Below are 55458 nucleotides of genomic sequence, written 5' to 3'. Positions count from 1 at the left end.
CGGTCGGGATTCAGTACATCAACCCGGCCAACTGGCACCCCTTCATCCCCGAGCCGACCGGCCAGCCCGGCGAGTTCGGCGTCACCGGCATCTTCCGCGGCGCGGCGATCATCTTCTTCGCCTATGTCGGTTTCGAAGCGGTCTCGACCGCTGCGGCCGAAGCCAAGAACCCCTCCAGGGACGTGCCGATCGGCATCCTGGGCGCCCTGGTCATCTGCACCCTGATCTACATGGCCGTCGCCGCCGTCATGACCGGCGTCGTTCCCTACAAGGAACTGGCCAGCCCGGCCCCCATCGCCGTCGCCATCGATCGCATGGGTCTGGAATGGGCCGACGTTCCCTATGCCGCCGCTGAAGGCGGCAAGCTGAACCTGATCAGCTTCGCCATCAAGATCGGCGCGATCACCGGCCTGTCCTCGGTCATGCTGGTGCTGTGCTACGGCCAGACGCGGATCTTCTACACCATGGCCCGCGACGGCCTGCTGCCGAAGGTCTTCGCCGAAATCCACCCGAAGTTCCGCACGCCCTGGCTGGGCACGATCCTGCTGGGCGTCGTCATCGCCGTGGCCGCCTCGTTCCTCCCGATCAGCCTGCTGGGCGACCTGGTGTCGCTGGGCACGGCCGTGGCCTTCTCGATCGTCTGCCTGTCGGTGATCTATCTGCGGATCAAGCACCCCGACATGCCGCGTCCGTTCAAGGTGCCCGGCGGCATCTTCACGGCCGTGCTGGGTATCCTGGCCTGTCTGTTCCTGGCCTGGCAGAACTTCCAGCCGATGATCGTTCACGCGATGAACAACAACCCGCTGCCCCTGATGATCCTGGGCGGTTATGCGGCGGTCGGCGCGGTGATCTACATCGCCTACGGCTTCTGGCACTCGAAGCTCGCCAAGGGCATCGACATCACCGAGGACACCGACATGAACTCGCCGGCCGAGGCCATGGGCCGCGGCGTGGACGACGTGAAGTAAACCATCTTCCTTGTCGAAATCGATCGAAGGCCCGGGAGCAATCCCGGGCCTTCTTTCTTGGGCGCTCCCCAGGGCCTATGTTGTCGGCGAGCGAGCGTGATCGCCGAAAGTGGACACCGGTTTCGGCGGCTATCACGCTCTGATATTCAGATTGACCCGCCCGCTATGCGGGCAGGTCGGGAGTTCCCGTGAACCAGAGCCAGCCTCCCATCCGCGCCGTCATCGCGCCCGTCACGCCCCTGCAGCAGAACTGCACCATCGTCTGGTGCGCCAAAACGCTGAAGGCCGCCGTCATCGATCCGGGCGGCGAGGTGCCGCGCCTGATGAAGGCCATCGCCGATCAGGGCCTGACGCTGGAGAAGATCTGGATCACCCACGGCCACATGGACCACGCCGGCGGCGCGGCCGAGCTGAAGCGTCTGACCGGGGTCCCCATCGAGGGCCCACACAAGGACGATCAGTTCTGGATCGACCAGATTCAGATGTCCGGCGAGATGTACGGCATTCCCGAAGCCCGCAGCTTCGTGACCGACCGCTGGCTGGACGATGGCGACGTGGTCACCCTGGGCGAAACCCAGTTCGAAGTGCTGCATTGCCCCGGCCACACGCCGGGCCACGTGATCTTCTTCCACCGCGAGGCGCGCTTCGCCCAGGTGGGCGATGTGTTGTTCCAGGGCTCCATCGGCCGCACCGACTTCCCGCGCGGCAATCACCAGGACCTGCTGGACTCCATCACCCAGAAGCTGTGGCCTTTGGGTGGCGACGTGCGGTTCGTGCCCGGCCACGGGCCGATGTCCAGCTTCGCGGCCGAGCGGCGTAGCAATCCCTATGTCAGCGACCTGGCCATCGAGGCCCAGAACATCCAGGGCGCCGACTTCGCGATTCCGAAGAACAACTCGCCAGGCTAGAGGCAGGCTTAAACCTCTTTTTCGCCAGGGCCCGCTGCCGATTGAGGCCCAAATCGCGCCATCGGGTTGCGCGGCTGTTTCAAGCGTGAAATCTGGACGCCACGGGGACATGACAGGAGCGTCTCATGGAGACCATCCCACAAACCGGCCCCGCAGCCGACCCGGAGGCCCCGCGCAGCGCGGCGTCGCGGATTCTCATCGTCGATGACGACCCTGGCATTCGTGACGTCGTGTCCGACTTCCTGGGACGACACGGCTACGCGGTAGACACCGCCTCCGACGCCCGCACCATGGAACAGGTCCTGGCTCGAGGGCCGGTCGATCTGGTGGTGCTCGACATCATGCTGCCCGGCGAGGACGGCCTGGCCATCTGCCGCCGGCTTTCGGCGCAGGACGGCCCGGCGATCATCATGCTGTCGGCCATGGGCGAGGAAACCGACCGTATCGTCGGTCTGGAGCTCGGCGCCGACGACTACCTGCCCAAGCCCTGCAATCCGCGCGAACTGCTGGCCCGCATCCGCGCCGTGCTGCGCCGGCGACAGGAGCCTCGCAACAGCGACGACGGCATGGGCGCGGCCTGCGAGTTCGCCGGCTGGCGGCTCGACCTGGTGCGCCGCGAGCTGCGCTCGCCGCAATCGGTGGTCGTGAACCTGTCCAGCGGTGAGTTCTCGCTGCTCCGCGCCTTCGTGGAGCGCCCCCAGCGGGTGCTGACCCGCGACCAACTTCTTGATCTTGCTCGCGGTCGCGATTCCGACGCCTATGATCGCGCTATTGACGTCCAGATCAGCCGGCTGCGACGCAAGCTGGATGATGGCGGCGGTAGCGAACTGATCCGCACCATCCGCAGCGAGGGCTACATGTTCACCGCCAAGGTCCTTCGCACGCCATGAGCCAGCGCCGCAGCGGCGCGCCCCTGTTCGTGCAGGCGCTGGGGCTGGTGACGCTGACCCTGGTGGCGGCGCAGCTGATCGCCATCGCCGTCATCTTCACCCTGCCGCCGCCACCGCCAGAGCTTTATCGGCTGTCGGAGATCACGCGCGCCCTGAAGACCGGCCAGACGGTGCAACCGCGCGACGGCCGCCCCCTGGTGGTGCAGGCCCGCACCAAGATGGCCTCCGGCGGCCCGGATTCCGCTCGCCGAGCAGAGTTCAAGGCCGGCATCGGCCGCGCCATTGATGTGGCGCCGGCGCGGATCGAGATCGTCACAGACAACGGCCCGCGGTTCTTCGTTCGCCGCTTCAAGGCCAACCCCAATGACCGGCCTGGCGGGCCGGGCGGTCATACAGGTCCCGGGGGACCGCGCGATCAGTTCATCGCCCGCGAACTGCCGCCGCCCGGCGAGCGCGGCGCACGGCCCGGGCCGGCGCGCGACGAGCCCTTCATTTTCGGCGACTTCAAATTGGGCGTCCGCCAGAGCGACGGCAGCTGGGTGGTGGTAGAGCCCAAGCCCACCTTCCGCTTCGACAGCTGGCAGCAGCGGGTGCTGCTGATCCTGGTGCTGTCGGTGCTGGCCGTCGCGCCCCTGGCCTGGCTGTTCGCCCGTCGGTTAGCCGAGCCGATCACCGCCTTCGCCGACGCCGCCGAGCGCCTGGGCCGCGATCCGCGCGCCACGCCGCTGGAGCTTTCCGGCTCGACCGAGGTGGTGGCCGCCGCCAACGCCTTCAACATGATGCAGGAGCGCCTGCGCCGCTATGTCGAGGACCGGACAGCGATGATCGGCGCCATCGCCCACGACCTTCGCACGCCCCTGACCCGCCTGCGGTTCCGCATCGAGGCGACGCCCGACGACGTGCGCGCCAAGCTGGCCGCCGATATCGACCAGATGGAGGCCATGATCTCGGCCGCCCTGGCGTTCGTCCGCGACACCACCCGCCCCGCCGAACGCACCAAGCTTGAGCTGGCCTCCCTGCTGGAGAGCGTGGTCGACGAAGCCGCCGAGACCGGCGGCCAGGCTACGGTCGAACGGGCCGAAAAGATCGTCATCGAGGGCGATCCGATCGCGCTGAAGCGGCTGGTCGTCAACCTGGTCGAAAACGCCCTGAAATATGGTCACGTCGCGCGCGGCCGCGTGTTCGCCGACGGCGACATGGCGATCATCGAGATCGACGACGATGGCCCCGGCATTCCCGCGGCCGAGCTGGAGCGGGTGTTCGAGCCGTTCTTCCGCGGCGAGCCCTCGCGCAATCGCGAAACCGGCGGCATCGGCCTCGGGCTGGCGGTCGTGCGCTCGCTGGCTCGGGCCCATGGCGGCGACGTCACCCTGGTCAACCGTCCCGAGGGCGGCCTTCGCGCCTGTGTTCGCCTGCCGATCTAACCCCAGGCGCCGCTTTGTTGCGGATGTGCAAGGCTCGGTCTGGCGATTGACATTCCCCGGCAATCTCGCCGCGCTTGATGCCGGGGGAAGGAGTTCCTCATGACATCTCGCATTGCGACCACCGCCATTCTGGCCGCCCTGCTCCTGTCGTCGGTCGCGCACGCGGCGTCCGGTGGCAAAGATGAGCCCAAGCCCGGTCGTGGTTTCGGACCGCCGCCCCGCGAAGGCGGCGAAGACGGCCCACGGCGTCCTCGCCCTCAACTCTTCATCAGCCCGGCGGGCGAGCCGTTCCGCGCTGCGGCCGAAGCGCCCTACCCCGTGGCGGCATGGTTCTCCGCCGCGGACGCCAACCATGACGGCGCCTTGTCGCGCGATGAGTTCGTCGCTGACGCCGGTCGTTTCTTCATCGTGCTCGACACGGACAAGGACGGCGTGATCGACGGATTCGAGGTCTCGGCCTATGAGCGAAACATCGCGCCGGAAATCCTGCAGGGGGTCAACATGCCTCTTGGCGGAGGACGAGGCGGACGTGGCGGTCCTCCTGGCGGCGGCGATGGCCCGCCCCGCAAGCGCGGCGGACTGGTCGGCGGCGCCCTGCAAGGGGCCGCGCCCTATGCCCTTCTGGCCGAGCCCCAGCCGGTCATGGGGGCCGACGCGGACTTCAACCGTCGCATCTCCAGGGACGAAGCCGTCAGGGCGGCCAAGTCGCGCTTTGCGCTGCTGGATACGGACAAGGACGCACTCCTGCGCGTGGAGGAACTGCCCGCCACCCCCGTCCAGGAACGGCGCCGCTAGCCGCCCACCACGCTGGCTATGATGTTGATGCCCAGAGCCAGGATGGCGGTGTTGTAGGCGAAGGCAGTCGCCGCATGGGCCGTCACCAGCCGGCGCAGGCGCGAGGTCAGGATGGTGTTGTCCGACACCTGGAAGGTCGCGCCGACGCTGAAGGCCAGATAGACGAAATCCATGTAGCTGGTCGGCGGCTCGCCGGGAAAACCGATGCCGCCCTTGCTCTTGCCGTCGCCGAAATGACGATGGGCATAGTGCGGCACGAAGACCGACTGCAGCACCAGCCACGACAGGACCAGGGTCGCGCCCGCGCTGGCGGCAATCAGCGACTTGGCCAGACCCTGCGCGGTCCGCGCCGCGACCATCGCATCGACCACCGCGCCCAGACTGGCGACGATGGCGGCCAGCACGATCAGCAGCAGCACTGACCGCCCCTCGTCGTCCTGAGCCGCCCGATCGCGGATCTCGGCCTCGTCGGCGCGCAGGAACATCCGCCAGGTCAGGAACAGATAGGCGATGGCCGCCCCGTCCCAGCCCAGCAACAGGTGCGACCCTCTCGGAGCCTGCAGCCAGAAGGCCGCCGCCCAGGTGATCAGACCCACCACGCAGCCCGCTCCGAGGCGCCAGTGGGGAGCCGCGATATAGGTCGCCGTTCTGGATCTCGCGGGTTTCGACAAGCTCTCAATCCCTTTGCCTGACGGGCTTTACGCCCGTTGCGTGCATTTACTCACGCTTTGAGGTGAACCGAACGTGGCTTCGCTGGTTACGTCATGGAACGCGCAGGACACGACGCCATGACCGACCCCAACGCACCACCGCCTGTCGAGCCACGGCCTCCGGAATACGACCCGGGGTCAACGCCCGATGAACTGCCCCCACCCGTGTCACCGGTCGATCCTGGGGACGACCGTCCCTATGACGCCGCGCCCCGTTCGTCGACCGTGACCAGTATCGATTAGGAGCACCGTATGGACCTCGACAGCGAACGGCCCCGTGGCCGCCGCGGCTTCGCCGCCATGGACCCTGAACGTCGCCGCGAGATCGCGCGCAAAGGCGGGGCCAGCGTTCCCAGCGAGAAGCGAAGCTTCGCCAAGGACCGCGATCTCGCCGCCAACGCAGGTCGCAAGGGTGGATCCTCTTCCCGCAATCTGCGCCCCGGCGACTGACCTGAAGACCTGAACAATAGCGACGCGCGCTGGATCCCCCGATCCAGCGCGCTTTCGTATGTCCAGCCTATCGGTTCAGGACATAAACGCCGAACGCGGGTTGAGCGCTTTCCCATTTGCGCGAAACAGACCAACCCGCCCGTTGGGCGATCGCCTCGAAAGCCGCGGGACGATACTTGTACGAGTTCTCGGTGTGGATGGTTTCTCCCGCCGCGAAGTCGAAGATCCGTCCTCCAACCTTCACTCGCTGGGCCTTCACACTCACCAGATGCATCTCGATCCGGCTTTCCTGGTCGTTCCAGACGGCTTGGTGCGCGAAGGCTGCAAGGTCGAAATCGCCGCCAAGCTCGCGGTTGATCCGCGTCAGGACGTTCAGATTGAAGGCCGCCGTAACGCCCTGAGCGTCGTCATAGGCCGGGATGAGCACCTCAGCGGATTTGGCCACATCGGCGCCGACCACCATCATCGCGCCATCGCCGAGCAATTCGCCCGCCCGACGCAGGAAGTCCTCGGCTTCGGCCGGCGGGAAGTTGCCGATGGTGGAGCCCGGAAAGAATCCGACCGCGACGCGCCCCGCCACAGCCGACGGCAGCCGCAAGGCCCGCGTGAAGTCGTCGACCAGCGGCGCCACCGTCAGCGACGGATAGCTGGCCTTGATCGCGGCCGCCGCCTCATCCAGCGCGCTCTGACTGATATCGATGGGGGCATAGGCCGAAAGTTGCGGCGCCGCGTCCAGAAGGATCCGGGTCTTGACGCTGGCCCCGCTGCCGAACTCCACCAGCGCCGCGTCATCGGGAATCCGCGCGGCGATTTCCGGCGCGATCTGGCGCAGCAGCGCGGTCTCGGTGCGGGTCAGGTAGTATTCCGGCAGATCGCAGATCGCCTCGAACAGCCGGGAGCCCTCAGCGTCATAAAAATACTTGCTGGGCAGCGTCTTTGGGTGGGCGGACAGACCCTTCACCACATCGTCCAGGAAGTGGTTGTCGCCCGGAGCGTCCAGGACTTCTGCGTCGTCGGCCAGCCGAACCCCCGCGAAAGCCCAGCGCTTCTCAGGGTGGAAGAAATTGCGATAGGTCGCCCGCGTATGGCCGGGCGGGGTCGCCGCGCAACCGCCGCGCAGCACCATCTGGTTGACCATGAACTTGCCGTTGTACTCGCCCAAAGCTCCGGCGCCTGGGCGAAACCCGGGATAGGCGGCGTAACCGCTGGAGGTCCACTGCCACACATGCCCATGCAGCTGGCGCAGACCGCCCGCTCCCGGCGCGCGCGCGGCGGCTTCCCACTCGCCCTCGGTGGGCAGCCGCCGGCCCGACCAAGCCGCATAGGCCGCCGCTTCATAATAGCTGACGTGCGAGACCGGCTCGCCAGGTTCAACGGGGCGACGCCCGGTCAGGGTCATGGCCGACCAGCCGTCCTCTTCCCGGCGCCAATAGAGCGGCGCCGCCCAGCCTTCCTCGACCACGCGCGCCCAGCCGTCGGATAGCCACAGCTCGGCCCTGGCGTAGCCGCCCGCCTCGATGAAGGCGATCCACTCGCCGTTGGTCACCAGACGGTCGCTCAATCGATAGGGCGCCAGATAGGTCTTGTGCCGCGGGCGCTCGTTGTCGAACGCAAAGCCTGTCTCGCCGGCGCCGATCTCGACCACGCCGCCCTCGAACGGCACAAAACGCTGCGGATCCAGCGCCTCCTGGCCGCGCCGCGCCGTCTCGACCTGATAGACCGGGTCCAGCGGCGACTGGGCGAACAGGTGCAGGATGTCCATCAGGATCAGCTCCTGATGCTGCTCCTCATGGGCAAGCCCCAGGTCCAGACGCTCACGGGCTTCCCGGGTCAATGGCGGGCCCGACAGCAGCCGGTCCATCGCCGCATCGACGTGGGCGCGATAGGCGCCGACTTCGGCGGTCGAGGGACGTGTTAGCATGCCCCGAGCCGGCCTTGGCTGACGGGGTCCGAGAGCCTCGTAGTAGGAATTGAACAGGTAGCCGAAGCGGGGATCGAACACCGCATAGTCGGCCAGGTAAGGGATCAGCAGGAAGGTCTCGAAAAACCAGGTCGTGTGCGCCCTGTGCCATTTGGTCGGACTGGCGTCGGCCATCGATTGGGCCGCCTGATCTTCGGCTGTCAGAGGGGCCGCGAGCGCCTCCGTGCGACGTCGGACCGCCTCATAGCGTTCCAGGTCTCTCGCGGCGGACGCTTGGACGGCCTCCGAAGCGTGCAGGTCGTCCGGGCTCATGCGCTCTCCTGGCGGCCAAGACCGGGCTTTGACGAGACCCGGCCGAGGACAACGTGCCCAGAGCTTGGGTGTTCCAAGGCAGAGTTTCAATAGCCGCGCTGAATCCCGTCGCGCGGCGCTACCGACGACGATGGCGCGGCGACGCAGTTCCCGCGACCCCGCCCCCTGCCGGGCCCTGACCAAAAGGCTGCGCCTTCGCCCGTTCCGGTAAATATCATCCGCGTTCTCCTCGCGGATACTTAACGGGCAACATTTCGCCAATCCAGAAAGCGACAACGTTGTCATGGACGAGACAGTCTATCCGCGCCGTCCCAGGGCGCTATACTCGCAATCAAGGCGAACAATAGTTTCGCCAAAATGCGCAGGCAGGATGAGCAATGCAAAATGAAGGGCCAGGCGCCGTGGCGCCCCCGACCAAACACGCGCGTCTCGTGACATGGGTCAACGAAGTCGCCGCCCTGACCAAACCCAAGGCCATTCATTGGTGCGACGGCTCCGACGCTGAATGGGAACAGCTGACGGGCGAACTGATCGCCTCAGGTACGCTCAAACGCCTGAACCCTGAGCTCCGCCCCAATTCGTTTTACGCCGCCTCGGACCCGCGAGACGTCGCCCGGGTCGAGAGCCGCACCTTCATCTGTTCACAGGATCAGGAAGACGCCGGCCCGACCAACAACTGGCGCGACCCCGTCGAAATGCGCGCCACCCTGAACGACCTGTTCGACGGCTGTATGCGCGGCCGCACCATGTATGTCGTGCCGTTCTCGATGGGCCCGGTCGGCTCGCCCATCAGCGCCCTGGGCGTGGAGATTACCGACAGCGCCTATGTCGCCGTGTCGATGCGGGTGATGACGCGCATGGGTAAGGCCGCGCTGGACGCTCTGGGTGACGACGGCTTCTTCGTGCCAGCCCTTCACACCCTGGGTGCGCCGCTTGAAGACGGTCAGGCTGACGTCGCCTGGCCCTGCAACGACGACAAGTACATTGTCCATTTCCCGGAAAGCCGGGAAATCTGGTCCTACGGCTCGGGCTATGGCGGTAACGCCCTTCTGGGCAAGAAGTGCTACGCGCTGCGCATCGCTTCGGTCATGGCCCGCGACGAAGGCTGGCTGGCCGAGCACATGCTGATCCTCAAGCTGACCTCGCCGGCCGGCAAGGTTCGCTACGTCGCCGCCGCCTTCCCCAGCGCCTGCGGCAAGACCAACATGGCCATGCTGCAGCCCACCCTGCCCGGCTGGAAGGCCGAAACGATCGGCGATGACATCTGCTGGATGCGGTTCGGAGCCGACGGGCGACTCCATGCGATCAATCCCGAAGCGGGCTTCTTCGGCGTGGCTCCCGGCACCGGGGTGCTGACCAACCGCAACGCCATCGACACCCTGCACGCCAACTGCATCTACACCAATGTCGCCCTCACGGCGGATGGCGACGTCTGGTGGGAAGGCCTCACGCCCACCCCGCCCGAAGGTCTGACCGACTGGAAGGGCCGGGCCTGGAGCCCCGCCATGGGCGAGCCTGCCGCCCATCCAAACGCCCGCTTCGCGGTACCGGCCAGCCAGTGCCCAGTCATCGCCGACGAGTGGGAAGATCCGGCCGGCGTGCCAATCTCGGCCATCCTGTTCGGCGGCCGCCGCGCTTCGGCCGTACCGCTGGTCACCGAGGCCTTTGACTGGGAGCATGGCGTATTCCTGGCCTCGAACGTGGCCTCGGAGGGCACGGCCGCGGCCGAAGGCAAGATCGGCGAACTGCGCCGCGATCCTTTCGCCATGCTGCCCTTCTGCGGCTACAACATGGGCGACTATTTCAGTCACTGGCTGAAGGTCGGAGCTGGCGCTGATCCCGCCAAACTGCCGCGCATCTATTTCGTCAACTGGTTCCGCAAGGACGAGACCGGCAAGTTCGTCTGGCCCGGCTACGGCGAGAACGCCCGCGTTCTGAAGTGGATTGTCGAGCGACTTGAGGGCGAAGCCGAAGCCGCCGACAGCCCGATCGGCCGGCTGCCTGCCCCTGGCGCGCTGGACGTCTCCGGCTTGGGACTCGACGAAGCCGCCCTCAATCTGCTGCTGACCGTAGATCGAGAGATCTGGCTGGAAGAAGCCGCTCTGACCCTGGACGCCTACAAGCGTCTCGGCGCCCGCGTGCCGCAAGCGCTCTACGCACAGCTTGAAGCGCTGACCCGGCGGCTGACGCCCGTCGTCGTGGAAAGCCGGACTCTGGAAAGCGCCTAGCCTACACTGCGGGTCGCCCGGTCGGGCGACCCGCGGCCAGCCAGCGGCAAACCGGTAACGGGTTTTTGGCTTGAGTTTCGCCGTGTCGCGCCTAGCCTCCCGATCAAGGATGCGGACACGCGCATGCTTCAAGACTTGATGGGGGAACAGCCGGGATAGGCCTAGCTTCAGAGCCGGAGTCTCCTGTGCCCATCCTAGCCGCCGTCGTCATCATCGGGTTTGTGCTGCTCTTGGCCTGGCCAAGCGTAGAGGCTCAGGTCAACCGCCTGCTGAAGCGCGGTCGCAATCATCGCTATTTTCGGGACTAGCCAGATCGCGCCTTTAGGCTCCGGTTAGCGGCTATCTGTAGCGCCACGCCAAAACAGGCGTCTGCGGTCTGATCTGTGGGCAATAGACAATAGTCGCCATCAGGCTGTTGCGGCTCACGCGCCAGTCCTGTATCGAACCGTCCTCTTCGCCAACGCTCTCTGCGTTGACCCCGGATGGCCCGGTGGCGGAGTGGTTACGCGCCGGATTGCAAATCCGTTTACCCCGGTTCGATTCCGGGCCGGGCCTCCAAACAACTTTCTTCGCCGAGTACGCACCTTTCGGCCACGCGCGCACGTTGCCAGCCTGTGGGCGCAGCGCGCAGCAACCTCCTCATATTCCCGATCGCCCCAGCGGTCGGCGCGGCCGAACTTCAGCCGCGCCTTGCTGGCAATTTCGAGTATCGTCTTCAGCGGCCGCGAAGATAGACCGTGCGAGTGCTGGACCCGCGCAGGATCAGACCCAGACCCAGACCGATCGCCAAGGCTATGGCCAGAGCCGGGCCCGGCTTGTCCCTGACATAGGTCTCCGCCTGGGCCAGACGATCCTTGGCCTGATCACGCGCCTGCAGCGCCGCGTCATGCGCGCGATGCTGGGCATCGCCCAGAGCGTCATTGGCGACGGCCTTCAGTTGACCCATCGCTCGCTTGGCCGAACCGGCCGCTTCCTTGAGCTTGCCCTTGACCTGGGCGCCGGTGTCGCCCGCCAGAGCGCCTGCGGCGCCCTGAGCGCGCCCCGCGCCAATCTCCAGCGCGCCGTTCAATTGATCGTCCATGTCCTGATCCCGATTGGGGCGCGCCAGGCGCGCCGTGTTGAACTTCGCCGCGACTGCGACCCGCGACGACCTGATCTCAACCCGTGCTGGCCCAAACCGTTCCTGCCTTCTGCGAAATGCAAATCACGCGGCTACCGCGCGCCCTGGAAGGCGCCAAAGCCCTCGGTCCGATGATCGGCGGCGTGGCGACGCATCAGGATCGACAACCGCAGGCTGGTCGACGGCTGCGCCGAAGGCTATGTCGGCGCCATGGATCTGGCCGCGAAAGCTCATCATCTGGCGACCGTCGCCTGGGCGCGCACGCGCGCGTCCTTCGAGCGCTGCCAAACCCTGGCGCAACCCGTGGCGAGCAAGTCACTGCAAGTGGTGCGCTTGACGGCGGCCTGGCTGGGCGGTGTCCGCCCCGGAGAGCCCAAACCCGCGCTCTGGAAGCGGCCATGGCTGGGGATTGCTGTCGCGCTTGCGATCCTGGCGGTCGCGGGTCTGGCCTCGCTGCTGTGGTCCCTGCCGCTTGGCCGCGCCCTGGAACCGGTCGAAAGCCCCACCCTGGTGCTCCTCGCCGCCGACGGCGCGCCGATCGCCCGGCGCGGGTCCTACAAGGAAGGCCCGATCGTGGCTTCCGCCCTGCCGCCGCATGTCCCCGCCGCCTTCGTCGCCATCGAGGACCGCCGCTTCTATCGTCACATGGGCCTTGACCCCAAGGCCATCGCCCGAGCCCTGGGCGCCAACGCCCAGGCCGGCGGCGTCTCCGAAGGCGGCTCGACGATCACCCAGCAGCTGGCCAAGAACGCCTTCCTGACCAACGACCGAACCTTGCGACGCAAGGTCCAGGAAGCGACGATCGCCCTCTATCTTGAGGCGCGCCTCTCCAAGGACGAAATCCTGTCGCGCTACCTCTCGTCGGTCTATTTCGGGCAGGGCGCCTTTGGGCTGCGCGCCGCATCGCGGCAATACTTCAACAAGCCTCCCGAAGCTCTGTCGATCGGCGAAGCGGCCATGCTCGCGGGCCTAGTGAAGGCCCCTTCCCGTCTGGCCCCCAGCGAGAATCTGGCCGGGGCGCGGCTGCGGATGCGCGCGGTGCTGGCGGCCATGGCTGAAACCGGCGCCATCACGGAGCGCCAGGCCCGCCAGGAAGCCCGACGCCGGATCGTCATCGCCCCGCGCACCCGGATACCGACCGGCTCATACTTCGCCGACTGGGTCATGCCGCAGGCCCGCGCCGCCGCCCCGCGCCGCTATGGCGTGACCTCGATCACCACCACCCTGGATCCCCGCCTCCAGGCCGGCGCCGAGAAGATCCTGGCTCGAGCCCTCGCCCAGGAGGGCCGGGCGCTGAACATTAACCAGGGCGCGCTTGTCGCCATGCGCACCAACGGCGAGGTCGTCGCCATGGTGGGGGGCCGCGACTACGGCCTGAGCCAGTTCAATCGCGCCGACGCCGGGCGTCAGCCCGGTTCGGCCTTCAAGCTATTCGTCTATTTCGCCGCGCTACGCGAGGGCGCGACCATCACCAGCCCGATCCTGGACGCGCCGGTTGAGGTGCAGGGCTGGAGCCCCCGGAACCACGAAGGCAAGTATGCCGGACGTACGGTGCCGTTGATCACCGCCTTCGCCGGCTCCTCAAATGTCGCCGCCGTGCGTCTGGCCCAGCAGGTGGGGCGCGACGACATCGTCAGGGTCGTGCGCGCTCTTGGCGTCGACGAGCCGGTCCCGGAAGACCTCACCCTGGCCCTGGGCACCGGCCCGATGAGTCTGGTTCAACTGACGGGCGCCTATGCGGCCATCGCCGCCGGCAAGGCGCCAATCACGCCCCACGGGCTAGCCAACTGGCGCGCGCCCCGCGCCGCCAAGCCGCTGGGCAAGGCCGAGCTGGCCGGCATGCGCGACATGCTTCGCTCGGCCGTCCACCGGGGCACCGGTTTCGAGGCGGCCCTGCCTGGCGCCTTTGGCAAGACCGGCACGACCCAGGGCTACAGAGACGCTCTCTTCGTCGGCTATATCGGCGACCTTGTCGTCGGAGTCTGGCTGGGCAATGACGACAACTCCCCGATGCGCGGCGTGGTCGGCGGCGGCGCGCCGGCCCGCATCTGGCGGGATTTCATGAGCTTTGCGATTGGAGCTCCGGCGCCCGTGAAAGAGGTCGACGCCGAGGCTATCCCCCTGATCGAGGCCGTTCCCGCTGACCCGCTCACCGCGCCCGCAGCCGAGCCGCCGACGGGGCCTATTCCTGAGACCAGCGATCCAGCCATTCCCACGCAGCCTGCGCCTGCGTCGCAAGTCGACCTGACGCGCCAAGACTAGTGAGTTTCCGGCCGTGCCGCCGGGAGGCGCTCGCGAGCCTGGTCGCCCCGAAAGGGCCAGCATCCAAGAAAAATGGAAGTTGGCGGAGACGGAGGGATTCGAACCCTCGATACCCTTTTGGGGTATGCCGCTTTAGCAAAGCGGTGCCTTCAGCCTCTCGGCCACGTCTCCTCCTGAGAGGAGCGGCTGGATAGCCTGTTCGTGACGACATGACAATCAGGCGTGGAAGGAAATCGGTGCGTTAACGTGAAGCTCAGACGGCGTCGCTAGCCTGAACGCTGTTTTACCGGTTCAGAGTCTCATGTCGCCCGCCATCACACGTGATCCCCCGGCCCTGAACGCCACGAACCCGGGCTCTGCGTCGGAGGGGGAATCGCCCTCCGCTCCGGGGCGCGACAGGTCGGCGCGGCGCTCTCCTTCCAGCGCAAGGCGCGGTCCTTTTCGTCCTGAACAATTGGTGCCGGCACGCGCCCGCATCGAGGCCCGCTCGCTGGCGCGCGCCTTTCGGGGCGTCGATGCGCTGACCGCCGCCGGGTTCTGCATCGCCATTTTCGTGGTTCAGTCCCATCGCTCCGGAGCCGCCCTGCTGAGCGTGAACGCCGGCGCGGCGCTGGCTGCTGGGTTCGTAGCGCTGCTCCTGTCGCTGCGCGCGCTGGACGCCTATGTCTTCGCCCGGCGCGAGCCCCTGCCCCGCCATCTGCTGCGCGTCCTGGCCGCTTTCGGGGCCGCGGCCACCGTTGTTCTGGCCGTGAACACCGCCTGGCCAGCCCTGCCCACCAACAGATCCTTCCCGGTCCTGGCCTTCATGGGCTTGGCGCCCGTCGTCATGGCGCTTCATGCCGGGTGGTGGAGCCTGATCGCCCACGGGCGCAGGCAGGGTCGTCTGACGCCGAACATCGTCGTGGTCGGCGCGACCGCCAACGCCCAGCACCTGATTGAGGCCGCCCTGCGCACCGGCGAGGTCAATGTCCTGGGAATCTTTGACGATCGCCTTGATCGCGCACCGGAGAACCTGCTTGGCGTGCCGGTGCTGGGCGACACCTCGGCCCTGATCGACCATCGCGTCATGCCCTATGTCGATCGCGTCGTGATCACCGTGACCTCGACGGCGCAGGGCCGCGTGCGGCAGCTGGTCGAAAAGCTTGGCGTTCTGCCCAATCCCATCAGCCTGTTCGTCGATGTCGGTCGGGACGCCGACAGCGACGCGGCGATCTCCCGCATCGCGGACGCGGCGTTGGCCGATCTGTCCAGCGCACCGACCAATGCCCGCAAGGCGCTGATCAAGCGCATCCAGGACCTCGTCGTCGGCGTTGGCGGCCTGATCGTGGCGGCCCCGGTCATGGCCATTGTCGCGGTCGCCGTGCGCCTCGACAGCCCCGGCCCGATCTTCTTCCGTCAGCGTCGCCATGGCTTCAACAACGAGGAAATCCTCGTCTGGAAGTTCCGCTCGATGCGCCACGAAATGGCCGACGCCCGCGCGGCGCGCCAGATCAGCGCCAATGACGACCGGGTGACCAAGGTCGGCAAGTTCATCCGAAAGACCAGCCTCGACGAGTTGCCCCAGCTGTTCAACGTGCTGCGCGGCGAGATGTCGATCGTCGGCCCCCGGCCGCATGCCGTGGGCATGAAGACCGGCGACGTCGAGTCGGCCAAGCTGGTCGAGCAGTACGCCCATCGTCACCGCATGAAGCCCGGCGTCACCGGCTGGGCGGCGATCAACGGCTCGCGCGGGCCGGTCGATACGCCCGAACTGGTGCGCGAGCGGGTCGCGCTCGACGTCGACTACATCGAACGACAGTCGTTCTGGCTGGACGTCTATATCATCGCCATGACCATCCCCTGCCTGCTCGGGGATCGGTCGGCGGTGCGCTGAGGCGGCGATGTTCTGGCGCGGCGTTCTCGGCTACCTGCCGGTCAATATCGCCCAGGGCGTGGTAGGTCTGCTGACCATCGTCCTGTTCACGCGGGTGCTGTCGCCCGAGGAATATGGCGCTTACGCCCTCGCCTTCTCGGCGCTCAGCCTGACCCAGACCGTCCTGCTGACCTGGACCGAGGCGGCCATGGCTCGTTTCTTCGCGGCGCGCGCGGAGGATGGCCGACTGCCTGATCATTTCGCCACGCTCTATCGGTTGTGGGGAGCCTGCGCCCTGGCGACACCGGTGATCGCCGGCATCGTCCTCTACATCCTGCCTCTAGCCGCGCCGATGAAGGTCGCGCTGGCGGCCGCTTTCGCCGCCGTGGTCGTCAAGAGCCTGACCAAGCTGTCGCAGGAACGCCGGCGGGCGGCCGGAGAAGTCTCGGGCGCGGCGCTGCTTGATATCGTCCAGACGGTCGGCGGCTTCGTGCTGGGCCTGATCCTTGCCCTTGTGGGTCTGGGCGGCGCGGCGCCGTTGCTGGGCATGGGCGCGATCTCGCTCCTGTGTCTGGTTTTCGTGTTGCCCGCCGACCTCGGACGGATGCGGGGCGGTCGCTTCGACCGCGCCATGGCCCGCGACTACGCGACCTACGGGGCGCCCGTGGCGCTATCCCTGATCCTGGCGCTCGTGTTGTCGACCACCGACCGCTTCCTGCTGGCCGCCTATCTGGGCGAGGCCACGGTCGGCGTCTATCACGCCGGCTATTCGCTGGGCAGCCGCACCCTGGATGTCGTCTTCATCTGGCTGGGCATGGCGGGCGGACCGGCCTTGGTCGCGGCGCTGGAGCGCGAGGGCCCAGCGGCCCTCAAGAGCGCCGCGCGAGAACAGGCCTCGTTCATGATCCTGCTGACCCTGCCGGCCGCTGTCGGACTGGCCCTGGTCGCCCCGTCTCTGGTGGAACTGATGGTCGGCGAGTCCCTGCGCGGCGGCGCCATTCAGGTCGTGCCATGGATCGCCGCCAGCGGCTGGCTGTCGGGTGTCACGACCTACTATCTGCTGCAGGCTTTCACCCTGGGCCGCCGCACGCCCATGCTGATCGCCGCCATGGCCATTCCCGCGCTGGCCAACCTGATCCTGAACCTGCTGCTGATCCCCCGGTTCGGACTGAACGGCGCCCTGTGGGCGACAACCGTCAGCTACGGCGTCGGAGCGGTGGCCGCCTGGGCCCTGGGCCGCAGCGCCCAGCCCCTGCCCATCCCGTGGGACACTCTGGCCAAGGCGGGCGGCGCCTGCCTGCTGATGGCCGCGGCGGTGCTGATCCTGCCTTCGCCGGGCGGAATTCTTGAACTGATCCTGAAAGCTTCCGTAGGGGCCGCTGTCTACGGCGGCGTGGCGCTGGGACTCAATATAGACGGTCTGCGTGGCAAGCTTTCCGGTCTTGCCCGGCGAAAGGCGCGTCCAGCATGACCTCCACGGCCAACGCGGTCATCGTCGACAACGCCCTGTGGGCGAACGCCGCTCCGCGACTGTCGGTGCTGATTCCGACCTTCCGTGACGATCCATCGGCCCTGCTCAAGAGGCTGGACGATCCCATGGCGCGGGCGGAGATCATCGTGCTGGATGACGGCAGCGGCGACGAGGCCCTGGCCAAGCGGATCGCGGGCCGGATCGAGCGTCTGCGCCTGCCCGCGCGGTTCATTCGACTAACGTCCAACGAAGGGCGCGCCAAGGGCCGCAACCGTCTGGCCAGTCACGCACGCGCCGGTCACTTCCTGTTCCTCGACAGCGACATGCTGCCCGATCCCGAGAACTTCCTGGCCCGCTGGGCGGCCCTGGCGGAGGGCGAGAACACGCCCATCGCCTTTGGCGGCTTCACCCTGGACCAGACGCCGCGGCGACCCGAGCATGAATTGCACCGGGCCATGGCGCTGAAGAGCGATTGCACCCCGGCGCCCGAGCGCGCCCGATCGCCCGAGAAGCATGTCTTCACGTCCAACCTGCTGGTCCGTCGCGACGTCTTCGAGACGGTGGCGTTCGACGAGGGCTTTACCGGCTGGGGCTGGGAAGACGTTGAGTGGGCCATGCGGGTGGGCCGCGATCACCCGATCCTGCATATCGACAATTCGGCGACCCATCTGGGCCTCGACACCGCTCCGGCCATGGCCGCCAAGTACGAGCAGTCGGCGTCCAACTTCGCGCGGGTCGTCAGCGCCCACCGCGATATCGTCAGCGCCTATCCCAGCTACAAGGTCGCCAGGGCTCTGAAGTCCTTGCCCGCGCGCGGCATCTGGCGACCGATGCTGAAGGCCTTCGCCCTCAATGAGGCCGCGCCTATCCGCCTGCGCGCCTTCGCCATGCGGCTCTATCGCGCCGCTCTCTATTGCGAGGCCGTCTGATGCAAATCTCTCACGACAAGGTCGACGCCTACGAGCCGGATCGCACCCTGAGGGGCAAGCTTCGTCGTCGCCTGATCCGCCTGGCCCATCGCCGCCCGGCGCGCGTAAAGCTGGCGCGGCCGATGGTGTCGTTCAGCTTCGACGACGCGCCCGCCACGGCCTGCGAGGCCGGGGCCAGGGTGCTGGAAGCGCGCGGCCTGCGCGGCACCTACTATTTCGCCGGCGGCCTGACGGGTCGCGACGGTCCCATGGGTCGCTTCGCCACGGGAGAAGACGCCGCGCGGCTGCATGCCGCTGGCCACGAGATCGGCTGCCACACCTTCTCGCACCTGGACTGCGGTCAAGCCTCGCGGGAAGCCACTCTCGCCGATATCGACCAGAACGCTGAAGCGCTGAAGTCATGGGGGGCTGGGAAGCCGGTCAGCTTCGCCTACCCCTATGGGGATGTCGGATCGGCCGCCAAAACGCTGCTGGCCGGCCGCTTCAAGACCGTGCGCGCTCTGCATCACGGCCTGATCGCCAATGGCGCGGACCTAAACCAGGCGCCCGCCGTCGGGATCGAGGGCGAGGCCGGTGAGGCCGTGGCCCTGAAGTGGCTGGACCGCGCCCATGCCCGCAAGGCGTGGCTGATCCTCTACACCCACGACGTGTCGGAGACCCCATCGCAGTGGGGTTGCTCGACAAAGGCCCTAGAGCGGCTGGTCGACGGCGCGATCAACGCCGGCTTCGACGTGGTCACCGTCGCCGAAGGCGCGCGCCGTATCGGGCTCTAACCTCTAGGCGGCCTTCCGCCCGGCAAACAGCTTGGCGTCCGAGTCCGGCCCGTCGTTGCGACCGCCGAAAAAGCCGATCCAGAAGTGCCAGTAGTCGCGCAGCATGTCGCGCGGCACAAACAGACCATGGCTGTAGGGCGTGTCGACCCCGATCGCGATCGAGGCGTCGGCGTCGCCATACCATGTTCCAAACAGGCGATCCCAGATCGGCGCGACGGCGAAGTGGCCGGTGGGATGGCTCATGTCCAGCTTGTGGTGCAGGCGGTGGTGGTTGGGTGACTGGATCACATAGCGCCCGACCCAGCCCCAGTTTGCGTCGATCTTGGAGTGGATCAGGAAGCCGATCCCGACGACCAGCACGTTGACGTAGATCATCACGTCAGCCGGCGCACCCAGGATGGCCATCGGCAGGTTGACCACGAAAAGGCCTGTGAAGGCCGCCGGATGCTGGCGCCCAGCGGTGATCACGCCGAAGTCGGAGGCTGAGTGGTGATAGCGATGCAGCGGCCAGAACAGTCGGCTGTGGTCCAGCCTGTGGGTCCAGTAGTCGAAGAAGGTGTAGACGAGGAAGTAGAACACCACCTGCAGCAGGAACGGCAGCGGCGCGGGACCAATCGCCAGGCCCGTGGTGGTCTTCAGCCAGTCATGAATCCAGGCGCCCGAGATCATGGACGCGCCGAGCATCATGATCCGACCAAGGATGTCGAGCAGGTGGGCTTGCCCCAGCAAAAAGCAGGCAATATCGGTCTTGAGCGAGGCCGTCGGCGAGAACAGCAACTGGCGGGCGGAGCTGTTGGACCAGCCAACGGCCACGGCCTCGATCCACAGGGCCGACGGCAACAGAAGAAAGATCAGGGCCGCGTTGTTGATGTGCTCGTGCGCCGACTCCGTGTCGAGCGTGCGGCCCAGCACCGTGAAGGACACGTGGGCCGGAACCACCTGCAGCACCGCCCACCAGGCTGCGCCCATGGCGGCGACGTAGGCCAGAAAGCTCAGAACCACCACGATCCGCGCCAAGCCAGGGCGCGACGATCGCGTAAGGGGCGTCGACGCAAGGCGCCGGACGAGTTCATCCGGATCAGCCTGAAGTGCCGCGGGTTTCACTGAAGAGGGCTCCGCCTTCTGAGACGCTTGGTGGTCAGCAGAGCTAGGTCTAGGCCAAGGCGGTTAAAAACTTCGTTCGGCGAAGCGGTTAACCGCGTTCCTGTTCCCGATCCGAGAAGGCCAGTTTGGCGGCGAAGGCCACGAACAGCGCCCAGCGGAAGTCATTATAGACGACCGCAATACTCTCGGTGAGCGAGACCAGCGTGTAGACGACCAGGAACGGAAAGACGAGCAGCGCGCCCCGTTCGCGGAACACGGCGATGATCGCCAGGGTCAGGGTCTGAAGATAGAACAGCCCCCATGCCGCCAGGCCGATAATGCCCATGCCCAGCCACTGTTCGATCCAGGAATTGTGCGCGTGGTGCGCCTGAAATCCAGCGTCCTTGGTGATCCAGGCGAACGGTCCCCAGCCAGACTTGTTGTCCCAGACGGCGGCGTAGCCGTAGCCGGTCCACGGTCGCTGCTCGATCTGGCGCATGGCCGCGCTCCAGATCTCGGTACGGCCTGTCAGGGTGGCGTCCTTGCCCAGCAGGGCGAAGAAGACATCCGAAGCGACCAGGACGAAGCCGCCCAGCAGGACCACGCCCGTCACACCTGTCCAGGTGATCGCGGCTCCGGCCGCCGGACTGCGCCGGGCGATCAGCACGAAGGCCAGGGCCGCGCCCCCGACCATCAGCGAGGCCAGGGACGTCTTGGAGGTCGACATCAGCACCAGCACCAGCGCCAGTCCCGCGAAGGGCCACCAGAGCTTCGCGCGCTGGGGGTTCAGCAGGGCGGCCGCCGATAGCAGGCAGAAACCCAGGGCCATCAGACCGCCGAGGGCGTTCTTCTCCATCCACAGGCCGCGCCAGGCGCCGGGGAACAGCTCGGTCATCACGCCGATCGACGGCACGGCCAGACAGACGACAAAGCTGGCGACAATCAGCACGATGAAGGCCGCCCCCACCACTTCAGCCAGCTGCGCCCACTTGTAGCGCGCGGCCAGGGCAAGCCCCCCTAGGGTGGTGCAACTGACGGCAAACGCGCGACGGGTCGTGACGTCAGGCGCTATCGACCAGAAGGTCGAGCCGACCACGATCAGCATCAGCAGGATCAGCAAGGGTTGCCGGATCAGCACACGGATCAGGTTGCGGGGATTGAGCGCAACAAGCAGGAATCCGGCGGCATAGGCCGGCAGATAGGCGACACGCATGATGCCGCCGGCGGACTCTCCAGCGTTTTCGCCAAACAGCGGCAACTCCCAGCCGCCGCTGTAGATCAGCAGCATGGCGACCGAGGCGCAGAAGATCGCGATCTGGGGCAGGAGGAGCGGCGCCCTCCCCGAAGGCGTCACGGCAGGATCGCCCGCAGAAAAGCCGGCGGCTGCACCGAAGCCTGGTTGAAGAACACGCCAGCGCAGCGGCCGCCGGCCGTGGTCAGGGCGTCGCGAAGCTGGGCCGGCGCCTTGACGTCGGGTTGCTGGGCAGAAACCACCATCACCGTCTGGTCCATGTGTTGGGCCACGGTCAGGGCCGCCTGGGAGCGATCCGTCGACGGACTATCCACAACGATGACCTCGGCGTGGCGGCGCAGGGCCTGCCAGTATTCGGCGCCGGGAATGATGTGGACCTTCTGGCGTCCGCGCAGAGCGTCGCGATTGAAGCGGGTAACCCAGAGGCGCGAGCCGCCCACGCTATGGGCGGCCAGATACTTGGCGTCAGGCCAGACTCCGCCATCGGCGCGCGGCGCGGGTGGCTGCACCGTGAAGAAGGCCGAACCGTCCGGCGATGCCGCCACCGACGGGCCCAACACACCAAAGCGTTCCGGATTCAGCGAGATGGCCTGGAACTGCGCTGACGTCGCCAGATCCATGTCGACCAGCCAGGTCTTGCGTCCGGCGCGCATGGCGGTGAAACGGGCCAACTCGCGAGCGACGGTTGAGGTCCCCTCGCCTCTCCGGGCGGCGACCACCTGGATGACGTGCGGGCGCCCAGGCGCTGGCGCGCCCAGTGAGCTCCACAACTCCGCCATCTCGGCGTTCAAATCCACCATCCGTCGAATCGCCGCGCGTTCAGGAGTTACAAACTAGCGTCATTCCCCTGGCGCGCGAAAGGCGACCAAAGCACTCACCAAAAGGTCTCGCCGGCTAGGCCGCGCGCTTGTAACCGGCTGTCGCGAGAACAGGCAGGTTGAGGGTCCGCGCGGCCGAGGCTGGAGTCTGGAGCCCAGGACGCAGGAACATCCGAACCAGTCCGGCGCAAAGCGCGGTAAAGGCCGCGAACATGATCGTCAGAGCCAGGATCGGCTTCTTCAGGCTCTTGCCCTGGGACGGCGCGACAGCGCGCTGGACGATACGGATGTTGTCGCTGCTTTCCGACGACATCCGGCGTTGGGCCTCATCCTGCTGTTCCTTGACGGTGAAGTCGCGAACGTTGGACGTCAGGACATCACGATCGCGGGTCAGTTGATTGAACTGAGGCTCAAGCTCGGCCAGGCGCAACAGGCGCTGGTTGACGTCGGCGACCTGCTGGACAGCTGTCGCCTGGGACTCGCGCAGCGCCGCCACTTCAGCGCTCAGATCGTTGCGCGAGGTCTGCAGGGTCTGCCAGATCGGGTTGGGGCCGCTGCGACGCGCGCCTTCGCCGGCCGTCCGGCCGGCGGCGATGCCTCGCTCCAGTTGGGCGATCTGCGCGTCGATGTCACGGACCGGGCTGGCGTCGGGTCGATAGCGCGAGAGCAGACCCTCGCGATCCAGCTTCAGCTGGTTCAGCTTGGCGGCCGCGGAGGTGTCGGAGTCGCGATACAACACCGTCTCGGCCGGGGTGCGGGCCAGTTCAGCCTCGACCGACGCGAGTCGGGCGATACGATCCTGCAACTGGGCCTCGATGGAATATTTCTGCTGCTCGACCTGAGTCTGCAACTGGGTCAGCGTCGTCTTCTGCGAGGTGAAGTCGCCGATGTCGTTGGTGGTCAGAAAGGACTGGTAGCTGGTGTCGGTCTCTTCGAGCCTTTGTTCAAAGATGTCCTTTTGCCTTTGCAGCACGCGGTCATCACCGCCGATCAGCAGGCCACGGCGGTAGGTCAGATATTCCTCGAGAAGAGTGTTGAGGACCTTCTCGGCCAGCTCGGGATGTTCGTTCTGGTAGGACAGACGAATGATGGAATTATCCGGCGCCGTCTCGATCTTGAGATTGCGCCCCACGGAGTCGCGGCCCAGGGCGATTAGCTTGCGCTTACCCTCAGGCGTTGCGGCGGCATACTTGGCGGCCTGGGACGGAAACACAGTGGCGAAGCCGATCTTCCGGATCACGCGTTCGCGCAGTTCGCCGCTGCCCAGAATCTCGGCTTCGGACTGGATGACCTGATCCACATTCGGCACCGCGCCGCGCCCCGCGTCGCCTGCCCGCGGCTCATAGACATATTCCTGGCCGAGGCGAACGAAGAGACTGGATTCGGCGGTGTAGTTCTTCTTCAGAGTGGTGGAGAACGCGAAGCCCAGCACCACAATGATCAGAAATACGCCCAGCATCAGGAAGCGTTCACGCCACAGCAGGGTAATGAAGTCGGTCGGCGCATAGCGCGCACGCGTCGCCCAGTCGCGTTGCGACGGAGGGTCATGCGGCACGCTGGTCCAGGCGCTCGTCGTCGACATACGAATCCGAAGGGTTCAATCTCGATTTCAAACTGGTCCGCCCGCCCTTAAGGCTTCGTTACCCATTCCTGTTAAGACTTGTCGCATGCAACGGCGCACGCATCTCTCGACGGCCTTGGCCATCATGCTCCTGGGCGGCGGCGTGACCGCCTGTGGTCATGTGGACGGCGAGCCCATCACGCCAGCTCCCCGCGCCAGCGCGAACTTTCCCAACATCGGCTATGCCGACTGGAGCGAGGAAGAGCCCTCCTATCGCTTCTATCCGGGGGATGAGGTCGAGGTGACGGTGGCTTCGGCGACCGAGCTCAACAAGTCCGCCATCGTGCAGCCAGACGGGCGGATCGTTCTTCCCCTGCTCGGGCCGGTGATGGCGGCGGATCGCACGATCTTCGAACTGGAGGACGCGATCACCGAAGCCTATGGCAGCCAGCTTTTGCGGCCCCAGGTGCAGGTGTCGGTCAAGACCACGACACCGCTCAAGGTGTTCGTCGGCGGCGAAGTCGGCAATCCGGGCGTCTACGACATGCCCGGAGATGTCGATGCGCTGCGCGCCGTCATCCAGGCGGGCGGCTTCAAGACTTCGTCGAAGCGCAGCCAGGTCGTCATAATCCGTCGCGGCCCCGACGGTCGCGCCATGCTACGTACGGCGGATCTTCTACGCGGAATGACCAATCCCGGCGGCGGCGTGGACCTGATCCCGCTTCGCCGCTTCGACATCGTCTATGTGCCGCGCAGCGGCGCGGCAGAGACGGGGCTGTTCATGCAGCAGTACTTCCGCGACCTGTTGCCGGTCAGCTTCAGCTACGCGGTCAACGGCGTCGGCCAATAGGCTAGATCCGCGCACAGACGGATCGCTGAATCCGGAAACCCGGATTCAGCCGTGGGCCAGCCATTCGCGCGCGGCGCGCTGGGCTTCGGCGACGTCTTCGCTGGCCATCTCCTGCGAGAGCTCCTTGCGATAGACCTTGGCCTCGACCGAACCACGCATGGCGGCCAGGTTGAACAGCATGTGCGCCGAGACGTAGTCGACAGGGGCGCCGCCCTGACCGGTCGAATACAGCAGGCCCATGCGGAACAGTTCGTCGCCGGAGGACTCGGGGGTCGGCAGCGGCAGCACGTGGGCGGGCGGGGGTTCGATGCTCATCATCATGGCTCATCTCCTCTTCCAGGCCCCTCCAACGTTCTGTCGGATCGCAGGCCTGGAAGCAGAAAAGTCCACCCGCGCTGAATATATAGTTAAGCGCCGGAACATCATGAATTCAGGCGCGAATACATGCTTTCTTCAAGGGTATTACTCAGCGTAAACGCCTGTATACAGCGAGTTAACGCGCGCACTCCCGAAAGAGCATACTTCGGGCCTCCTCCGCCGCATTCAACGAGGCCTGAAGACCCAAAGAACGCAATTTCGCCCCCGATTTGAGGCCATTTTCGGCCTTTCACGAGCTCCGACCCTCTGGAACGGTGCTTTCGGGTTTTGGAAGTCTTCCAGAACGACACCCTGGCTTTTGCGGGGAAGACCCCACCGCCCGCCGGCGAAATCGGCAATGGACAATTGGCCGCAGATAAAATCCTGCCGTGAACGTGGCTTGTCGAGCACACCCTAGAGACGGTTGCACTCGCTGTTGTAGCGCACCGCGCCATCAGCAAATCGGCGCTGTCACCTGCTGATGGCCAGAGCGTGCCGGCCTAAGAAGACCCTCAAAGGGAGCCCCGCTGGGAGCCGCGCGTTCGTCTGACAACGCCATTCAGGCGCGGTTCAGGCGGCTTGAAGGAGGATCGTTTCCAGGGTCGAGGGACTTGGCGGTGTGAAACCCGCCCGACCACAAGGAGTAGACGAGATGAAACGTCTGTTGCTCACCATCGCCGCTGCCGCTTCGGTGGCCGGCCCCATGGCCGCTTTGGCCAGCGATGCGTCAGCCCAGGATCGTGGCCGCTGGGACCGTCACGAAGATCGCTGGGACCGCAGGGAAGACCGGCGCGACGCGCGTCATGACGGCGGGCGCTGGGACCGGCGCGAGGATCGTTGGGATCGGCGGGAAGACCGCTGGGATCGCGGTCGCCACAACGGCTACTACTACGGCAACCGTTTCCACTACGGTGCGCCGCCTTCGCACTACTATGGTCACCCGAGCTATCGCCCCGGCTATGTCACCTGGCGTCGCGGCGCCTATCTGCCCCCCTATTATCGCGGTGGCGGCTATGTCGTGCATGACTACGGTCGCTATCGCCTGCGTCCGCCGCCCCGTGGCTACTACTGGTACCGCACCGGCAATGACTATGTGCTGGCGGCCATCGCCACGGGCCTGATCTTCGACGTGATCGGCAACAACTAGACCTCGGTCTGCCTGAGATCGGCGCGCGGCGTCCCGGCCATAGCTGGGACGCCGCTTTAGACCTCGGTTAGAGGCCGAGCTTGGATTTCAGCAGGTCGTTGACGGTGGCCGGATTGGCCTTGCCGCCCGTCTCCTTCATCACCTGGCCGACGAACCAGCCGATGGCCTGGGGCTTTTCCTTCACGGCCGAGGCCTTGTCGGGATTGGCCGCGATCAGCGCGTCGATGGCCGCCTCGATGGCGCCGGTGTCGTTGATCTGCACGAGACCGCGCTTCTCGACGATCTCGGACGGACGCCCCTCGCCGGCCCACATGTGCTCGAAGACCTCCTTGGCGATCTTCGACGAGATGGTGCCGTTCTCGATCAGCTCGACCAGTTGGGCGATATCCGATGCGGGCAACGGCGAGGCCGCGATCTCGTGACCACCGGCCGACAGCTTGGACAGCAGCTCGTTGGTCACCCAGTTGGACACCAGCTTGGCGTCGCGGCCTTTGGCGGCGGCTTCGAAGTAGTCGGCGCGGTCGCTCTCAATGATCAGCACGCCGGCGTCATAGGCCGACAGGCCGTACTGGCTTTGCAGGCGCGCCTTCTTGGCGTCCGGCAGCTCCGGCAGGGTCTCTTCGATCTTCTTGACCCAGGCGGCGTCGAGGATCAGCGGCAGCAGGTCGGGATCGGGGAAGTAGCGATAGTCGTGCGCCTCTTCCTTGGACCGCATCGAGCGGGTCTCGAGCTTGGTCGGATCGAACAGGCGGGTCTCCTGATCGATCTTGCCGCCGTCTTCGAGGATCTCGATCTGGCGACGGGCCTCATACTCGATGGCCTGCTGGATATAGCGATACGAGTTGACGTTCTTGATCTCGCAGCGCGTGCCCAGGTGGCTGAAGCTGCCGGTCTCGCGGAACTTCTCGTAGTCGCCGGGGCGGCAGACCGAGACGTTGACGTCGGCGCGAAGGTTGCCCTTCTCCATGTCGCCGTCGCAGGTGCCCAGATAGACGAGGATCGTGCGGATCTTCTTCACATAGGCCGCCGCCTCCGCCGAGGTGCGCATGTCGGGCTTGGAGACGATCTCCATCAGCGCCGTGCCCGCGCGGTTCAGATCGACATAGGTGGCGGTCGGATCCTGGTCGTGCAGCGACTTGCCGGCGTCCTGCTCCAGGTGCAGCCGCTCGATGCGCACCTCGAAGGTCGAGCCGTCGTCGTGCTCGACGGTGATGACGCCCTCGCCGACGATCGGCTGGTCGAACTGGCTGATCTGATAGCCCTGCGGCAGGTCGGGATAGAAGTAGTTCTTGCGATCGAAGCGGCTCTTCAGATTGATCTTGGCGTTCAGCCCCAGACCCGTCTTGACCGCCTGCTCGACGCAGAAGCCGTTCAGCACCGGCAGCATGCCGGGCATGGCCGCGTCCACCAGGCTCACCTGCTCGTTCGGCCCAGCCCCAAAGCCCACGGCAGCGCCGGAGAACAGCTTGGACTTGCTGGCGACCTGGGCGTGGATCTCGAGGCCGAGAACGATTTCCCAGGGACCGGTGCGGCCTTGAATGGTTTTGGAAGAAGCTGCTTCAGTCATCTCGTACTTCCTCCCTCGCCACGAAGCGAGGTTGTCGTCCCTCCCCTTCATGGGGAGGGTGGCCGCGCAGCGGCCGGGTGGGGCTTACGGCGTCAAGAGCGTGACAAATCACATCCATGACGACGTCGATCTCCTCATGCACCTTACGGGTCGAAAATCGCAAGGTCTGAAAGCCCTCATAACGCAGAACCTCGTCGCGGAAATCGTCTCGAAGAGGCTGTTCGCCTTCTTGATGATGCGGCCCATCAACCTCGACCACGAGGCGCCGATTGAAGCAGACGAAATCGAGGATGTAGCGCCGGAATGGGGCTTGTCTCCTGAAATGAAACCCTTCGGCTCGGAGTCGCCTAAGTCGAACCCACAAGCGCACTTCCTGTCCGCTCATGGTTTTTCGAAAGGCTCTCGCTTCTTTCACACCCATGCGCCGCAGACCCCACCCGACCGCTTCGCGGCCACCCTCCCCATAAAGGGGAGGGAACGCACAAATACAACCTTGATGCGATCCCGAAACGACTAAGGCGCCTTCTTGTCAGAAACGGCGCCATTCCTGGTCCGCCGGAACCTCCACGACGCCGAGCGGTTACCTTCAGCGAGAAATAAAGCTGAGGAGGACATCATGCCCGCTTTTAGTCAGACCTTGAATCTGGACTCGATTGACACTGTCGAAACGCGTCGTCAGCGCGTGCCGATCCAGTCCGCGCCGGTTTCCGCCGCGACGGATGCTTCATCCATGTTCCCCGCCGCGCCGATCTATGCCCGCAAGCCCGCCAAGAAGGCTTCCAACAACATGGCGCTGCTGGTTGGCGCGCCGGTCGTACTGGTCGCCGCAGGCGCGATCGCCTGGGCGATGATGGCCAATCCGGCCCAGACCCCGACCGACACGCAACAGCCCGCCCAGATGGCCGTTACCGATACGGCCCCGCTGAGCCCCCCGCTGGCGCCCGCCGCCATGCCGATCCCGGAGCCGGTCGAAACGGCCGCCCTTGAGCCTGCCGCTCGCGCCGCCCCTGCCCCGGTTCGCGCGGCGCCCCGCGCTGCAGTTGCTCGCCGCGCAGCGCCGGCCGCAGCGGTGACGACCCCCGACGCCAGTTCGGCCTCGTCGAACGTCAGCGCCACGGTCGCCGCGCCCGCACCGGTAGTCGCGGCCGAGCCGGCGCCCGTCGTGATCGCCGCTCCGGTGGCCGCGGCCCCCGCCCCGGCGCCGACGCCACTCACGCCGGTCGTCCCCCAGTAAGTCTCGCGTAACGAAGAAGGGCGGCTCCTCGCGGAGCCGCCCTTTTCTATGAGATCACCACCAGCGGGCGGCCTTGGCGTTGAAGCCGGCCGCCTTTTCCAGCGCCCCGGCCACCGAGAACACCGTGCCCTCGTCGAGCGGCTTGCCGATGATCTGCAGGCCCAGCGGCAGCCCGTTGGTGTCGAGCCCCGCCGGCAGCGACAGCCCCGGCAGACCCGCCAGGTTGGTCGTCACCGTGAACACGTCGTTCAGGTACATGGCGATGGGGTCGTTGCTGTTCTCGCCCAGACCAAACGCCGCCGAGGGCGCCGTCGGGGTCAGGATGGCGTCGCAGCGTTCCCAGGCCTTGTCGAAGTCCTCGGCGATGCGGCGACGCACCTTCAGGGCCTTCAGGTAGTAGGCGTCATAATAGCCGGCGCTCAGCACATAGGTGCCGATCAGGATGCGGCGCTTGACCTCGTCGCCGAAACCTTCGGCGCGGGTGTTCTCGTAGGTCTCGGTCAGGTTGCCGCCCTCGGCCCGCAGGCCGTAGCGCATGCCGTCATAGCGGGCCAGGTTCGAGGACGCCTCGGCCGGGGCCACGATGTAGTAGGCCGGCAGGGCGTACTTGGTGTGCGGCAGGGTGATGTCGACGATCTCGCAGCCGGCTTCCTTCAGCCAGGCGATGCCGTCTTCCCACAGCTTTTCGATCTCGGCAGGCATGTTGTCGACGCGGTATTCCTTGGGAATGCCGATCTTCAGGCCCTTGACCGACTTGCCCACAAATTGCGTGAAGTCGGGCGTGGGCACGTCGAGGCTGGTCGAGTCCTTGGGGTCATGGCCGCACATCGAGGTCAGCAGCAGGGCCGCGTCCTCGACGGTCTTGGCGATGGGGCCGGCCTGATCCAGCGAGCTGGCGAAAGCCACGACGCCCCAGCGCGAGCAGCGGCCATAGGTGGGCTTGATGCCGACGGTGCCGGTGAAGGCGGCCGGCTGGCGGATCGAGCCGCCGGTGTCGGTGGCGGTGGCGCCCAGGCACAGGCCGGCGGCCACGGCCGCAGCCGAACCACCCGACGAGCCGCCGGGGGTCAGGGGCTTGTTGCTGGCGGTCGAGCGCCAGGGATTGGTCACCGGGCCAAAGGCGCTGGTCTCGTTGGACGAGCCCATGGCGAACTGGTCCAGGTTCAGCTTGCCCAGCATCACGGCGCCGTCACGCCACAGCTGGCTGGTGACGGTGGATTCGTATTCCGGAACGAAGCCCTTGAGGATGTTCGAACAGGCCGTCGTCTGGACGCCCTTGGTGCAGAACAGGTCCTTGACGCCCAGCGGCGCGCCGTCCAGCGGACCGGCCACACCAAGGGCCCGGCGGGCGTCGGAAGCCGCCGCCATCGCCAGCGCCTGCTCCGGCGTTTCCACGATGAAGGCGTTGAGGGCGCGCGCGGCCTCGATGGCCTCGATATGGGCCGTGGTCAGCTCGACCGAGGTGAAGTCACCCGCTTCCAGGCCGTCGATGGCGCCCTTCAGGGTGAGAGACGTAAGCGTGCTCATTATTCGACAACCTTGGGCACGACGAAGAAGCCGTCGACGGACTTGGGAGCGTTGGAGGTGATGACCGAGGCGTCGCCGCCCATGGTCACCACGTCGTCGCGCAGCGGCGCGCCGGCGCCGACCACGCTGGTCAGCGGCTCGACACCATCGGTGTCGACCTCGGCCAGCTGCTCGATCCACGCCATGATGCCGTTGAGCTCCTGGGCCAAGGGCTCCAGGCGATCTTCGGGTGTGGCGATCCGCGCGAGCCGCGCGACCTTGCGCACTGTGGCGACGTCAATGGCCATTGGGGGCCTCCTGAATTCCAAGCGCGTGGGTTAGCCGCCAGAGGGGCGCTTTGACAAGTCGTTCCCTTGCTGGGCGGGCCGTTCCCCGTGTTATGAGGGGCGATGCCCGTTCTCGATATCGAAGATTTCGCCGCCGCCATCCCCGATTACCTGCCGATCGTCGGCCTCGACCCCGGCGAGAAGACCATCGGCGTGGCCGTTTCCGACGTCACCCTGACCGTCGCCAGCCCCCTGGCCCTGATCAAGAAGACCAAGTTCAGCGAGGACGCCGAGACGCTGTTCAAGCTGATGGGCAGCCGCAAGGCGGCCGGCATCGTCATCGGCCTGCCGATGAACATGGACGGCACCGAGGGCGTCCGCTGCCAGTCCAACCGGGCGCTGGGCCGCAACTTGCTGCGCCTGCAGCCCCATGTGCCGATCACCTTCTGGGACGAGCGCCTCTCCACCGCCGCCGTGACCCGGGTGCTGATCGAGGAGCACGACGTCAACCGCAAGCGCCGCGCCGAGGTGGTCGACAAGATGGCCGCCGGCTGGATCCTGCAGGGCGCGCTGGAGCGGATGCGGGGGATACGGGAAGCCGCGGGCAAGGTTTAGCTCTCGACAAACTCCCTTCCCCCTTTGATCGGGGAAGGGTTGGGGATGGGGGTGACTGAGGTCCAGGACGGGGCGCGGCCTGCGTGCAATCGTCCGGCGGTTTCACCCCCAACCCCGCCCTTCCCCCATCCAAGGGGGAAGGGAGAAGACACAGCTTCACACCCCCGCGCTTTCGCTGCGATGGCGATGGAAAGGGTCGCGGAGCGTCCGGACAACGTCCGGATGAGAGATAGACAATACCGTTTCGACGAAGCCGTTCGCTCCGCGTGGTCGTTATCCGTCAGCGTCCCGTCAGGTGGCCCTGTTCAGGCCTTACCGGGAGCCGGTCTCTCGCGTTTCCGCAAGGAACCGGCGGTCGAGGCGGGCGAGCCAATCTAATGACTAATGTACACACCCGTCTGTCCTCATCCACGCCGACGGCGGGCGGGCCTGGCCAGCAACCAGGTCCCCGGACCGGTCGAGTATCCCCCTCGACCCCAGTCCCGCTCGATCACCCCCCGCCGCCGCAATGGTCGCTGGCCTTGCGCCCTTTCCTCGCGACGAGGTGGGGACAGAATACGGGAGGTTTCAGCGCGTCTGATGGGCGCGCTCGCTTTATTTGCAGGGTGTTGATCAGGCTAAGCTTTTTCCCGAAAGCGCAGAGGATAGCGCGCGGTTTATCCCCGCACTTGCCCCCTACGGGCTGCTTCGCAGCCGTCTTCCCCCGGAGGGGGAAGATGAAGGGCGCCGATGTCATCTTCCCCCTGAAAAGGGGGAGGACGACCTGCGCAGCAGGTCAGGAGGGGGCCAACGGCGGCGGCCGGTTATCCCCCATCGCGCGCACCCGCCGCCTTCCCTCTCCCGCCAAAGCCGCCTAAGACACCGTTTCATGACGGCCAAGCCCCATGATCCCGCCCGCGTCGCCCTCGACGCGATCCGCGCCCGCGCCTTTGCGTTCCCAAAGCGCCATTTCCTGTCCGCCGGCGACCTGAACGCGCCCCAGGCGGCGGACCTGCTGGACCTGGCCGAAGCGTTCGTCGCCTTCAACCGCCAGACCTCCAAGTCGCTGGACCTGCTCAAGGGCCGGACGCTGATGAACCTGTTCTTCGAGAACAGCACCCGCACCCAGTCCAGCTTCGAGATCGCCGGCAAGCGCCTGGGCGCCGACGTCGTCAATATGAGCCCGCGCACCTCGTCGATCACCAAGGGCGAGACCCTGATCGACACCGCCGTAACCCTGAACGCCATGCGGCCCGACCTGCTGGTGGTGCGCCACGCCTCGTCGGGCGCGGCCAGCCTGCTGAGCCAGAAGGTCAGCGGCCACGTGATCAACGCCGGCGACGGCCAGCACGAGCATCCCACCCAGGCGGTGCTGGACGCCCTGTCGATCCGCCGCGCCTTTGGCCGGGTGTCGGGCCTGACGGTGGCGATCTGCGGCGACGTGCTGCACAGCCGCGTGGCCCGCTCGAATGTCTCCCTGCTGCACACCTTGGGCGCCAGCGTGCGGCTGGTGGGTCCCGCCACCCTGATGCCGGCCCAGGCCGAGCGCTGGGGCGTGACGGTGCACCACGACATGAAGTCGGGCCTGGCCGGGGCCGATGTGGTGATGATGCTGCGCCTGCAGCTGGAGCGCATGCAGGGCGGCTTCGTGCCCTCGACCCGCGAATATTTCCGCTTCTATGGCCTGGACCGCGAAAAGCTGTCCCGCGCCGCGCCGGGGGCCAAGGTCATGCACCCTGGGCCCATGAACCGGGGCGTCGAGATCGACAGCGACGTGGCCGACGACCCGGCCGTCAGCCTGATCCAGGACCAGGTCGAGATGGGCGTCGCCGCCCGGATGGCGGTGCTGACCAGCCTCGCCGCACGGCTGGAGGAGGCGGGGCGATGATTTTGGGCCACCTCTTTTCTTCCGCTCTCCCCGGCGAAGGCCGGGGCCCAGATTCATCCAGAGCGTTTGGGGATGACGCGCCTTCGGGTTTTGCCAAATCGCTCGATGCAGGTGGGTTCGATCTGGACCCCGGCCTTCGCCGGGGAGAGCGGGGTTTTGTAGTGGCGTCTTTGGAATTTCAATCATGAACGCCCCCCAGCCCCTGGCCTTCACCAATGCCCGCCTGGTCGATCCCGAGAGCGGCTATGACGGCCCTGGCGGGGTCATCGTCTCCGAGGGCGTGATCTCCGACGTCGCCAAGGGCCGCGAGTTCGGCAAGCTGGGCAAGGGCGTCCGGGTCGTCGATTGCGGCGGGGCCCTGCTGGCGCCCGGCCTGATCGACCTGCGGGTCAAGACCGGCGAGCCGGGCTCGGAGACCAAGGAAACCCTGGCCTCGGCCGCGCGCGCCGCCGCCGCCGGCGGCGTGACCTCGATCGTCGTCCAGCCCGACACCGATCCGGCTATCGACGATCCCAGCGTGGTCGACTTCATCCTGCGCCGGGCCCGCGACATCGACAGCGCCCGCATCCTGTGCGCCGGGGCCGCGACCAAGGGCCTGAAGGGCGAGCAGATGGCCGAGATCGGCCTGATGCGCGAGGCCGGCTGCGTCTACATCACCGACGCCGACCGCCCGATCGTCGACAGCAAGGTATTCCAACGCATCCTGACCTACGCCAAGGGCTTCGACACCCTGCTGGCCCACCGGCCGATGGACATGTGGCTGGCCAGGGGCGGCGCGGCGATCGGCGGCGAGTTCGCCGGCCGTCTGGGCCTGCCCGCGATCTCGCCGATGGCCGAACGGATCATGCTCGAGCGCGACATCGCCCTGCTGGAAGCCACCGGCGGCCGCCTGCTGGTCGACCAGATCACCAGCGCCGGCGCGCTGGAGACCCTGGCGCGCGGCAAGGCGCGCGGTTTGCGCCTGCACGCGAGCGTGTCGATCAACCACCTGTCGTTCAACGAACTGGACATCGGCGACTATCGCAGCTTCGCCAAGGTCACCCCGCCCCTGCGCGGCGAGGACGACCGTCAGGCCCTGATCGAGGCCCTGGCCACCGGCCTGATCGACATCGTGGTCAGCGCCCACGCCCCGGCCCCGGCCGAGGACAAGCGCCTGCCCTTCGACGAAGCCGCCCCCGGCGCCATCGGCGTCGAGACCCTGCTGCCGGCCCTGCTGTCGCTGTACCACGACGAGCGCCTGCCGCTGGTCGACCTGATCCGCGCCGTGACCCTGGCCCCGGCCGAACTTCTGGGCCTGCGCGGCGGTCGGATCGCGCCGGGCGCGCCGGCTGATCTGGTTCTGTGCGACATCGATGCGCCGATCATCGTGGATGCGGCGAAACTGCTGTCGAAGTCCAAGAACTCGCCGTTCGACGGGCGACGGCTGCAGGGGCAGGTGCTCATGACGCTGGTGGACGGGCGGGTGGTGCACAGGGCTGAGGGGTAGCGCCTTGAATGGCAAAGATTGACAATCTTTGCCAAATATCACCCACTGTCATCAGAGGTGCATGATGGCGACCATGAACGTTTCCCTGCCCGACGCCATGAAGGACTGGGTGGAAGGCCGCGCCGAGACCGGGCGCTACAGCAATGCCAGCGACTATGTGCGCGACCTGATCCGCCGCGATCAGGAACGCGCGGAAAAGATCGCCGCCATGCAGCGCCTGATCGACGAGGCCGAGGAGAGCGGCGTCAGCTCCAGTTCGATGGACGACATCCTGGCGGCGGCGCGCCGCCGGCTGCGGGCCACCTCGGATGGCCTATAGGCTCAGTCACAAGGCCGAGGAGGATATCCTCGACATCTACCTCATCGGAGCGGAGGCATTTGGTGAAGACCAGGCTGAGCGCTATCACGCTGGCTTGGAGCAGGCTTTCGCGTTTCTCTCCGACTTTCCACGCGCCGCTCCCGAACGCGCCGAACTGGGCCGCTCATCGCGCGTCCATCCTTACAAGAGCCACATCATCATCTACCGCCTCGACGGGGCGGACATCTTCATCCAGCGTGTTCGACATGCATCCGAAGATTGGCTTCCCTGAAGGGTCCGGGACGTGCGTTTTGCTCACCCGCTGAGTCTCCTGCTACACCTTCGCCACAAGCAATCCTTGCGCAGCGGTTGAAATCGCGCGCAACTCTCCTTAGGGTCGAAACGTGCAAGATCTCGCTCAAGCCGTCTATCTCACGCTCGCGATCGCCGTCGTTGGAGGCTACCTCCTCGGCTCGATCCCGTTCGGGCTGATCGCCACGCGGCTGGGCGGGGCCGGCGACATCCGCAAGATCGGCTCGGGCAATATCGGCGCGACCAATGTGCTGCGCTCGGGCCGCAAGGACCTGGCGGCCATCACCCTGCTGGGCGACGCCGGCAAGGGCGTGGTCGCGGTGCTGCTGGCCCGCTGGCTGACGAACGACAGCGCCGCCATCGTCGCTCTGGCAGGCGGCGCGGCGTTCCTGGGCCACCTGTTCCCGGTGTGGCTGAAGTTCAAGGGCGGCAAGGGCGTGGCCACCTTCTATGGCGTGCTGCTGGCCGCGTGCTGGCCCGTGGGCGTGCTGGCCGCCATCACCTGGCTGGCCGTGGCGGCCCTGCTGCGCATCAGCTCGCTGGCCGCCCTAGTCGCCGCCGCCCTCGCCGCGCCGTTCGCCCTGGCCACCGACCAGCCCTATCCGATGCTGGTGCTGGCCCTGTTCATGGCCGTGCTGATCTTCATCCGTCACCGCGAGAACATCGCCCGCCTGCTGAAGGGCGAGGAGCCGAAAATCGGCAAGAAGAAGACGGCGGAGACGCCGCCTCCGGCCGCGTGATTTCGGGCCGCCTCTCGGACATCCAGCGCCTGGCCTGGCTTCGGCTGGCGCGCACCGAGACGGTCGGCCCCGTCGCCTTCGACCATTTGCTGACCCGCTACGGTACGCCCGAGCGGGCGCTCTCCGCCCTGCCCGACCTGTCGCGACGCGGCGGGCGAGCCACCCCGCTGAACATCCCCCTGCGCGAGACCATCGAGCGCGAACTGGAAACCGGCGCGGCCATGGGCGCCCGCCTGCTGTGCGGCTGTGAGCCCGACTTCCCCGCCCGCCTGGCCGCGCTCGATCCCCCGCCGCCGGTGCTGTGGGCCCTGGGTCGCGCGGAGCTTCTGCCCCAGCCCAGCGTCGCCATCGTCGGCGCCCGCATCGCCTCGGCCGCCGGCCAGCGCTTCGCCCGCCAGCTGGCGGCCGAACTGGGCGAGGCCGGCCATGTGATCGTCAGCGGCATGGCGCGCGGCGTAGACGGCGCGGCCCATGAGGGCGCGATGCGCACCGGCACGGTCGCCGTGCTGGGCGGCGGGATTGGCGACATCTATCCGCCCGAACATGCTTCGCTCCATGCCCGCATCGCCGTGGAGGGCTGCGTGGTGTCCGAAAGCGCCCCCGACCGCCGCGCCCAGGCCAAGGACTTCCCGCGCCGAAACCGCATCATCTCCGGTCTGTCGCTGGGCGTCGTGGTGGTCGAGGCCGAGCTGAAGTCGGGTTCGCTGATCACCGCCCGCCTGGCCGCCGAGCAGGGCCGCGACGTCTTCGCCGTGCCCGGCTCGCCGCTGGACCCGCGCGCCCGTGGGACCAACGACCTGATCCGCCAGGGCGCCATCCTGTGCGAAGGCGCCGAGGACGTGCTGCGCGCGTTGTCGGGCCAGATCCACCTGCGCGAACGCGACCGGGGCTATGAAGGCGAACCCGAGACCGACGTCGATTTCGACGCCCTGCGCGAGCGCCTGGCCGCCCTGCTCTCGCCCACGGCCGTCTCGCGTGACGAACTGGTCCGGGCGACCGGCGCCCCGACCTCGGCGGTGATGGCGGCGTTGGTGGAGCTGGCCCTGGCCGAGCGGGCGGAACTGCTGGCGGGCGGGATGGTGACCAGCGCCTGAGTGGTCCCGACTTGCCCCAAGTACCGGATACCAGTACTGTGGAGATTGACTTCGAATGGGACCTCGAAAAGGCTCGGAGCAACCTCGCCAAACATGGGGTTGATTTCAAAGACGCCTGTCACGCGATCCTGGACCCCTGGCGTTTGGAGGATGTCGATGACCGGTTCGACTACGGCGAAGAACGCACCCAAATCATCGGCGCCTGCTTCGGGGCCGTCCTCTTCGTCGTCACCGTCTCACATGTCCAAAATCACTACCGGATCATCTCAGCCAGACCCGCCAACCCCACCGAAAGCAAAAGGTACTTTCGTGGTGCGTAGCGGCGATCTGCCGATAGGCAAGACCGACTGGGATCGGCTCAAGGCGATGACAGAAGAAGACATCAACGCCGCCGCCCTGTCCGATCCCGACTGCCCGCCGCTGACCGAGGAACAGCTGTCGCGGTTCAAGCGCGTCAACGCGATCAAGGATATTCGCGGTCGGCTGGGCATGACCCAGGCGGCGTTCGCGGCGGCCTTCCGCTTGCCGCTGTCAACGGTGCGTGACTGGGAACAGGGTCGAACGACGCCAGACGCACCCGCCAGGACGCTGCTCACGGCCATAGCGCGGGATCCCGAGACGATGCGAAGGTTGGTGGGTGGCGAAGCGGCCTGATCGGCGACTTCCGGCCTGAAACCCTAAACGCTGAGGTCGATCATCAGCCCGGTGCCCTGGGCCGGGGCGGCGCGAATAGCGTCGCGCAGGCGGTCGGCGATCTGCGCGCGTTCCGCGTTGGAGGTCACCGGCTTGACGGGCTGGATCGGCGAGACATAGGCCTCGGTGGCGATCCGGTTGATGGTCGAGACGTTCATGAGCGCCAAAAGGGTTTGGGTTCAGCCTTCACTATCGCCCGGCCAGCCTTAACAATCGGCTACCAAATCACGGGAAACGGCGCCGTTTGAACAGGCCGCGTTGACAGACACCCCGTCGCGCCCCCACTTTCCGGCGCTCGCCTACAGGGCGATCCTTCCCCCAGGTACAAGAGTCGTAATGAACGTCGTCGTCGTCGAGAGCCCGGCCAAGGCCAAGACCATCAACAAGTATCTCGGGTCCGACTACACGGTTCTCGCCTCGTATGGTCACATCCGCGACCTGCCGTCGAAGGACGGCTCGGTGGAGCCTGACAACGATTTCGCGATGAGCTGGGAGATCGACGCCAAGTCGTCCAAGCGCGTGTCCGACATCATCGACGCGATGAAGGGGGCCGACCGCCTGATCCTGGCCACCGACCCCGACCGCGAAGGGGAAGCGATCAGCTGGCACATTCTGGAAGTCCTTCAGAAGAAGAAGGCGGTCAAAGGCATGACCGTCCAGCGCGTGACGTTCAACGCCATCACCAAGGCCTCGGTCCTGGAGGCCATGGCCAATCCGCGCGACATCGACATGGAGCTGGTCGAGGCCTATCTGGCCCGCCGCGCCCTGGACTATCTGGTCGGCTTCACCCTTTCGCCCGTCCTGTGGCGCAAGCTGCCGGGCAGCCGCTCGGCCGGCCGGGTGCAATCGGTCTGCCTTCGCCTGATCGTCGAGCGCGAGATGGAGATCGAGCGCTTCAAGACCCAGGAATACTGGAGCGTCGACGCCGACGTGTCGGCCGGCGCCGATCCGTTCACGGCCCGCCTGGTCAAGCACGAGGGCAAGAAGCTCACCAAGTTCGATCTGGGCAACGAGGGCTCGGCCCTGGCCGCCAAGGCGGCGGTCGAAAAGGCCGTGTTCAAGATCGCCGCCGTCGAGAAGAAGCCCGGCAAGCGCTCGCCCGCCCCGCCCTTCACCACCTCGACCCTGCAGCAGGAAGCCTCGCGCAAGCTGGGCTTCAGCGCTCAGCGCACCATGCAGGCGGCGCAGAAGCTGTATGAAGGCATCGACATCGGCGGCGAGACCGTCGGTCTGATCACCTATATGCGAACCGACGGCGTGGCGGTGGGCCCCGAGGGCATCGCCGAAGCCCGCGACGTCATCGGCAATGTCTATGGCAAGGACTACGTCCCCGAGACGCCGCGCTACTACAAGGTCAAGGCCAAGAACGCGCAAGAAGCGCACGAAGCCATCCGCCCGACCAGCCTGGGCCGCAATCCCGGCTCGCTGCGGCTGGAGCCCGATCTGGGCCGGCTGTACGAGCTGATCTGGAAGCGGATGATCGCCTCGCAGATGGAAAGCGCCCGCATCGAGCGCACCACGGTCGATATCGAAAGCCACGACGGACAGACCGGCCTGCGCGCCACCGGCCAGGTGGTGCTCTTCCCCGGCTATCTGACGGTCTATGAAGAAGGCCGCGATGATGACGGCGACGAGGACAGCGCCCGCCTGCCGATGATCGAGGACGGCGCCGCCGCCAAGGTGATCGACGCCCGCGCCGACCAGCACTTCACCGAACCGCCCCCGCGCTATTCGGAAGCCAGCCTGGTCAAGAAGATGGAAGAGCTGGGGATCGGCCGTCCGTCGACCTACGCCTCGGTCCTGACCGTGCTGCGCGACCGCGAATATGTGAAGATGGAGAAGAACCGCTTCATTCCGGAGGACAAGGGCCGCCTGGTCACCGCCTTCCTGGAGCAGTTCTTCCGCCGCTACGTGGAATACGACTTCACCGCCGGCCTCGAAGAGCAGCTGGACCTGGTGTCGGACGGCAAGCTGGACTGGAAACAGTTCCTGCGAGACTTCTGGAAGGACTTCGCCGCCGCCGTCGGCGAGATCGCCGAACTGCGCGTCACCAACGTGCTCGACGCGCTGAACGACGCTCTGGGTCCGCACATCTTCCCCGACAAGGGCGATGGTTCGAACCCGCGCATCTGCCCCACCTGCGGGACGGGCATGCTGTCGCTGAAGGTCGGCAAGTTCGGCGCCTTCATCGGCTGCAGCAACTATCCCGAATGCCGCTTCACCCGCCAGCTGGCCACCGCCGAAGGCGAAGGCGAAGCCGAGGCCGCCGACAAGGAGCTGGGGATCAATCCCGAGACCGGTCGCTCGGTGTGGCTGAAGAACGGTCGTTTTGGCCCCTATGTCGAAGAGCCGCCGGCCGCCGAAAGCGGCGACAAGCCCAAGCGATCCAGCCTGCCCAAGGGCTGGCTCCCGGCCGCTGTCGACCTGGAAAAGGCCCTGCGCCTGCTGTCCCTGCCGCGCGAAGTCGGCATGCACCCCGACGACGGCAAGAAGATCACCGCCGGCCTTGGCCGTTTCGGACCCTTCGTGCTGCACGAGGGCACCTATGCCAATCTCGAAAACCCCGAGGACGTGTTCGACATCGGCCTGAACCGCGCCGTCGCCCTGCTGGCCGACAAACGGGCCGGCGGCGGGCGTCCGCAACGTGGTCAGGCGGCCGCTCTGGCTGAACTCGGCAATCACCCCGAGGACGGCAAGCCGGTGAAAGTGCTGTCGGGCCGCTTTGGTCCCTACATCAAGCACGGCGACACCAACGCCAACGTCCCCAAGGGCGCCGACCCCGCGGCCCTGACCCTGGAAGAAGCCGTGGTCCTGCTGGCCGAGCGCGTCGCCAAGGGCGGGGGCAAGAAGCCGGCGAAAAAGGCGGCAGCCAAGAAGGCGCCTGCCAAGGCTCCCGCCAAGGCCAAGGCGGCCGCCGACGGCGCGGCTCCGGCCAAAAAGGCTCCCGCCAAGAAGCCTGCGGCCAAGAAAGCCGCACCAAAGAAGGCCGCCGCCAAGAAGCCGACAAAGGCGGAGGCCTGACGCTACCCATGATCGCGATCCAGGGTTAGATTACCGGCATGACGTCGCTTGAACGGCCCCTGCCCCTGACCGTCGTGGTCGCCGGCCTGATCCTGGTCAGCGTCCTGGGCTTCGCCATGGGCCTGACCAATGCGCTGAAGGACGGCAAGACCAACGCCAGCACCTCGACCGCGCCCCTGGCCGAGGTGTCGGGCGTGCCGATCAAGGACGCGGCCCCGGCTCCGCTCTACGTGCCGCCGCCGCCCGAGAAACCCAAGGTCAAGGCTGTCGAGGTCAAGACCGCCGAGGCTGACGCCCCGGTCGCAGTGATCGAAGCCCCGCCCGCGCCGTCGGAAGCCGCGCCGCCAGCCGCGACGCCCCCGCCGGCCCAGCAAGTCCCACGGTCGATCGAAGACCTATACTGATCAACGACCGCCTCTCCCGACAATCGGGCCCTTGCCTGTGAGATCCTCTCAATGCGCCTTGCCGTCGCCGCCTCGATCATCCTCGCTACGGTCGCCACAGGCGGCTGCACCGACAGCAAGCGGGCCAGTCGCGAGGCGACCTGGGGCGACAAGCCGGCGGACATCGTCTGCTGGAGCTACGGCACACAGACCTTCGCCGGCCGCTCGACCGGCAAGGTCGAGTATGACGAGGGTGGTCGAATCTCGTTCGTCGACGCCGCCAATGGCCGTTACACCACGGTCGAGGGCGAGTGCCGGGTCGTCTATTCGAAGTAGAAATCCGCCCAACAGGGCGCCCTCTGTCGCCTGGTGACGGCTCGCCGGCCAGTTCCGGGTGGTTCCGGCGTCTTTCCCTTGGCCTTTTTCCCCGCTGCCGGGTTATCCCAGCACATGGCCAAACCGCGCACGCCCAAGTCGTCCAAGTTCCCCGCCGCCGCCAAGCCGCCCGCCGGCCTGCCGGATCGCGAGACCCTGCTGGCGTTCCTGCGCAGCGCGGGTGAAAGCGGCAAGGCCGACATCGCCCGTCACTTTGGCCTCAAGGGCGTCGATCGCCGGGCCCTGCGCGAGATGCTGCGCGAACTGGAAGCCCAGGGCGAGTTGGGCAAGCGCGGCCGCAAGGGCTTCGCCGAGGCCGGCTCGCTGCCGCCGGTGGGCGTGGCCGACGTGGTCGATCGCGACGCCGACGGCGACATGTTCGTCAAGCTGACCAAGTCCGGCGACGATGCGCCGCTGGTGCGCCTGTCGCCGGCCCGCAACGAGAACGCCGGCGGCGCGCCGGGCATGGGCGACCGTCTGCTGGTGCGCTTCGAGCGCCTGGAAAACGGCGAGATGGAAGCCCGGCTGATCAAGAAGCTGGGCCAGAGCGCGCACAAGATTCTGGGCGTCATCCGCCGGCATCGCCGCGAGACCCGGGTCGAGCCGGTGGACCGCAAGTCCAAGGAATCCCTGATCCTCAACGAGCAGGAAGCCAAGGACCTCAAGGACGGCGATCTCGTCCTGGCCCAGGTCGGTTCGGCCTCAGGCCGCTATGGCCCCAAGATGGGCAAGGTGCTGGAAGTCGTCGGCCGCGAGGACCACCCCCGCGCCGCCTCACTGATCGCCATTCACAGCCACGGTATTCCGGTCGGCTTCTCCGAAGAGGCCGAAGCCGAGGCCGCCGCCGCCAAGCCGCCGACGCTGGAAGGTCGCGACGATCTGCGCGACCTGCCGTTCGTCACCATCGATCCCGTGGACGCCCGCGACCACGACGACGCCGTCTATGCCCACCCCGATCCCGACGCCGGCAACGCGGGCGGCTGGGTGGTGTGGGTGGCCATCGCCGATGTCGCCGCCTATGTGCGCCCGGGCTCTGCCCTGGACAAAGAAGCCCGCGAGAAGGGCAACAGCGTCTACTTCCCCGACCGGGTGGAGCCGATGCTGCCCGAGGTGCTGTCCAACGGCCTGTGCAGCCTGCGTGAAGGCGAGAACCGCGCCACCCTGGCCGTGCGGATGGTGTTCGACAGCGCCGGTCGCAAGAAGAGCCACCGCTTCGTGCGCGGCCTGATGCGCAGCGCCGCCAAGCTCTCCTACGAGCAGGCCCAGGCCGCCATCGACGGCGTGATCCCGCCCGACGGCCAGGACGGCGACAAGGCCCCGCCCCTGCTGGACGCGATCCTCACGCCGCTGTGGACCGCCTTCCGCCTGATGGGCAAGGGTCGCGAGATCCGCTCGCCGCTGGGCATCGAGAGCGACGAGCGCAAGATCGTCATCACCAAGGATGGCGAGATCGCCTCGATCAACCGCCGCGCCAGCCTCGAAGCCCACAAGCTGATCGAGGAGATGATGATCCAGGCCAATGTCTCGGCCGCCGAGAGCCTGGAAGCCAAGCGCACGCCGCTGATCTATCGCGTCCACGACACGCCCAGCCAGGAGAAGGTCCAGAACCTGGCCGAGTTCCTGGCGACGCTGGAGATCAAGTGGAACAAGGGCGAGGCCCCGCAGACCTCGCGCTTCAACAAGCTGCTGGACGAGACCCGCGACGGCCCGCACGCCGCCATCGTCAACGAGGTGGTGCTGCGCACCCAGATGCAGGCCCACTACAGCGCCGACAATCTGGGCCACTTCGGCCTGAACCTGGCCAAGTACGCCCACTTCACCAGCCCGATCCGCCGCTATGCCGACCTGATCGTGCACCGGGCCCTGATCCGCGCCCTGGGCCTGGGCGACGACGGCCTGACCGATCAGGACATCAGCCAGATCAAGGACACCGCCGAGACCATCACCTATGCCGAGCGCCGGGCCATGGCCGCCGAGCGCGACGCCACCGACCGCTACATCGCCGCCTTCCTGTCCGACCGGGTGGGGGCCACGTTCAATGGCCGGATCACCGGCGTCACGCGGTTTGGCCTGTTCATCAAGCTGGACGACACGGGCGCCGACGGCCTGATCCCGGTCTCGACCCTGGGCCAGGAGTTCTTTGTCCATGACGAGCGGATGCACGCCCTGGTCGGCGAGCGCACCGGCAAGCGCTGGCCGCTGGGCCTGCAGGTCGAGGTCAAGCTGGTGGAGGCCACGCCCGTCACCGGCGGCCTGCTGTTCGAGATGCTGAGCGACCCGCTGCCGGCCGACCCGAGGGCTCCGCTGCCCCGCCTGGGCGCGCGGCGTCAGGCGGCGGTGAAACCGCGAGGCGGCCTGCCCAAGGGCGTGCGGCGCGGGAAGCGGCGGTAATTTTCAGAGGCTCCCCCTCCGGGGGAGCCTCTGTCATTTCAGACCTTGGACGGCCTTCGCCAGCAGGTCCGCTATCATCCGCTCGTCGGCGGCCGAGGGGTGGCTGTGGCAGGCGGTGCGCTCCATGCCGGTGACCCGCACGGGGGTGGCCAGATCGGCCGTGGCCCCGTTCAGCCGCCTGGCCACCTGCTGCACATCATCGGCGAAGGTGTCGCCCGCCAGCAGCAGGAACCGCGCCTCCGGGTCGCGCCGCGAAAGGGCGGCGATAAAGGCGACATAGGCGTCGCGATAGTCGGTCCGCAGGTCGGCCTCGTCCCGCCAGGCCTCGCCGGCCTTCAGCGGGGTCGAGAAGTCATTGGTGCCCAGGCCGACCACGATCAGGTCGGGCTTCCACGGATCGGCCGGATCGACGCGCGGCTCGGCCTGGCCCGGGATCAGGCGCGGATAGAGGGCCGGCAGGGGCTCTCCAGGCGCCAGGCCGCTGTAGTTGCGCACCACGCCCCGGCCCGAGAAGGCGACGATGCGGTAGTCGGCGTTCAGGCGTCCCGCCAGGATCGGCGCGAAGGACTGGCTGGTGTCGGTGAGGTCGTGGACCTCTGCCTCCGTGCAGGCGAAGCGGGTCGAGCGCACCCCATAGGCCACGGTGTAGGAGTCGCCGATGAACTCGATGCGGCGCGGCCGCGCGACCGGCGGCAGGGGCCGTCCCTCGGGTCCGACGAAGAAGCCGATGAAACGCGCCGCGCCGGTCTGGCTCTCGGTCAGCTTGTCCAGCCGCACCACGTGCTCGCCGGGGGACAGATTATCGAAGGTCAGGCGCGCCAGGCCCGGCTTGCGCAGCTCGGCGCGGACCTGGCCGTCGATGCTGACCGCCAGATGCTCCGAGCCCGTCTCGACCGCCACCGTCACCGAGGGACCAGAGAACCGGCCCTCGAAATAGACGCCGGGCCAGCCGAACGACAGGCCGCCGTCCGGCGCCGGAGCGACCCGTCCGCCGATGTTCGGAGCCAGGGCGGTCTGGGCGGCGGCTGGAGCGGCCGACGACAGCACAAGGGCGCCCAGCGCGGCGAGGAGGATGGATCGCATGGTCGACTCCAGCAGGTAGCCCGCTCCATCTGTCATAGCCGCGCGATCCCGGCTAACAGGAAATCATGCGCCCCGACCTCGACCCGTTCCACGCCATCGCCATCAGCCGGCTGGCCCACCAGCTGAAGGCCGAGGGGCGTTCAGTCATCCACATGGAGTTTGGCCAGCCCTCGACCGGCGCGCCCAGGGCCGCGATCGAACGCGCCCACCATGTGCTGGACACCGACGGCCTGGGCTATTGGGAGAGCCCCGCCCTGAAGGCCCGCATCGCCCGCCACTATGACGACCGGCATGGCGTGAAGGTCGATCCCGAGCAGATCATCCTGACCTGCGGCGCCTCGCCGGCCCTGGTGATGGCCCTGGCTTCATCGTTCGAGGCCGGCGACCACGTGGCCCTGGCCCGTCCTGGCTATGTGGCCTACCGCAATACGCTGAAGGCCCTGAACCTGGTCCCGGTCGAGATCGCCTGCGGGCCGGAGGATCGCTACCAGCTGACCGCCGCGCATCTGGCCGCGCTGGATCCCGCACCGACCGGGGTCATCGTGGCCAGCCCCGCCAACCCGACCGGCACCGTCATCGCCGACGACGAAATGGCCGCCATCGCCGCCGTCTGTCGCGACCGCAACATCCGCATCGTCAGCGACGAGATCTATCACGGCCTGTCTTACGTTGGCCCGGTCCGCTCGATGCTGGAGTTCGAGCCCAGCGCCCTGGTGGTCAACAGCTTCTCGAAATATTTCAGCATGGTCGGCTGGCGGCTGGGCTGGCTGCTGTCGCCGCTGGAGCATGTGCACCGAGCGCGGGCCTATATGGGCAACCTGTTCCTCACCGCCCCGTCGCTAAGCCAGCATGCTGGCCTGATCGCCATGGACTGCCACGAGGAGCTGGACGGCCATGTCGAGGTCTATCGGACCAATCGCCAGCTGCTGCTGGACGCCCTGCCCTCGCTGGGTCTGGCGAAGATCGCGCCGCCGGACGGGGCTTTCTACATCTGGGCCGATATCGGCCACCTGACCGACGACTCGATGGGCTTCTGCCAGCAGATGCTGCGCGACACGGGCGTGGCGACGGCGCCGGGCATCGACTTCGATCCGATCGAGGGCCACCGGTTCATGCGCTTCAGCTTCGCGGTCTCGACGGCGGAGGTCGAGGAGGCGTTGCGGCGGCTGGTTCCGTGGTTTGGGGCCTACTCTAAGTGACCTGCTTCCCCTCCAAGGCGTTGAGGCGGTCCAAAACTGACAAGAAGCTCAACAGCATAAAGATCGCTGATACAAAAAGACCCAGAACTGGAACTAGAGCTCCTATGGTCCAACCCCAAGGACTCAAACCACGCTTTTTTGCAACAATCCATACGATGACTGCATAGATCGCACCCAGAATAATGGTTGGCGCCAATTGTACGACGGCATCAGACATAAATTGACGCTCCAGTTTTTGAAATTCGCGGCTCTATAAAAGTAACGAACTACTTCTTCTCCAGATAGTCCAGCGCCATGAACACCTCGGCCTTCACGCCGGTTTCCAGCACCGCCTCGTCGATGTCGAAATAGGGCGAGTGATTGGCCGGAGCGCCCGCCGCTGGCACGCTGGCGGGGCGGCCGCCCAGCTGGATGAACACGCCGGGCACCTTCTGGGCGTACATCGAGAAGTCCTCGGCCCCGGTCACCAGGGCGGCGTTGTCATCGACCTTGCCGGGCGAGGCCTTGGACAGCGAGGTCTTCACCCACTTCGACAGGTCGGGATCGTTGTAGGTCACCGGATAGGGCTGGGTGAACACGGCCTCGGCCTTGGCGCCGTAGCGGTCGCCGATGGCGGCGACGCTCTTTTGCACCTTGGAAATCAGGTCGGCGCGGCGCTCGGTCGAGAAGGTGCGCATGGTCCCGCCCATCACCAGGTCTTCCGGAATGATGTTCTGGCGCATGCCCATGTTGATCGTGGCGATGGTCACGACCGAGGGCGACACCCCGACATCGACCTGACGGGCGGCGATCTGGTTCATGGCCTGGATGATGTCGGCCGCGATGCTGGCCATGTCGATGCCGGCCCAGGGCCGCGCGCCGTGGGTCTGCTTGCCCTTCACCGTGATCGCGATGCGGTCGGACGAGGCGTAGAAGCCCATCGGCCGGTAGTTCAGCAGGTGGGCGTCGGCCGGGCCGATATGCAGGCCGAAGATGGCGTCAACCTTGGGCTGGTCCAGCGCGCCGTCGCGGATCATCAGCTTGGCGCCGCCTTCCTCGCCGGCCTGGGGGCCTTCCTCGGCCGGCTGGAAGATCAGGACCACCGTGCCCTTGATGTCGGCCTTCATGCCGGCCAGCACCGTGGCGGTTCCCAGCAGCATGGCGACATGGGTGTCGTGGCCGCAGGCGTGCATGACGGGGACCGTGCGGCCTTCCCAGGTGGCGGTGGCCTTGGAGGCGAACGGCAGGCCGGTCTTTTCCTCGACCGGCAGGGCGTCCATGTCGGCGCGCAGGGCCACGACCTTGCCGGGCTTGCCGCCCTTGAGGATGCCGACCACGCCGGTCTTGCCCACGCCCTCGCGGACCTCCAAGCCCAGCGCCTTCAGCTCCTTGGCGATGATGGCGGCGGTGCGGACCTCCTGGTTGCCCAGTTCCGGGTTCTGGTGAAGGTCGCGGCGCCAGGCGACGACCTTGGGCTGGACCGCCTTGGCGGCCGCCTCGACCTTGGCGGCGGAAGGCGCGGCCAGGGCCGGCGCGCCGAAAGCCAGGCCAGCCATGATCGCCAGCGTCGAAACCCGTCCAAACATGCGCGTCTCCCTCTGAAAAGCCGGCGGACATTGGGGTGCTTGCATCGGGGTGGTCAAGCTGACGTAAGGGGCGGCTTTGCGAATGGCGCGATCGGACTAAGCTTGGGTCATGGACGAGCCGATCGACGCCAAATTCGACACGATCAACGACGCCGCCGTGCGCGAGCCGGGCGCCGGCGTGCTGCGACCGCGCCACGCCGCCACCCTGATCATCGTGCGCACCGACGCCGCCAAGCCGCGCCTGCTGATGGGACGCCGCGCGGGCGGCCACGCCTTCATGCCCGACAAGTGGGTGTTCCCCGGCGGCCGGGTGGATCGCGGCGACTATCGCGCGCCCTCGGCCAGCGAACTGGCGCCCGAGGTCGCCGCCCGCCTGACCCATCAGCCGCGTCACCCCAGCCCCGCGACCCTGGCCCGCGCGCTGGGCCTGGCGGCCATCCGCGAGACCTTCGAAGAGACAGGCCTGCTGCTGGCCCGTCCCGCGCCTTCACGGCCCGCCGCGGGGGCGTGGCGGCCGTTCCTGGCCCAGGGCGCCCTGCCCGACCTTGCGCCGCTGGCCTTCGTGGCCCGGGCCATCACCCCGCCCTATCGCACCCGCCGCTTCGACGCCCGGTTCTTCATGGCGTCGGCGGAGGCCCTGATCAGCCTGGACCGCCAGCCCGACTGCGGCGAGCTGGACGAGATCGCCTGGGTGGATTTCGACGAGGCCATGGCCCTGGACCTGCCCAATATCACCCGCTTCGTGGTGGCCGAGATCGGCCAGAGGTTGAAGGATGCTGGACGCCCCGCCCCCTTCATGCGCTTCCTTAACGGCGCCCGGAACCTGACCTATGTCTAAGCCGGCGCTCGGGGGAGATCGACATGCTGGCTCTGCTTTTCGCGTCCGCCCTGGCGACCACGCCGCCCGCGCCTGAACCCGATGTCAGCCGCCTGTCCTGGATGACGGGCTGCTGGATGCAGATCCGCGCCAATGGCCGCGTCGACGAGCAGTGGATGGCGCCCGGCGGCGGCGTCATGCTGGGCATGAGCCGCACCCTGAAGGACGGCAAGGTCCGCGAGTTCGAGTTCCTGCGAATCGCGCCCGGTCCCGACGGCAGGCTGGGGTTCATCGCCAAGCCCTCGGGCCAGGCCGAAGCGACTTTCCCCCTCAAGGAGATCACCGACGACACAGTGGTGTTCGAGGAGCCCGCCCACGACTTTCCCCAGCGAATTCTGTACAAGCGCGTCGACGCCCGGACCATTATCGGCCGGATCGAGGGCCAGATCGGCGGTCAGGCCCGATCGGTGGACTATCCCTACACGCGCTGCCCCGCCGGCAATTGACTTTGGCGCATTGATGAGTATGTTCCGCGCCTCTCATTTCCAGCGCGCGGGTACCCTGCGCGATACCGCAGGGATTCGACCATGGCCAAACCGGCTTCAATCAAGATCCGCCTGAACTCGACGGCGGACACCGGCTTCTTCTACGTGACCAAGAAGAACGCCCGCACCAAGACCGAGAAGATGGTGCTGAAGAAGTACGATCCGGTCATCCGCAAGCACGTCGAATTCAAGGAAGGCAAGATCAAGTAGATCTGCCTGACAGGTACGACATACGAAAACGCCCGGCCAGAAATGGCCGGGCGTTTTTGATTCCGGATAGTCGATGCTCCCCCTCTGGGGAGCTGTCGCGGAGCGACTGAGAGGGCTGGCTGGATATTGGCCGAGCTAGCCCCCTCCGGCCCTCTGGGCCACCTCCCCCGGAGGGGAGGAGCTAAAGCCTAGCAATCGTGCCCACTGCCCAACGGCCGGCAGCGCCCATCGATATCCGCCGGCGGCTTCACACCCGTCACCGCCGCGATGGTCGGGGCGATGTCCACGGTGTCCAGCGGCAGGATGCGCTCGCGGGGCGCGCCGTCCTTCCACCAGAAGATGATCGGCACCCGGCGGTCGTAGTCCCATGGGCTGCCGTGGGTGGAGACATAGGTCGCCCCCGCCGTCGCCGGCACGAGGTCGGGCTTGAAGGCGATGACGATATCGCCCGAGCGGCCCGGATAGGCGCTGCGGCGCATGCGCTCCTTGATCGAGATTTCCTCGGGCGAGGCGTCGGCGGGCGCGGGCTCGGCGGTCAGCAGGCTGTTGACGTCGAAGGCCTCGATCACTTCGGGCTGGCGCGAGATCAGGGCCAGGGCGGCCGCCGTGATCCGCATGTGCTCGACCAGCGGCAGGGTCTTCCTGTCGGGGCCGACGACATCGATGGTGTTGATGCCGCCGTCCGCGACCAAGGGATCGTAGGACAGGTCCAGATCGGCGCGGAGCGTGGCGTTCAGCTTGCCCAGCCAGGTCTTGGTGGCGATGCGGTCGGCGTCGTAGCCCTCGTCGTGCAGCCGCTCCGGCATGTCGGCGCCGCCGTGGTCGGCCGCCAGCACCACCAGAACGCCGCCCTTGGCCTTGGAGATCTTGCCCAGGAAGGTGTCCAGCCGCTCGTCGAGACGAACCATCTGGTCGCACATTTCGGGGCCGCGCGTGCCGTAGCGGTGGCCGATATAGTCGGTGGCCGACAGGCTGACCGTCAGCACATCCACCTGTGGCCCGTCGCCCAGGCCGTAGGCGTCGCGCAGCTCGGCCGCCAACTCTAGGGTCACTTGGTCGAGATAGGGGCTGGAGCCCAGGTCACGCAGCTTGTCGGCCTCGCTGGTCGCCGGCGGGATCGGCAGGGCCGCGCGCCATTTGCGGCCGCCGGTCTCGTAGTCAGCCTCCAGCGCCTTGCAGCGCTTGGCCGAGCCGCCGACCAGCTTGTCGGAATAGTTCCAGACGAACGGATGCTTCTTCAGATCCGCCAGCATCCTGGCGTTGAAGGCCGCGACGGGCTTGAGACGCGCCTCGGCGGTGTCACCAGGCGGAACAAAGGTGGTGAAGCCAAAGCCCGGCTGTAGCCAGAAGGCGCCGTCGGCCTTATGGCCCGCCATGGTGATCGCGCCGCGATCCTTGCCCGAGACGCCAAACACCCGGCTGGTCGGCGAAACGGTCTTCAGCCAGTCGCCATAGGCGGTCGCGACCATGTTCCTGGGACTGACCGCGCGGCCTTTGGCGTCATGGGCCAGGGTGACGCTGTCGTCGCTCAGGCAATAGACCTGCTTGCCCTGGCTGGCGTCATACCAGTCGTTGGCGCTGATGCCGGTCTTGTTGGGGTGCTTGCCCGTCAGCAGGGTGGAGTGCCCCGGGCAGGTCTCGGTCATGGCGTGCGACTGATAGCCGTTGGGATAGACCACGCCCTCCCGCGCCAGCTTGCCCAGGCCACCGGTGAACTCGGGGCGATGCTGGGTAAAGAGGTTCGAGCTGAACTGGTCGATGGAGATCACCACGACCAGCTTGGGCGCAGGCTTGGCGACCGGCGCGGCCTGGGACGAAACGGCGAGGCCCATCGAAAGAGCCATCGCGGCGACGAGTGAGGTCAGCGGAGTATTCATCCGAGCAAATTGCCCAAACGGGCCACCCGCGCAAGCTCGCAGCCGCGACAGGACGATGAAGATTGTATTTCGCTCGCGACGCGACCTCAGGCGACGCGGCCGACCACCGCATTGCGGCCGGAAGCCTTGGCTTCGTAGACGCCCTCGTCGGCCCGCTTCAGCAGGGCCTCGGGGCTGTCGTGCTCGCCCAGGGTCGCCGAGACGCCGATCGAGATCGTCACGGTCAGCAGTTCCTTGCCCTGGGCCACCCGGAAGGGCGAGCCGGAGACGTGCATGCGGATCCGCTCGGCGATGCGCATGGCGTCTTCCAGCTGCGTATCGGGCATGATCACCGTGAACTCCTCGCCGCCGTAGCGGCAAGGCAGGTCGATGGCGCGGACATTGGAGGCCAGGCGCAGGGCGAACTCGCGCAGCACCTCGTCGCCGACGTCGTGGCCGAAGGTGTCGTTGATCTTCTTGAAGTGGTCGATGTCGATCAACAGCGCCGCGACCGGATCACCGCCCAGCACCGAGCGCTGGACCAGCGAATCGAGCTGGCCGGTCATGTAGCGACGGTTGTGCAGTCCGGTGAGCTGGTCGGTGACCGCCAGTTCCAGGCTGTGATCGAGATTGTTGCGCAGATAGTCGGTGTAGCGCTTGCGCTGGATCTGGGTCTTGACCCGGGCCGACAGCTCCTGCGGATCGATGGGGCGCGGCAGGATGTCGTTGACGCCGATTTCCAGCGCCTTGACCATCCGCTGACGCTCGTCGGGATCCACCATGGCCAGCACCGGCAGGTGTCGGGTGCGTTCGTTGGACCGCAGCGAGGCGGCGAAGCGCAGGCCGTCAAAGCCCTTGGCCGCGGCGTTTATGATCACCAGGTCGACCGGCCCGCCGGCGCTGATCCGCGCCTTTTCCGGGTCGGACTCGACCACGGGGCGGTGTTCGATGCTCAGCTCGGCCGCGATGCGCTGGGCCTGACGTTCGTTGTCGTCGACGATCAGAACCCGGCCGCCAAGGCCGTCCAGGCGCGAGGCGGCGCCGGCGATCACGCCCATGCGGCGGCCCGAGGCCTCGCGCTGGCGCAGTTCGTCGATGACCAGCTTCAGCCGGGTCAGGCTGCGCACGCGGGCGAACAGCATGACGTCGTCGATGGGCTTGGTCAGAAAGTCCGAGGCGCCCGCCTCCAGGCCCTGGATACGGTCGGCGCGACCGTCCAGCGCCGTGACCAGCACCACCGGGATGTGGCGGGTGATCGGGTCTTCCTTCAGGCGCTTGCAGACGGTGAAGCCGTCCATGCCGGGCATCATCACGTCCAGCAGGATGATGTCGGGCAGATCATTGGCCGCCATCGCCAGGGCCGTGGGGCCGTCGTTGGCGGTGCTGACCTGATAATACTCGGCCGAAAGCTTGGCCTCGAGCAGGCGAACATTGGCTTCGATGTCGTCTACGACGAGGATGCGCGCGCTCATGCCGGGGTCTTCTCCAGCAGGCGCTTGATGGTGTCGAGGAAGTGGGCCACCGAGATCGGCTTGGAGATATAGGCCTCGCAGCCGCCTTCCCGGATCCGCTCCTCGTCGCCCTTCATCGCGAAGGCCGTCACGGCCACCACGGGGATGTGCGCCAGGTCCTCGTCTTCCTTGAGCCACTTGGTGACCTCGAGTCCCGAGATCTCCGGCAGCTGGATATCCATGAGAATCAGGTCGGGGCGATTTTCCCTGGCAATGGACAGCGCCTGCAGACCCTCGCGGGTTTGCAGGGTCTCATAACCCTGGGCTTCGAGCAGATCATGAAAGAGCTTCATGTTCAGCTCATTATCCTCCACGATGAGGACCTTCTTCGTCATCCTGACCCCGACCATACGGTCCGTGGCGACGCCTGAGGGATTCGCGTCGCTTCTGTCTTCCAGATCGCACGAATATCCTTAAGCCCGCGCTAATCGCGTTAACACCGGCCGATCGCAGATCATGGAACCCAGTTACTCCGACATTCAAGCCTGCACCATCGCTCCCGGCGCGCCGCTGGTGATTGTCGATGTGGATGAGGTTCTCGCCCAGTTCATGCGCGGCTTCGGGTCGTTCATCGGCCGGCACGGCTTCGAGCTGCGCGTCGACCGCTTCGCCCTGTTCCAGAACATCTATCGCCCCGGCGAGACCGATCACCTGGACCTTATCGCCGGAAAGGTGCTGTTCGACGACTTCTTCCGCGACGGGGCCGACGACCTGATGCCGGCGGAAGGCGCGGCTGACGCCCTGGCCGATCTGTCGACCCGCGCCGGCGTGGTGATCCTGACCAACGCGCCCGAGCATGGCCGCCAGGCCCGCGCCCGCTGGCTCAAGACCCATGGCTTTGACTATCCGCTGGTGATCAACAGCGGTCCCAAGGGGCCGTCGGCGGCGCAGCTGGCCAGCCGCACCTCGGGTCCGTCGGTGTTTATCGACGACCTGCTGCCGCAACTCGAATCGGTCGCCGCCAGCGCGCCCGACGTGACCCGCTTCCAGATGGTCAGCGACGAGCGCCTGCGCCCCCTGGCGCCCAGCGCGCCGGACCGTCATGCCCGCATCGACCACTGGCCCCACCTGAAGACCGCGATCGAGGCGCGACTGTTCGCATGATCCGTTTCGGAATCGATTTCGGCGGCACCAAGATCGAGGCCGCCGCCCTGGATGGCGACGGCCATTTCGTGGCCCGTGTCCGCAAGCCCAACCCCGGCAACTATGAAGAGGCCCTGGAGGTGGTCGCCGACCTGCTGGCGGACGCCGAGACCATGGCCGGCGCCAAGGCCGAACGATTGGGCATGGGCATCCCCGGCTCGATCTCGCCCCGTACGGGCCTGATCCGCAACGCCAACAGCGTCTATCTGAATGGCCGCCCCTTCGAACAGGATCTGGCCACGCGGCTGGAGCGCCCCGTCCGCCTGGCCAACGACGCCAACTGCCTGGCCCTGTCGGAAGCCGCCGATGGCGCGGGCGCCGGACAAGGCGTGGTGTTCGCCGCCATCCTGGGCACCGGCTGCGGCGGCGGCGTGGTCGTCGACGGACGCATCATCGAGGGGCGCAACGGCATAGCCGGTGAATGGGGCCACACGCCCCTACCCTGGCCCCGGCCGGAAGAGTATCCCGGTCCGGCCTGCTGGTGCGGTCGCAACGGCTGCCTGGAAACCTGGGTCGCCGGCCCGGCCTTCGCCCGCGACGCCGGCCATCCGACCGGTCAGGCGGCCCTGGCCGCGATCGAGGCGGGCGACGCCGGGGCCATGGCGGCCCTGGATCGCCACATCGACCGTCTGGGACGCGCCCTGGCGGTCGTATGCGACCTGATCGACCCCGATGTCATCGTGCTGGGCGGCGGCCTGTCGAACGTCGACGCCCTGTATGAGCGCCTGCCCGCTGCCATGGCGCCGCACGTATTTTCCGACGCCTTCGAAACCCCTGTGCTCAAGGCCCTGCATGGCGACAGCTCCGGCGTCCGGGGCGCGGCCTGGCTGTGGCCGCCAGACTAGGCCGGATCAGGGCCGGTCGAGGAAGGCGCTGTAGCGGCTGATGACGTCCTGCTGGTGCAGGCCGGGCTGGAGCAGGCTCTGGACGTCAAGGCCGCCTCGCCAGGTCACTTGGTATTCGGACGGTCCGTACTGGGTGATCGCAGCCTCGTTCTGCAGCGCCATGTATTCCAGCAGGCCCAGCTTGGGCGCCAGGGTCAGACGATCCTCGAACGAATCCAGGATCCAGCGGTGATCGATACCGCCGCGATATGGCCCCTCGGTCTTGGACAGCTCCATGTAGCGGGCCGGCGCCGACAGGAATCCCGCCTCGGCGACCAGCGGCAGCATGCGCAGCAGCAGGTCGGGATCGGCCATGCGCTGGATCACATGCGGGCAGACCGCATAGGAGAACCGCCCATGCCGGGCCACATGGTCCAGCAGCGCCCGCCAGGTGCTCTCGTTGTTCAGGTCGCCGGCGAAATGGATCGCTGACGGGCTTTCAGGCTCGCCGATCGAGGCGCTGGCCAGGCCGCCCAGCTCCGGCGGCGCCGTCCCGATCTGCAGGACGCTGAAATTCCAGTTGCGCTGCTTCTGATCCTGCAGGAACGCGACAAGCGCCGCGGTGTCATTGTGCGGCCCGAACACGCCGCCCTGCGAGGGGCGCGGCACGCGGCGTTCGAAGATGCAGTCGATCTGCACGACCTTGCCGTCCGGCTCGCCCTGCCAGCGGAACAGGGCCAGGGTCTCGGTGGTGA

54 protein-coding genes, 2 tRNA genes and 1 pseudogene (2 of these 57 cut by a window edge) are annotated in these 55458 nt (G+C 67.0%); 36 read left to right on the top strand and 21 right to left on the bottom strand.

Annotated elements, in window-relative coordinates; all coding sequences use genetic code 11:
• The 5 genes from ACW17V_RS08150 to ACW17V_RS08130 form a co-directional block, all read left to right on the top strand.
• On the top strand, positions 1 to 968 hold the 3' portion of the coding sequence (locus ACW17V_RS08150) for an amino acid permease (RefSeq protein WP_492108341.1). 661 nt of this gene lie to the left of the window's left edge; the window shows 968 of its 1629 coding nt (coding positions 662–1629); its start codon lies off the left edge, out of view; its stop codon occupies positions 966 to 968.
• Positions 969 to 1156: 188 nt separating this feature from the next.
• A complete protein-coding gene (locus tag ACW17V_RS08145) occupies positions 1157 to 1876 on the top strand; it encodes an MBL fold metallo-hydrolase (protein ID WP_492108340.1) in 720 nt (239 codons plus the stop codon).
• A gap of 125 nt (positions 1877 to 2001) precedes the next feature.
• Entirely contained in the window at positions 2002 to 2766 is a 765-nt protein-coding gene (locus ACW17V_RS08140) for a response regulator (protein ID WP_492108339.1), read from the top strand.
• Positions 2763 to 4190, top strand: coding sequence for an ATP-binding protein (locus ACW17V_RS08135; RefSeq protein ID WP_492108338.1), 1428 nt, complete (start codon positions 2763 to 2765; stop codon positions 4188 to 4190). Before ACW17V_RS08140 ends, ACW17V_RS08135 begins: the two co-directional genes overlap by 4 nt.
• A 99-nt stretch (positions 4191 to 4289) precedes the next feature.
• Positions 4290 to 4985: an EF-hand domain-containing protein gene (locus tag ACW17V_RS08130; RefSeq protein ID WP_492108337.1), complete on the top strand. Its 696-nt coding sequence runs from the start codon at positions 4290 to 4292 to the stop codon at positions 4983 to 4985.
• On the opposite strand, the gene ACW17V_RS08125 is transcribed toward ACW17V_RS08130, so the two are convergent.
• Positions 4982 to 5584, bottom strand: coding sequence for a DUF1345 domain-containing protein (locus ACW17V_RS08125; RefSeq protein ID WP_492108336.1), 603 nt, complete (start codon positions 5582 to 5584; stop codon positions 4982 to 4984). The two genes, ACW17V_RS08130 and ACW17V_RS08125, sit on opposite strands and share 4 nt — an antisense overlap.
• A 189-nt stretch (positions 5585 to 5773) precedes the next feature.
• Between ACW17V_RS08125 and ACW17V_RS08120 the strand changes: the two genes are divergently transcribed.
• Positions 5774 to 5938: a hypothetical protein gene (locus ACW17V_RS08120; protein WP_492108756.1), complete on the top strand. Its 165-nt coding sequence runs from the start codon at positions 5774 to 5776 to the stop codon at positions 5936 to 5938.
• Positions 5939 to 5947: 9 nt separating this feature from the next.
• Positions 5948 to 6145 carry a con-10 family general stress protein gene (locus ACW17V_RS08115; RefSeq protein ID WP_419321155.1) on the top strand — a complete coding sequence of 66 codons (198 nt, stop codon included), beginning with the start codon at positions 5948 to 5950 and terminating at the stop codon, positions 6143 to 6145.
• A gap of 67 nt (positions 6146 to 6212) precedes the next feature.
• On the opposite strand, the gene egtB is transcribed toward ACW17V_RS08115, so the two are convergent.
• The gene (egtB, locus tag ACW17V_RS08110) at positions 6213 to 8378 is read right to left on the bottom strand and encodes an ergothioneine biosynthesis protein EgtB (protein WP_492108335.1); all 2166 of its coding nucleotides are present in this window, start codon (positions 8376 to 8378) and stop codon (positions 6213 to 6215) included.
• Between the two features lie 431 nt (positions 8379 to 8809).
• On the opposite strand from egtB, the gene ACW17V_RS08105 reads away from it, so the two are divergent.
• On the top strand, positions 8810 to 10606 hold the full coding sequence (locus tag ACW17V_RS08105; protein WP_492108334.1) for a phosphoenolpyruvate carboxykinase (GTP): 1797 nt from the start codon (positions 8810 to 8812) through the stop codon (positions 10604 to 10606).
• Between the two features lie 484 nt (positions 10607 to 11090).
• Positions 11091 to 11164 (top strand) — tRNA-Cys (locus ACW17V_RS08100).
• A gap of 157 nt (positions 11165 to 11321) precedes the next feature.
• Here ACW17V_RS08100 and ACW17V_RS08095 read toward each other — a convergent pair.
• A complete protein-coding gene (locus ACW17V_RS08095) occupies positions 11322 to 11687 on the bottom strand; it encodes a hypothetical protein (protein WP_492108333.1) in 366 nt (121 codons plus the stop codon).
• A gap of 342 nt (positions 11688 to 12029) precedes the next feature.
• Here ACW17V_RS08095 and ACW17V_RS08090 point away from each other — a divergent pair, with 342 nt between their 5' ends.
• Positions 12030 to 13988 carry a transglycosylase domain-containing protein gene (locus ACW17V_RS08090; RefSeq protein ID WP_492108332.1) on the top strand — a complete coding sequence of 653 codons (1959 nt, stop codon included), beginning with the start codon at positions 12030 to 12032 and terminating at the stop codon, positions 13986 to 13988.
• An 80-nt stretch (positions 13989 to 14068) separates the two neighbouring features.
• Here the strand turns inward: ACW17V_RS08090 and ACW17V_RS08085 are convergent.
• A tRNA-Ser gene (locus ACW17V_RS08085) sits at positions 14069 to 14159 on the bottom strand.
• Between the two features lie 286 nt (positions 14160 to 14445).
• Between ACW17V_RS08085 and hfsE the strand changes: the two genes are divergently transcribed.
• From hfsE to hfsH, 4 genes are read left to right on the top strand one after another with little or no spacing between them, the layout of a single operon-like run.
• Positions 14446 to 15861: a polysaccharide biosynthesis protein HfsE gene (gene hfsE, locus ACW17V_RS08080; RefSeq protein WP_492108331.1), complete on the top strand. Its 1416-nt coding sequence runs from the start codon at positions 14446 to 14448 to the stop codon at positions 15859 to 15861.
• Between the two features lie 7 nt (positions 15862 to 15868).
• Positions 15869 to 17311 carry a polysaccharide biosynthesis protein HfsF gene (gene hfsF, locus ACW17V_RS08075; RefSeq protein WP_492108330.1) on the top strand — a complete coding sequence of 481 codons (1443 nt, stop codon included), beginning with the start codon at positions 15869 to 15871 and terminating at the stop codon, positions 17309 to 17311.
• On the top strand, positions 17308 to 18240 hold the full coding sequence (gene hfsG / locus ACW17V_RS08070; RefSeq protein ID WP_492108329.1) for a polysaccharide biosynthesis protein HfsG: 933 nt from the start codon (positions 17308 to 17310) through the stop codon (positions 18238 to 18240). The genes hfsF and hfsG overlap by 4 nt, the downstream gene beginning before the upstream one ends.
• Positions 18240 to 19013: an oligosaccharide deacetylase HfsH gene (gene hfsH / locus ACW17V_RS08065; protein ID WP_492108328.1), complete on the top strand. Its 774-nt coding sequence runs from the start codon at positions 18240 to 18242 to the stop codon at positions 19011 to 19013. The genes hfsG and hfsH overlap by 1 nt, the downstream gene beginning before the upstream one ends.
• A gap of 3 nt (positions 19014 to 19016) precedes the next feature.
• Here hfsH and ACW17V_RS08060 read toward each other — a convergent pair whose 3' ends face one another.
• The 4 genes from ACW17V_RS08060 to ACW17V_RS08045 all read right to left on the bottom strand — a co-directional run bounded on the left by ACW17V_RS08060 (position 19017) and on the right by ACW17V_RS08045 (position 23748).
• Positions 19017 to 20018 (bottom strand): sterol desaturase family protein, encoded by a 1002-nt coding sequence (locus ACW17V_RS08060; protein ID WP_492108327.1) that lies wholly within the window; start codon positions 20016 to 20018, stop codon positions 19017 to 19019.
• 187 nt (positions 20019 to 20205) lie between these two features.
• Complete coding sequence (locus ACW17V_RS08055; RefSeq protein WP_492108755.1) at positions 20206 to 21384, bottom strand: O-antigen ligase family protein; 1179 nt, start codon at positions 21382 to 21384, stop codon at positions 20206 to 20208.
• 62 nt (positions 21385 to 21446) lie between these two features.
• Positions 21447 to 22019: a sugar kinase gene (locus tag ACW17V_RS08050; RefSeq protein ID WP_492108326.1), complete on the bottom strand. Its 573-nt coding sequence runs from the start codon at positions 22017 to 22019 to the stop codon at positions 21447 to 21449.
• A 223-nt stretch (positions 22020 to 22242) separates the two neighbouring features.
• Positions 22243 to 23748 carry a GumC family protein gene (locus ACW17V_RS08045; protein WP_492108325.1) on the bottom strand — a complete coding sequence of 502 codons (1506 nt, stop codon included), beginning with the start codon at positions 23746 to 23748 and terminating at the stop codon, positions 22243 to 22245.
• Positions 23749 to 23833: 85 nt separating this feature from the next.
• On the opposite strand from ACW17V_RS08045, the gene ACW17V_RS08040 reads away from it, so the two are divergent.
• Positions 23834 to 24577, top strand: a complete 744-nt coding sequence (locus tag ACW17V_RS08040; RefSeq protein WP_492108324.1) for a polysaccharide biosynthesis/export family protein — start codon at positions 23834 to 23836, stop codon at positions 24575 to 24577.
• Between the two features lie 45 nt (positions 24578 to 24622).
• On the opposite strand, the gene ACW17V_RS08035 is transcribed toward ACW17V_RS08040, so the two are convergent.
• Positions 24623 to 24895 (bottom strand): SEL1-like repeat protein, encoded by a 273-nt coding sequence (locus ACW17V_RS08035; RefSeq protein WP_419255832.1) that lies wholly within the window; start codon positions 24893 to 24895, stop codon positions 24623 to 24625.
• Between the two features lie 691 nt (positions 24896 to 25586).
• Between ACW17V_RS08035 and ACW17V_RS08030 the strand changes: the two genes are divergently transcribed.
• Positions 25587 to 26081, top strand: coding sequence for an RcnB family protein (locus ACW17V_RS08030; protein ID WP_492108323.1), 495 nt, complete (start codon positions 25587 to 25589; stop codon positions 26079 to 26081).
• A gap of 67 nt (positions 26082 to 26148) precedes the next feature.
• Here ACW17V_RS08030 and gatB read toward each other — a convergent pair whose 3' ends face one another.
• Together gatB and ACW17V_RS08020 are read right to left on the bottom strand one after the other, a co-directional pair.
• A complete protein-coding gene (gene gatB / locus ACW17V_RS08025; protein WP_492108322.1) occupies positions 26149 to 27648 on the bottom strand; it encodes an Asp-tRNA(Asn)/Glu-tRNA(Gln) amidotransferase subunit GatB in 1500 nt (499 codons plus the stop codon).
• Entirely contained in the window at positions 27641 to 28033 is a 393-nt protein-coding gene (locus ACW17V_RS08020; RefSeq protein ID WP_492108321.1) for an endonuclease domain-containing protein, read from the bottom strand. Before ACW17V_RS08020 ends, gatB begins: the two co-directional genes overlap by 8 nt.
• 231 nt (positions 28034 to 28264) lie before the next feature.
• On the opposite strand from ACW17V_RS08020, the gene ACW17V_RS08015 reads away from it, so the two are divergent.
• Positions 28265 to 28882 carry a hypothetical protein gene (locus tag ACW17V_RS08015; RefSeq protein ID WP_492108320.1) on the top strand — a complete coding sequence of 206 codons (618 nt, stop codon included), beginning with the start codon at positions 28265 to 28267 and terminating at the stop codon, positions 28880 to 28882.
• A gap of 54 nt (positions 28883 to 28936) precedes the next feature.
• Here ACW17V_RS08015 and gatA read toward each other — a convergent pair whose 3' ends face one another.
• The gene (gatA, locus tag ACW17V_RS08010) at positions 28937 to 30409 is read right to left on the bottom strand and encodes an Asp-tRNA(Asn)/Glu-tRNA(Gln) amidotransferase subunit GatA (RefSeq protein WP_492108319.1); all 1473 of its coding nucleotides are present in this window, start codon (positions 30407 to 30409) and stop codon (positions 28937 to 28939) included.
• Positions 30409 to 30696: an Asp-tRNA(Asn)/Glu-tRNA(Gln) amidotransferase subunit GatC gene (gene gatC, locus ACW17V_RS08005; RefSeq protein WP_492108318.1), complete on the bottom strand. Its 288-nt coding sequence runs from the start codon at positions 30694 to 30696 to the stop codon at positions 30409 to 30411. The genes gatA and gatC overlap by 1 nt, the downstream gene beginning before the upstream one ends.
• Before the next feature lie 102 nt (positions 30697 to 30798).
• Here gatC and ruvX point away from each other — a divergent pair, with 102 nt between their 5' ends.
• A complete protein-coding gene (ruvX, locus tag ACW17V_RS08000) occupies positions 30799 to 31290 on the top strand; it encodes a Holliday junction resolvase RuvX (protein WP_492108317.1) in 492 nt (163 codons plus the stop codon).
• A gap of 408 nt (positions 31291 to 31698) precedes the next feature.
• On the opposite strand, the pseudogene ACW17V_RS07995 reads toward ruvX, so the two are convergent.
• A pseudogene (locus ACW17V_RS07995) lies at positions 31699 to 31844 on the bottom strand (hypothetical protein); the annotation flags it as partial.
• Positions 31845 to 32158: 314 nt separating this feature from the next.
• Between ACW17V_RS07995 and ACW17V_RS07990 the strand changes: the two are divergent.
• The 8 genes from ACW17V_RS07990 to ACW17V_RS07955 all read left to right on the top strand — a co-directional run bounded on the left by ACW17V_RS07990 (position 32159) and on the right by ACW17V_RS07955 (position 37741).
• A complete protein-coding gene (locus ACW17V_RS07990) occupies positions 32159 to 33157 on the top strand; it encodes an aspartate carbamoyltransferase catalytic subunit (protein ID WP_492108316.1) in 999 nt (332 codons plus the stop codon).
• 184 nt (positions 33158 to 33341) lie between these two features.
• Positions 33342 to 34643, top strand: coding sequence for a dihydroorotase (gene pyrC, locus ACW17V_RS07985; RefSeq protein WP_492108315.1), 1302 nt, complete (start codon positions 33342 to 33344; stop codon positions 34641 to 34643).
• 64 nt (positions 34644 to 34707) lie between these two features.
• Positions 34708 to 34962, top strand: a complete 255-nt coding sequence (locus ACW17V_RS07980) for a type II toxin-antitoxin system ParD family antitoxin (RefSeq protein WP_492108314.1) — start codon at positions 34708 to 34710, stop codon at positions 34960 to 34962.
• A complete protein-coding gene (locus tag ACW17V_RS07975) occupies positions 34952 to 35233 on the top strand; it encodes a type II toxin-antitoxin system RelE/ParE family toxin (RefSeq protein ID WP_492108313.1) in 282 nt (93 codons plus the stop codon). Before ACW17V_RS07980 ends, ACW17V_RS07975 begins: the two co-directional genes overlap by 11 nt.
• A gap of 112 nt (positions 35234 to 35345) precedes the next feature.
• Positions 35346 to 35993, top strand: coding sequence for a glycerol-3-phosphate 1-O-acyltransferase PlsY (plsY, locus tag ACW17V_RS07970; RefSeq protein WP_492108312.1), 648 nt, complete (start codon positions 35346 to 35348; stop codon positions 35991 to 35993).
• Positions 35990 to 37087 (top strand): DNA-processing protein DprA, encoded by a 1098-nt coding sequence (dprA, locus tag ACW17V_RS07965; RefSeq protein ID WP_492108311.1) that lies wholly within the window; start codon positions 35990 to 35992, stop codon positions 37085 to 37087. The genes plsY and dprA overlap by 4 nt, the downstream gene beginning before the upstream one ends.
• Positions 37088 to 37125: 38 nt before the next feature.
• Positions 37126 to 37407, top strand: a complete 282-nt coding sequence (locus ACW17V_RS07960; protein ID WP_492108310.1) for a BrnT family toxin — start codon at positions 37126 to 37128, stop codon at positions 37405 to 37407.
• Complete coding sequence (locus tag ACW17V_RS07955; RefSeq protein ID WP_492108309.1) at positions 37400 to 37741, top strand: helix-turn-helix domain-containing protein; 342 nt, start codon at positions 37400 to 37402, stop codon at positions 37739 to 37741. Before ACW17V_RS07960 ends, ACW17V_RS07955 begins: the two co-directional genes overlap by 8 nt.
• Before the next feature lie 23 nt (positions 37742 to 37764).
• Here ACW17V_RS07955 and ACW17V_RS07950 read toward each other — a convergent pair whose 3' ends face one another.
• Positions 37765 to 37938 carry a hypothetical protein gene (locus ACW17V_RS07950; RefSeq protein ID WP_419317302.1) on the bottom strand — a complete coding sequence of 58 codons (174 nt, stop codon included), beginning with the start codon at positions 37936 to 37938 and terminating at the stop codon, positions 37765 to 37767.
• Positions 37939 to 38116: 178 nt separating this feature from the next.
• Between ACW17V_RS07950 and topA the strand changes: the two genes are divergently transcribed.
• From topA to rnr, 4 genes are all read left to right on the top strand, one after another.
• Positions 38117 to 40801 (top strand): type I DNA topoisomerase, encoded by a 2685-nt coding sequence (topA, locus tag ACW17V_RS07945; protein ID WP_492108308.1) that lies wholly within the window; start codon positions 38117 to 38119, stop codon positions 40799 to 40801.
• Positions 40802 to 40839: 38 nt separating this feature from the next.
• Positions 40840 to 41205, top strand: a complete 366-nt coding sequence (locus ACW17V_RS07940; protein ID WP_492108307.1) for a hypothetical protein — start codon at positions 40840 to 40842, stop codon at positions 41203 to 41205.
• Positions 41206 to 41256: 51 nt separating this feature from the next.
• Entirely contained in the window at positions 41257 to 41520 is a 264-nt protein-coding gene (locus ACW17V_RS07935; RefSeq protein WP_492108306.1) for a hypothetical protein, read from the top strand.
• Positions 41521 to 41634: 114 nt separating this feature from the next.
• On the top strand, positions 41635 to 43950 hold the full coding sequence (rnr, locus tag ACW17V_RS07930; RefSeq protein WP_492108305.1) for a ribonuclease R: 2316 nt from the start codon (positions 41635 to 41637) through the stop codon (positions 43948 to 43950).
• Positions 43951 to 43983: 33 nt separating this feature from the next.
• Here rnr and ACW17V_RS07925 read toward each other — a convergent pair whose 3' ends face one another.
• Positions 43984 to 45033: an SGNH/GDSL hydrolase family protein gene (locus ACW17V_RS07925; protein ID WP_492108304.1), complete on the bottom strand. Its 1050-nt coding sequence runs from the start codon at positions 45031 to 45033 to the stop codon at positions 43984 to 43986.
• Between the two features lie 65 nt (positions 45034 to 45098).
• Here ACW17V_RS07925 and ACW17V_RS07920 point away from each other — a divergent pair, with 65 nt between their 5' ends.
• Positions 45099 to 46232, top strand: coding sequence for a pyridoxal phosphate-dependent aminotransferase (locus ACW17V_RS07920; protein ID WP_492108303.1), 1134 nt, complete (start codon positions 45099 to 45101; stop codon positions 46230 to 46232).
• 266 nt (positions 46233 to 46498) lie between these two features.
• Here the strand turns inward: ACW17V_RS07920 and ACW17V_RS07915 are convergent, their stop codons facing one another.
• A complete protein-coding gene (locus tag ACW17V_RS07915; RefSeq protein ID WP_492108302.1) occupies positions 46499 to 47797 on the bottom strand; it encodes an amidohydrolase in 1299 nt (432 codons plus the stop codon).
• A gap of 109 nt (positions 47798 to 47906) precedes the next feature.
• Here ACW17V_RS07915 and ACW17V_RS07910 point away from each other — a divergent pair, with 109 nt between their 5' ends.
• From ACW17V_RS07910 to rpmG, 3 genes are all read left to right on the top strand, one after another.
• A complete protein-coding gene (locus tag ACW17V_RS07910; protein ID WP_492108301.1) occupies positions 47907 to 48635 on the top strand; it encodes an NUDIX hydrolase in 729 nt (242 codons plus the stop codon).
• Between the two features lie 23 nt (positions 48636 to 48658).
• On the top strand, positions 48659 to 49120 hold the full coding sequence (locus ACW17V_RS07905) for a DUF6265 family protein (protein WP_492108300.1): 462 nt from the start codon (positions 48659 to 48661) through the stop codon (positions 49118 to 49120).
• Between the two features lie 81 nt (positions 49121 to 49201).
• The gene (gene rpmG / locus ACW17V_RS07900; RefSeq protein ID WP_007673017.1) at positions 49202 to 49369 is read left to right on the top strand and encodes a 50S ribosomal protein L33; all 168 of its coding nucleotides are present in this window, start codon (positions 49202 to 49204) and stop codon (positions 49367 to 49369) included.
• 188 nt (positions 49370 to 49557) lie between these two features.
• Here the strand turns inward: rpmG and phoY are convergent, their stop codons facing one another.
• The 3 genes from phoY to divK form a co-directional block, all read right to left on the bottom strand.
• Positions 49558 to 51246, bottom strand: a complete 1689-nt coding sequence (phoY, locus tag ACW17V_RS07895; protein WP_492108299.1) for an alkaline phosphatase PhoY — start codon at positions 51244 to 51246, stop codon at positions 49558 to 49560.
• Between the two features lie 86 nt (positions 51247 to 51332).
• Complete coding sequence (locus ACW17V_RS07890; RefSeq protein WP_492108298.1) at positions 51333 to 52697, bottom strand: PleD family two-component system response regulator; 1365 nt, start codon at positions 52695 to 52697, stop codon at positions 51333 to 51335.
• The gene (gene divK, locus ACW17V_RS07885; protein ID WP_492108297.1) at positions 52694 to 53071 is read right to left on the bottom strand and encodes a cell-cycle response regulator DivK; all 378 of its coding nucleotides are present in this window, start codon (positions 53069 to 53071) and stop codon (positions 52694 to 52696) included. Before divK ends, ACW17V_RS07890 begins: the two co-directional genes overlap by 4 nt.
• Before the next feature lie 121 nt (positions 53072 to 53192).
• Here divK and ACW17V_RS07880 point away from each other — a divergent pair, with 121 nt between their 5' ends.
• Both ACW17V_RS07880 and ACW17V_RS07875 read left to right on the top strand, forming a co-directional pair.
• Positions 53193 to 53840 (top strand): hypothetical protein, encoded by a 648-nt coding sequence (locus tag ACW17V_RS07880; RefSeq protein WP_492108296.1) that lies wholly within the window; start codon positions 53193 to 53195, stop codon positions 53838 to 53840.
• Positions 53837 to 54724, top strand: a complete 888-nt coding sequence (locus ACW17V_RS07875) for an ROK family protein (protein WP_492108295.1) — start codon at positions 53837 to 53839, stop codon at positions 54722 to 54724. Before ACW17V_RS07880 ends, ACW17V_RS07875 begins: the two co-directional genes overlap by 4 nt.
• Positions 54725 to 54730: 6 nt before the next feature.
• Here ACW17V_RS07875 and ACW17V_RS07870 read toward each other — a convergent pair whose 3' ends face one another.
• Positions 54731 to 55458 carry the 3' portion of an FkbM family methyltransferase gene (locus ACW17V_RS07870; protein ID WP_492108294.1) on the bottom strand. It continues 535 nt past the right edge of the window, so only the last 728 of its 1263 coding nucleotides appear in the window; its start codon lies off the right edge, out of view; its stop codon occupies positions 54731 to 54733.

Source organism: Caulobacter sp. FV2ye17ST, from assembly GCF_058680955.1.
This window is presented reverse-complemented; position numbering and strand designations above follow the sequence as displayed.

Excerpts from the sequence above, each read along its gene's own strand:
- ACW17V_RS08140 (WP_492108339.1), top strand. The coding sequence starts at position 2,002 with ATGGAGACCATCCCACAAACCGGCCCCGCAGCCGACCCGGAGGCCCCG.
- ACW17V_RS08135 (WP_492108338.1), top strand. The coding sequence starts at position 2,763 with ATGAGCCAGCGCCGCAGCGGCGCGCCCCTGTTCGTGCAGGCGCTGGGG.
- ACW17V_RS08130 (WP_492108337.1), top strand. The coding sequence starts at position 4,290 with ATGACATCTCGCATTGCGACCACCGCCATTCTGGCCGCCCTGCTCCTG.
- ACW17V_RS08120 (WP_492108756.1), top strand. The coding sequence starts at position 5,774 with ATGACCGACCCCAACGCACCACCGCCTGTCGAGCCACGGCCTCCGGAA.
- ACW17V_RS08115 (WP_419321155.1), top strand. The coding sequence starts at position 5,948 with ATGGACCTCGACAGCGAACGGCCCCGTGGCCGCCGCGGCTTCGCCGCC.
- egtB (WP_492108335.1), bottom strand. The coding sequence starts at position 8,378 with ATGAGCCCGGACGACCTGCACGCTTCGGAGGCCGTCCAAGCGTCCGCC.
- ACW17V_RS08095 (WP_492108333.1), bottom strand. The coding sequence starts at position 11,687 with ATGGACGATCAATTGAACGGCGCGCTGGAGATTGGCGCGGGGCGCGCT.
- hfsF (WP_492108330.1), top strand. The coding sequence starts at position 15,869 with ATGTTCTGGCGCGGCGTTCTCGGCTACCTGCCGGTCAATATCGCCCAG.
- hfsG (WP_492108329.1), top strand. The coding sequence starts at position 17,308 with ATGACCTCCACGGCCAACGCGGTCATCGTCGACAACGCCCTGTGGGCG.
- hfsH (WP_492108328.1), top strand. The coding sequence starts at position 18,240 with ATGCAAATCTCTCACGACAAGGTCGACGCCTACGAGCCGGATCGCACC.
- ACW17V_RS08055 (WP_492108755.1), bottom strand. The coding sequence starts at position 21,384 with ATGCTGCTGATCTACAGCGGCGGCTGGGAGTTGCCGCTGTTTGGCGAA.
- ACW17V_RS08045 (WP_492108325.1), bottom strand. The coding sequence starts at position 23,748 with ATGTCGACGACGAGCGCCTGGACCAGCGTGCCGCATGACCCTCCGTCG.
- ACW17V_RS08040 (WP_492108324.1), top strand. The coding sequence starts at position 23,834 with ATGCAACGGCGCACGCATCTCTCGACGGCCTTGGCCATCATGCTCCTG.
- ACW17V_RS08035 (WP_419255832.1), bottom strand. The coding sequence starts at position 24,895 with ATGATGAGCATCGAACCCCCGCCCGCCCACGTGCTGCCGCTGCCGACC.
- ACW17V_RS08030 (WP_492108323.1), top strand. The coding sequence starts at position 25,587 with ATGAAACGTCTGTTGCTCACCATCGCCGCTGCCGCTTCGGTGGCCGGC.
- gatB (WP_492108322.1), bottom strand. The coding sequence starts at position 27,648 with ATGACTGAAGCAGCTTCTTCCAAAACCATTCAAGGCCGCACCGGTCCC.
- ACW17V_RS08020 (WP_492108321.1), bottom strand. The coding sequence starts at position 28,033 with ATGAGCGGACAGGAAGTGCGCTTGTGGGTTCGACTTAGGCGACTCCGA.
- ACW17V_RS08015 (WP_492108320.1), top strand. The coding sequence starts at position 28,265 with ATGCCCGCTTTTAGTCAGACCTTGAATCTGGACTCGATTGACACTGTC.
- gatA (WP_492108319.1), bottom strand. The coding sequence starts at position 30,409 with ATGAGCACGCTTACGTCTCTCACCCTGAAGGGCGCCATCGACGGCCTG.
- gatC (WP_492108318.1), bottom strand. The coding sequence starts at position 30,696 with ATGGCCATTGACGTCGCCACAGTGCGCAAGGTCGCGCGGCTCGCGCGG.
- ruvX (WP_492108317.1), top strand. The coding sequence starts at position 30,799 with ATGCCCGTTCTCGATATCGAAGATTTCGCCGCCGCCATCCCCGATTAC.
- ACW17V_RS07990 (WP_492108316.1), top strand. The coding sequence starts at position 32,159 with ATGACGGCCAAGCCCCATGATCCCGCCCGCGTCGCCCTCGACGCGATC.
- pyrC (WP_492108315.1), top strand. The coding sequence starts at position 33,342 with ATGAACGCCCCCCAGCCCCTGGCCTTCACCAATGCCCGCCTGGTCGAT.
- ACW17V_RS07980 (WP_492108314.1), top strand. The coding sequence starts at position 34,708 with ATGGCGACCATGAACGTTTCCCTGCCCGACGCCATGAAGGACTGGGTG.
- ACW17V_RS07975 (WP_492108313.1), top strand. The coding sequence starts at position 34,952 with ATGGCCTATAGGCTCAGTCACAAGGCCGAGGAGGATATCCTCGACATC.
- ACW17V_RS07950 (WP_419317302.1), bottom strand. The coding sequence starts at position 37,938 with ATGAACGTCTCGACCATCAACCGGATCGCCACCGAGGCCTATGTCTCG.
- topA (WP_492108308.1), top strand. The coding sequence starts at position 38,117 with ATGAACGTCGTCGTCGTCGAGAGCCCGGCCAAGGCCAAGACCATCAAC.
- ACW17V_RS07940 (WP_492108307.1), top strand. The coding sequence starts at position 40,840 with ATGACGTCGCTTGAACGGCCCCTGCCCCTGACCGTCGTGGTCGCCGGC.
- ACW17V_RS07935 (WP_492108306.1), top strand. The coding sequence starts at position 41,257 with ATGCGCCTTGCCGTCGCCGCCTCGATCATCCTCGCTACGGTCGCCACA.
- rnr (WP_492108305.1), top strand. The coding sequence starts at position 41,635 with ATGGCCAAACCGCGCACGCCCAAGTCGTCCAAGTTCCCCGCCGCCGCC.
- ACW17V_RS07925 (WP_492108304.1), bottom strand. The coding sequence starts at position 45,033 with ATGCGATCCATCCTCCTCGCCGCGCTGGGCGCCCTTGTGCTGTCGTCG.
- ACW17V_RS07920 (WP_492108303.1), top strand. The coding sequence starts at position 45,099 with ATGCGCCCCGACCTCGACCCGTTCCACGCCATCGCCATCAGCCGGCTG.
- ACW17V_RS07915 (WP_492108302.1), bottom strand. The coding sequence starts at position 47,797 with ATGTTTGGACGGGTTTCGACGCTGGCGATCATGGCTGGCCTGGCTTTC.
- ACW17V_RS07910 (WP_492108301.1), top strand. The coding sequence starts at position 47,907 with ATGGACGAGCCGATCGACGCCAAATTCGACACGATCAACGACGCCGCC.
- ACW17V_RS07905 (WP_492108300.1), top strand. The coding sequence starts at position 48,659 with ATGCTGGCTCTGCTTTTCGCGTCCGCCCTGGCGACCACGCCGCCCGCG.
- rpmG (WP_007673017.1), top strand. The coding sequence starts at position 49,202 with ATGGCCAAACCGGCTTCAATCAAGATCCGCCTGAACTCGACGGCGGAC.
- phoY (WP_492108299.1), bottom strand. The coding sequence starts at position 51,246 with ATGAATACTCCGCTGACCTCACTCGTCGCCGCGATGGCTCTTTCGATG.
- ACW17V_RS07890 (WP_492108298.1), bottom strand. The coding sequence starts at position 52,697 with ATGAGCGCGCGCATCCTCGTCGTAGACGACATCGAAGCCAATGTTCGC.
- divK (WP_492108297.1), bottom strand. The coding sequence starts at position 53,071 with ATGACGAAGAAGGTCCTCATCGTGGAGGATAATGAGCTGAACATGAAG.
- ACW17V_RS07880 (WP_492108296.1), top strand. The coding sequence starts at position 53,193 with ATGGAACCCAGTTACTCCGACATTCAAGCCTGCACCATCGCTCCCGGC.
- ACW17V_RS07875 (WP_492108295.1), top strand. The coding sequence starts at position 53,837 with ATGATCCGTTTCGGAATCGATTTCGGCGGCACCAAGATCGAGGCCGCC.